The sequence below is a fragment of the uncultured Maribacter sp. genome, from assembly GCF_947500405.1.
In the GTDB taxonomy this organism is placed as follows: domain Bacteria; phylum Bacteroidota; class Bacteroidia; order Flavobacteriales; family Flavobacteriaceae; genus Maribacter_B.
In genome coordinates this window covers 1-57,671 of the sequence record NZ_CANMRY010000002.1, presented here as the reverse complement: position 1 = coordinate 57,671, position 57,671 = coordinate 1, and the positions used below count along the sequence as shown (strand labels likewise).

General features: G+C 32.3%; 50 protein-coding genes, 2 tRNA genes and 1 pseudogene (1 of these 53 running past the window's edge). 33 read left to right on the top strand and 20 right to left on the bottom strand.

Annotated elements, in window-relative coordinates; translation table 11 throughout:
• The 9 genes from Q0945_RS02395 to Q0945_RS02355 all read left to right on the top strand — a co-directional run.
• Positions 1-2,795, top strand: partial view of an MMPL family transporter gene (locus Q0945_RS02395; protein WP_299430412.1) — the 3' portion only. It extends 880 nt beyond the left edge of the window; 2,795 of the gene's 3,675 nt are visible here — the last part of the coding sequence; its start codon lies beyond the left edge, outside the window; it ends in the stop codon at positions 2,793-2,795.
• A gap of 8 nt (positions 2,796-2,803) precedes the next feature.
• The gene (locus Q0945_RS02390) at positions 2,804-4,354 is read left to right on the top strand and encodes an NAD(P)/FAD-dependent oxidoreductase (RefSeq protein ID WP_299430410.1); all 1,551 of its coding nucleotides are present in this window, start codon (positions 2,804-2,806) and stop codon (positions 4,352-4,354) included.
• The gene (locus Q0945_RS02385) at positions 4,354-5,226 is read left to right on the top strand and encodes a cupin-like domain-containing protein (protein ID WP_299430408.1); all 873 of its coding nucleotides are present in this window, start codon (positions 4,354-4,356) and stop codon (positions 5,224-5,226) included. The genes Q0945_RS02390 and Q0945_RS02385 overlap by 1 nt, the downstream gene beginning before the upstream one ends.
• Before the next feature lies 1 nt (position 5,227).
• Complete coding sequence (locus tag Q0945_RS02380) at positions 5,228-6,913, top strand: C45 family peptidase (RefSeq protein ID WP_299430407.1); 1,686 nt, start codon at positions 5,228-5,230, stop codon at positions 6,911-6,913.
• The gene (locus tag Q0945_RS02375) at positions 6,910-8,199 is read left to right on the top strand and encodes an AMP-binding protein (protein ID WP_299430405.1); all 1,290 of its coding nucleotides are present in this window, start codon (positions 6,910-6,912) and stop codon (positions 8,197-8,199) included. Before Q0945_RS02380 ends, Q0945_RS02375 begins: the two co-directional genes overlap by 4 nt.
• Before the next feature lie 21 nt (positions 8,200-8,220).
• Complete coding sequence (locus tag Q0945_RS02370; protein ID WP_299430403.1) at positions 8,221-8,670, top strand: hypothetical protein; 450 nt, start codon at positions 8,221-8,223, stop codon at positions 8,668-8,670.
• A gap of 60 nt (positions 8,671-8,730) precedes the next feature.
• Positions 8,731-9,297, top strand: coding sequence for a Crp/Fnr family transcriptional regulator (locus tag Q0945_RS02365; protein WP_299430401.1), 567 nt, complete (start codon positions 8,731-8,733; stop codon positions 9,295-9,297).
• Positions 9,298-9,349: 52 nt separating this feature from the next.
• Entirely contained in the window at positions 9,350-9,799 is a 450-nt protein-coding gene (locus Q0945_RS02360; RefSeq protein ID WP_299430399.1) for a hypothetical protein, read from the top strand.
• A 408-nt stretch (positions 9,800-10,207) separates the two neighbouring features.
• On the top strand, positions 10,208-10,888 hold the full coding sequence (locus Q0945_RS02355; protein ID WP_299430397.1) for an ATP-binding cassette domain-containing protein: 681 nt from the start codon (positions 10,208-10,210) through the stop codon (positions 10,886-10,888).
• A gap of 14 nt (positions 10,889-10,902) precedes the next feature.
• Here Q0945_RS02355 and recQ read toward each other — a convergent pair whose 3' ends face one another.
• From recQ to Q0945_RS02340, 3 genes are all read right to left on the bottom strand, one after another.
• On the bottom strand, positions 10,903-12,993 hold the full coding sequence (recQ, locus tag Q0945_RS02350) for a DNA helicase RecQ (protein ID WP_299430395.1): 2,091 nt from the start codon (positions 12,991-12,993) through the stop codon (positions 10,903-10,905).
• A gap of 99 nt (positions 12,994-13,092) precedes the next feature.
• Positions 13,093-13,425, bottom strand: a complete 333-nt coding sequence (gene ssb / locus Q0945_RS02345) for a single-stranded DNA-binding protein (protein WP_299430393.1) — start codon at positions 13,423-13,425, stop codon at positions 13,093-13,095.
• A gap of 378 nt (positions 13,426-13,803) precedes the next feature.
• Positions 13,804-13,926, bottom strand: a complete 123-nt coding sequence (locus Q0945_RS02340) for a hypothetical protein (protein ID WP_299430391.1) — start codon at positions 13,924-13,926, stop codon at positions 13,804-13,806.
• A 139-nt stretch (positions 13,927-14,065) separates the two neighbouring features.
• Here Q0945_RS02340 and Q0945_RS02335 point away from each other — a divergent pair, with 139 nt between their 5' ends.
• Positions 14,066-14,224: a hypothetical protein gene (locus Q0945_RS02335; RefSeq protein ID WP_299430389.1), complete on the top strand. Its 159-nt coding sequence runs from the start codon at positions 14,066-14,068 to the stop codon at positions 14,222-14,224.
• A gap of 48 nt (positions 14,225-14,272) precedes the next feature.
• Positions 14,273-14,344: transfer RNA gene (locus tag Q0945_RS02330), tRNA-Ala, on the top strand.
• A 160-nt stretch (positions 14,345-14,504) separates the two neighbouring features.
• Here the strand turns inward: Q0945_RS02330 and Q0945_RS02325 are convergent.
• From Q0945_RS02325 to Q0945_RS02310, 4 genes and pseudogenes are all read right to left on the bottom strand, one after another.
• On the bottom strand, positions 14,505-15,437 hold the full coding sequence (locus tag Q0945_RS02325) for an IS1595 family transposase (protein WP_299430387.1): 933 nt from the start codon (positions 15,435-15,437) through the stop codon (positions 14,505-14,507).
• A gap of 637 nt (positions 15,438-16,074) precedes the next feature.
• A complete protein-coding gene (locus tag Q0945_RS02320; RefSeq protein WP_298502797.1) occupies positions 16,075-16,245 on the bottom strand; it encodes a hypothetical protein in 171 nt (56 codons plus the stop codon).
• 498 nt (positions 16,246-16,743) lie between these two features.
• Complete coding sequence (locus tag Q0945_RS02315) at positions 16,744-17,739, bottom strand: KilA-N domain-containing protein (RefSeq protein ID WP_299430385.1); 996 nt, start codon at positions 17,737-17,739, stop codon at positions 16,744-16,746.
• Positions 17,739-18,639 (bottom strand): annotated as a pseudogene (locus Q0945_RS02310) (IS1595 family transposase). The gene Q0945_RS02315 and the pseudogene Q0945_RS02310 overlap by 1 nt, the downstream one beginning before the upstream one ends.
• A 239-nt stretch (positions 18,640-18,878) precedes the next feature.
• Here Q0945_RS02310 and Q0945_RS02305 point away from each other — a divergent pair.
• A complete protein-coding gene (locus tag Q0945_RS02305) occupies positions 18,879-19,871 on the top strand; it encodes a hypothetical protein (RefSeq protein ID WP_299430383.1) in 993 nt (330 codons plus the stop codon).
• 53 nt (positions 19,872-19,924) lie between these two features.
• On the opposite strand, the gene Q0945_RS02300 is transcribed toward Q0945_RS02305, so the two are convergent.
• Positions 19,925-20,004, bottom strand: a tRNA-Leu gene (locus tag Q0945_RS02300).
• A 152-nt stretch (positions 20,005-20,156) separates the two neighbouring features.
• On the opposite strand from Q0945_RS02300, the gene Q0945_RS02295 reads away from it, so the two are divergent.
• The 3 genes from Q0945_RS02295 (at position 20,157) to pth (ending at position 22,472) form a co-directional block, all read left to right on the top strand.
• Complete coding sequence (locus tag Q0945_RS02295) at positions 20,157-21,098, top strand: ribose-phosphate pyrophosphokinase (protein WP_299430381.1); 942 nt, start codon at positions 20,157-20,159, stop codon at positions 21,096-21,098.
• 44 nt (positions 21,099-21,142) lie between these two features.
• Positions 21,143-21,763 carry a 50S ribosomal protein L25/general stress protein Ctc gene (locus tag Q0945_RS02290; RefSeq protein WP_299430379.1) on the top strand — a complete coding sequence of 207 codons (621 nt, stop codon included), beginning with the start codon at positions 21,143-21,145 and terminating at the stop codon, positions 21,761-21,763.
• A gap of 79 nt (positions 21,764-21,842) precedes the next feature.
• Positions 21,843-22,472, top strand: coding sequence for an aminoacyl-tRNA hydrolase (pth, locus tag Q0945_RS02285; RefSeq protein WP_299430377.1), 630 nt, complete (start codon positions 21,843-21,845; stop codon positions 22,470-22,472).
• Here the strand turns inward: pth and Q0945_RS02280 are convergent, their stop codons facing one another.
• Both Q0945_RS02280 and Q0945_RS02275 read right to left on the bottom strand, forming a co-directional pair.
• Positions 22,473-23,159 (bottom strand): hypothetical protein, encoded by a 687-nt coding sequence (locus Q0945_RS02280; protein WP_299430375.1) that lies wholly within the window; start codon positions 23,157-23,159, stop codon positions 22,473-22,475.
• Entirely contained in the window at positions 23,156-26,929 is a 3,774-nt protein-coding gene (locus Q0945_RS02275; protein ID WP_299430373.1) for a reprolysin-like metallopeptidase, read from the bottom strand. Before Q0945_RS02275 ends, Q0945_RS02280 begins: the two co-directional genes overlap by 4 nt.
• Positions 26,930-26,981: 52 nt before the next feature.
• Between Q0945_RS02275 and Q0945_RS02270 the strand changes: the two genes are divergently transcribed.
• The 16 genes from Q0945_RS02270 (at position 26,982) to Q0945_RS02195 (ending at position 45,009) form a co-directional block, all read left to right on the top strand.
• A complete protein-coding gene (locus Q0945_RS02270; RefSeq protein WP_299430371.1) occupies positions 26,982-27,908 on the top strand; it encodes a bifunctional riboflavin kinase/FAD synthetase in 927 nt (308 codons plus the stop codon).
• 1 nt (position 27,909) lies between these two features.
• Positions 27,910-29,235 carry an HTTM domain-containing protein gene (locus tag Q0945_RS02265; RefSeq protein ID WP_299430369.1) on the top strand — a complete coding sequence of 442 codons (1,326 nt, stop codon included), beginning with the start codon at positions 27,910-27,912 and terminating at the stop codon, positions 29,233-29,235.
• Positions 29,236-29,295: 60 nt separating this feature from the next.
• Positions 29,296-30,567: a serine--tRNA ligase gene (gene serS, locus Q0945_RS02260; protein WP_299430367.1), complete on the top strand. Its 1,272-nt coding sequence runs from the start codon at positions 29,296-29,298 to the stop codon at positions 30,565-30,567.
• A 74-nt stretch (positions 30,568-30,641) separates the two neighbouring features.
• Positions 30,642-31,382 (top strand): SGNH/GDSL hydrolase family protein, encoded by a 741-nt coding sequence (locus Q0945_RS02255; RefSeq protein WP_299430365.1) that lies wholly within the window; start codon positions 30,642-30,644, stop codon positions 31,380-31,382.
• Positions 31,383-31,450: 68 nt separating this feature from the next.
• A complete protein-coding gene (locus Q0945_RS02250; protein WP_299430363.1) occupies positions 31,451-33,235 on the top strand; it encodes a tetratricopeptide repeat protein in 1,785 nt (594 codons plus the stop codon).
• Between the two features lie 6 nt (positions 33,236-33,241).
• Entirely contained in the window at positions 33,242-33,553 is a 312-nt protein-coding gene (locus Q0945_RS02245; RefSeq protein WP_299430361.1) for a DUF4286 family protein, read from the top strand.
• Positions 33,554-33,556: 3 nt separating this feature from the next.
• Positions 33,557-34,429, top strand: a complete 873-nt coding sequence (gene rsmA, locus Q0945_RS02240) for a 16S rRNA (adenine(1518)-N(6)/adenine(1519)-N(6))-dimethyltransferase RsmA (protein WP_299430359.1) — start codon at positions 33,557-33,559, stop codon at positions 34,427-34,429.
• Complete coding sequence (gene mgtE, locus Q0945_RS02235; protein WP_299430357.1) at positions 34,416-35,768, top strand: magnesium transporter; 1,353 nt, start codon at positions 34,416-34,418, stop codon at positions 35,766-35,768. Before rsmA ends, mgtE begins: the two co-directional genes overlap by 14 nt.
• Positions 35,769-35,834: 66 nt before the next feature.
• A complete protein-coding gene (locus Q0945_RS02230) occupies positions 35,835-36,773 on the top strand; it encodes a 2-hydroxyacid dehydrogenase (protein WP_299430355.1) in 939 nt (312 codons plus the stop codon).
• A 9-nt stretch (positions 36,774-36,782) separates the two neighbouring features.
• Entirely contained in the window at positions 36,783-37,130 is a 348-nt protein-coding gene (locus Q0945_RS02225) for a DUF1801 domain-containing protein (RefSeq protein ID WP_299430353.1), read from the top strand.
• Positions 37,131-37,188: 58 nt separating this feature from the next.
• Positions 37,189-37,644 (top strand): DUF1801 domain-containing protein, encoded by a 456-nt coding sequence (locus tag Q0945_RS02220; RefSeq protein ID WP_299430351.1) that lies wholly within the window; start codon positions 37,189-37,191, stop codon positions 37,642-37,644.
• 235 nt (positions 37,645-37,879) lie between these two features.
• Positions 37,880-38,377, top strand: coding sequence for an NINE protein (locus Q0945_RS02215; protein WP_299430349.1), 498 nt, complete (start codon positions 37,880-37,882; stop codon positions 38,375-38,377).
• A 514-nt stretch (positions 38,378-38,891) separates the two neighbouring features.
• Entirely contained in the window at positions 38,892-41,198 is a 2,307-nt protein-coding gene (locus Q0945_RS02210; protein WP_299430347.1) for an FdhF/YdeP family oxidoreductase, read from the top strand.
• Positions 41,199-41,735: 537 nt separating this feature from the next.
• The gene (locus tag Q0945_RS02205; protein ID WP_299430345.1) at positions 41,736-42,590 is read left to right on the top strand and encodes a UDP-2,3-diacylglucosamine diphosphatase; all 855 of its coding nucleotides are present in this window, start codon (positions 41,736-41,738) and stop codon (positions 42,588-42,590) included.
• A 22-nt stretch (positions 42,591-42,612) separates the two neighbouring features.
• On the top strand, positions 42,613-43,605 hold the full coding sequence (locus Q0945_RS02200) for a glycosyltransferase family protein (RefSeq protein ID WP_299430344.1): 993 nt from the start codon (positions 42,613-42,615) through the stop codon (positions 43,603-43,605).
• 6 nt (positions 43,606-43,611) lie between these two features.
• Positions 43,612-45,009, top strand: coding sequence for a GH1 family beta-glucosidase (locus tag Q0945_RS02195; protein ID WP_299430341.1), 1,398 nt, complete (start codon positions 43,612-43,614; stop codon positions 45,007-45,009).
• A 205-nt stretch (positions 45,010-45,214) separates the two neighbouring features.
• On the opposite strand, the gene Q0945_RS02190 is transcribed toward Q0945_RS02195, so the two are convergent.
• From Q0945_RS02190 to Q0945_RS02145, 10 genes are all read right to left on the bottom strand, one after another.
• The gene (locus Q0945_RS02190; RefSeq protein WP_299430339.1) at positions 45,215-46,393 is read right to left on the bottom strand and encodes an acyl-CoA dehydrogenase family protein; all 1,179 of its coding nucleotides are present in this window, start codon (positions 46,391-46,393) and stop codon (positions 45,215-45,217) included.
• 59 nt (positions 46,394-46,452) lie between these two features.
• A complete protein-coding gene (locus Q0945_RS02185) occupies positions 46,453-47,187 on the bottom strand; it encodes a methyltransferase (RefSeq protein WP_299430337.1) in 735 nt (244 codons plus the stop codon).
• 79 nt (positions 47,188-47,266) lie between these two features.
• Entirely contained in the window at positions 47,267-47,794 is a 528-nt protein-coding gene (gene rimM / locus Q0945_RS02180; protein WP_299430335.1) for a ribosome maturation factor RimM, read from the bottom strand.
• Between the two features lie 16 nt (positions 47,795-47,810).
• On the bottom strand, positions 47,811-48,368 hold the full coding sequence (locus Q0945_RS02175; protein WP_298484755.1) for a 30S ribosomal protein S16: 558 nt from the start codon (positions 48,366-48,368) through the stop codon (positions 47,811-47,813).
• A gap of 171 nt (positions 48,369-48,539) precedes the next feature.
• Positions 48,540-48,956: a carboxypeptidase-like regulatory domain-containing protein gene (locus tag Q0945_RS02170; protein WP_299430333.1), complete on the bottom strand. Its 417-nt coding sequence runs from the start codon at positions 48,954-48,956 to the stop codon at positions 48,540-48,542.
• Positions 48,957-49,036: 80 nt separating this feature from the next.
• Positions 49,037-49,450 carry a hypothetical protein gene (locus Q0945_RS02165; RefSeq protein WP_299430331.1) on the bottom strand — a complete coding sequence of 138 codons (414 nt, stop codon included), beginning with the start codon at positions 49,448-49,450 and terminating at the stop codon, positions 49,037-49,039.
• Positions 49,451-49,607: 157 nt separating this feature from the next.
• Positions 49,608-50,066 (bottom strand): hypothetical protein, encoded by a 459-nt coding sequence (locus Q0945_RS02160; protein ID WP_299430329.1) that lies wholly within the window; start codon positions 50,064-50,066, stop codon positions 49,608-49,610.
• On the bottom strand, positions 50,060-50,938 hold the full coding sequence (locus tag Q0945_RS02155; RefSeq protein ID WP_299430327.1) for a sporulation-delaying protein SdpB family protein: 879 nt from the start codon (positions 50,936-50,938) through the stop codon (positions 50,060-50,062). Before Q0945_RS02155 ends, Q0945_RS02160 begins: the two co-directional genes overlap by 7 nt.
• Positions 50,913-51,470 carry an SdpA family antimicrobial peptide system protein gene (locus tag Q0945_RS02150; protein ID WP_299430325.1) on the bottom strand — a complete coding sequence of 186 codons (558 nt, stop codon included), beginning with the start codon at positions 51,468-51,470 and terminating at the stop codon, positions 50,913-50,915. Before Q0945_RS02150 ends, Q0945_RS02155 begins: the two co-directional genes overlap by 26 nt.
• Positions 51,471-51,472: 2 nt before the next feature.
• Positions 51,473-52,342: a hypothetical protein gene (locus tag Q0945_RS02145; protein ID WP_299430323.1), complete on the bottom strand. Its 870-nt coding sequence runs from the start codon at positions 52,340-52,342 to the stop codon at positions 51,473-51,475.
• A gap of 317 nt (positions 52,343-52,659) precedes the next feature.
• Between Q0945_RS02145 and dnaE the strand changes: the two genes are divergently transcribed.
• On the top strand, positions 52,660-57,093 hold the full coding sequence (gene dnaE, locus Q0945_RS02140; protein ID WP_299430321.1) for a DNA polymerase III subunit alpha: 4,434 nt from the start codon (positions 52,660-52,662) through the stop codon (positions 57,091-57,093).
• Positions 57,094-57,201: 108 nt separating this feature from the next.
• Positions 57,202-57,519, top strand: coding sequence for a thioredoxin (gene trxA / locus Q0945_RS02135; protein WP_298474376.1), 318 nt, complete (start codon positions 57,202-57,204; stop codon positions 57,517-57,519).
• Positions 57,520-57,671 lie beyond the last annotated feature (152 nt).

Sequence of the window (57,671 nt, the reverse complement as noted above, 5' to 3'; positions counted from 1 at the left end):
TTGTCCTTTTTTTACCAACTATTTTTGGAGGGCTATTATCGGTGGCTATTCTATATCTTTTGCGGGGTAAAATTTCTGCAATTTCTTTAGGAATTGGCTCGGTACTTTTGGGAGTAACCCTAGATTACTCATTACATATACTAACACATATAAGAAATAACAAGAGTATAAAAAATTTGTATATAGATGTTGCACCATCTATTTTAATGAGTAGTGTAACAACGGCAAGTGCATTTTTATGTTTGTTATTTATAAAATCGCAAGCATTACAAGACCTTGGTATTTTTGCTGCTATAAGTGTTTTAGGGGCATCTTTTTTTGCTTTGCTATTAATTCCGCAAATATATAGAGCTAAGAAAGAAAAGGTTTCTAAAAAGAATATTTTAGACCGTATAGCATCGTATGAAATTCATAAAAACAAAATTGTTCTTTCAGGTATAGCTTTAGTATTAGTAGTTTGCACTTTTACGTATAATAAGGTGTTGTTTAATACAGATATTGCTAAGATGAATTATGAGCCTAAAGCATTGTTAGATGCTCGTAATAATTTAGAAACATTGACAGATATTGGTTCAAAATCTATCTACGTAGCAGCATACGGAAATAATTTAGAAAGTGCTTTACAGGTTAATGATAGTATTTACAATCTATTACAAGAATATAAGGATAAGAATGTACTTAAAAATTATAGCTCAATAGGAGCATTGGTTTCTTCTCAGAAAAAACAAGAAGAAAAGATTAAACGTTGGCAGCAATTTTGGAATATAACTAAAACCAAACAAACCAAAAACGACTTAATAGTAGCAGGAGAAGAACTAGGCTTTAAACCAAAAACATTTAGTCCTTTTTATGCTGCTTTAGAAAAAGAATACCAACCTTTAACATTAGAGAATTATAAGAGTATAAACGTATTGGTAATAGAAGACTTTATTGGCACTAAAGAAGATTTTACAGCAGTAACTTCTTTGCTAAAAGTAGAGACTTCAGAAAATGCCCAAATCATTAAGAAAACTCTTAAGAATAAGCAAACAATTTTAATAGATCGCCAAGGAATGAACGAAGCTTTCCTGGGGAATCTCAAAAACGATTTTAACCGCCTAATTGGTTATTCGGTACTTGCAGTTTTAATCTTATTGCTTCTTTTTTATAAAAGCTTTTCTTTAACCTTAGTAACAGGAGTTCCTATTTTCTTAACCTGGTTTTTAACCATTGGTATTATGGGACTTTTGGGAATAGAGTTTAATATTTTTAATATCATTATTTCTACCTTTATTTTTGGATTAGGTGTAGACTATAGTATTTTTATTACCAACGGTTTTCTGGCAGAAAATAGAACAGGAGAAAAAATAGTACCAACACATAAAACATCCATATTATTATCGGTAATTACTACAATTTTAGGAGTTGGCGTTCTAATTTTTGCGAAGCATCCAGCTTTATATACCATTTCGGTTGTTTCTTTAGTAGGTATACTATCTGCAGTGCTTATAGCATTTACGGTACAACCTTTATTATTTAAATTGTTTATTGGTAATAAAACCAAAAGGCCTATTTCTTTTCGTCTTTTCATACATTCTGTTTTGTCTTTTACTTATTTTGGTTTAGGTGGTTTGGTGCTTTCTTTTTTTAGTTTAGTATTAAAAATAATTCCAGTTTCCAAGAAAATAAAAATGGGAGGTTTCCATAGGTCTATTTCTAAACTTATGGGTTCAGTACTATATACCAATGGTTTTGTATCTAAAGAAATAATTAATTTAAAGAAAGATACTTTTAAAGAACCGGTTATGATTATTGCCAACCATACCTCTTTCTTAGATATTTTAGGAATAGGAATGTTGCATCCAAAAATTGTTTTTTTGGTGAACGATTGGGTATATAATTCTCCCGTATTTGGTAAAGCAGTACAAGCAGCAGGTTTTTATCCAGTTTCTAAAGGAATAGAAAATGGAGAAGAACATTTGCGTAAAAAAGTAGCACAAGGGTATTCGCTTATTACGTTTCCGGAAGGCACACGTTCTAGAACTAATAAAATAAAAAGGTTTCATAAAGGAGCCTTTCATTTGGCCGATAAATTAGGGCTAGACGTTCTCCCAATCCTAATTCATGGGAATTCGGAGGTATTACCAAAAGGTAGTTTTATTATTCGTGATGGGAGTATAACTATTAAGGTGTTAGATAAAATAGGAATTCAAGATTCTTCTTATGGAGTAACTACAAGAGAAAAAACGAAACAAATAAGTACTCATTTTAGAAAGAAGTTTAATGCAATACGAAAAGATGTAGAAAATACTTCATATTTTCATTCTTTAGTGTTGTTAGAATATAGGTATAAAGGAAATCGTATATATAATAACGTTAAGTCAGATCTAAAGCTAAATGCTTCTATTTATAAAGAAATTATAGATTATTTAGATTCTAAAGCATTAATTATACATTTATCTAAAGATTTTGGCCAATTAGATTTTTTATTAAAATTAGATGCTCCAGACAGAAAAATAACAACATATATTAAAGATTCTGAAGCCAGAGAAATTGTTGCTAATAGTTACATTACACATAATTATAAGAAATATAATTTTTCAAATACGGTATTAGAAGCCTTTAAAGACTCAGCAAATGTGGCTATATTAAATTTAGATTTTTTGAATTCTGAAGAAGTCATGGCACTTTTAAAATCTGAAATTACTATCTTAATCCTTTTAAAAGAAAGTAAATCTTTAAATATTGATACTATTCTAGAAAACGGATTTACCATAGATAAAGAATTACCAGAAGCCCTATTTTTAAAGCGATAAATTAAAGAATGAATAAGAAGTATGATGTTGTAATTGTTGGCAGTGGTATGGGAGGCCTTGTTTCTGCTATTATTTTAGCAAAAGAAGGAAAGAGTGTATGCGTGCTAGAAAAAAACAACCAATATGGTGGTAACCTACAAACATTTGTACGCGAAAAAACCATTTTTGACACTGGGGTGCATTATATAGGCGGATTGTCTAAAGGACAAAATTTATATCGTTACTTTAAATATTTAGGCATTTTTGATGGGCTAAATTTAAAAAAGATGGACGTAAATGGTTTTGATATTATCACTTTTGATAAAGATGAAAAGGAATACAGCCACGCCCAAGGTTATGAAAGATTTGAACAGTCTTTAATAGACCAATTCCCAGAAGAAGAAGACGGTATTAAAGCTTATTGTAAAGATTTAAAAGAAACATGCGATAAATTTCCGCTTTATAATTTAAAATTAGGAAAACCTTATTATGATGATACCGAGCTTTTTTCGCTTCCGGCTAAAGCACATATAAATTCTTTTACCACTAATAAAAAATTACAGGCAGTACTAGCGGGTTCTAATTTATTGTATGCAGGAGAGTCTGATAAGACTCCATTTTATGTGCATGCACTTTCTGTAAACTCTTATATAGAAAGTTCGTACCGTTGCGTAAATGGTGGTAGCCAAATAACCAAGCTATTAATTAGAAAGTTAATAGAAAACGGTGGTGAAGCATATAAACATAAAGAGGTAAATCAATTAGAATATAAAGAAAAGCAAATTGTTGCGGCACATACTAAAGACGGTACTATTGTAAAAGGAGACCTTTTTATATCTAACATAGAACCAAAACTAACTTTAAAATTAGTTGGGGAAACCAATTTTAGAAAAGCCTATAGTAATCGTATTAAAGATATAGACAGTACCATATCGGCCTTTAGTATTCATTTGGTATTAAAACCTGAGATGGTAAAGTATTTAAATAAAAATTACTACCATTATAAAACTCCAGAAGCAGTTTGGAACTGCCATAACTATACCCAAGAAAACTGGCCATTAGGGTATATGGTTTCTATGGGTGTAAAAAAAGGATTAGGTGAGTGGGCAGATCAATTAACGGTTATTACCTATATGAAATATGATGAGGTAAGGCCATGGGATAATACATTTAATACTGTTGCGCATAAAAATGATAGGGGAGAAACCTATGAAGAATTTAAAAAGAATAAAGCAGAGCAACTTATAAAAGAGTTAGAAAAAAAATTCCCAACAATAAGAGAATGTATACAAACGGTGTACACCTCTACACCATTATCCTATAGAGATTATATAGCCTGTAATGAAGGTTCTATGTATGGCTATGTAAAAGATGTAAATAATCCTTTAAAATCTGTCTTGTCCCCAAGAACAAAAATTAAAAACTTGTTATTTACAGGACAAAGTCTAAATATGCATGGCATTTTAGGGGTTACCATTAGCGGAATTGTTACCTGTTCCGAAATTTTAGGAAGGGAATATTTGTTAAATAAAATTACAGAACCTACCGCAAAAGAAAACATTGTAAAAGTAAATGCGTAATGGGAAAATTTAAAATCACTCCTATAGAGAGTGTAAAAAATATTACCAAAGCAGATTTTATAAAAAAGTACTACAAGCCACAACGTCCAGTTTTAATAGAAGGCTTAACTAAAGATTGGCCTGCCTATGAAAAATGGACGCTAGATTATATCCAGGAAAGAGCAGGAGAGCAAATTGTACCACTTTACAATAATGAACCTGCAAAAGATAAAGAGAGTGTATACGCTCCAGTAAAAGAACTTAAGCTATACGATTATATAGAAATTTTAAAAACCAAGCCTACCGATTTACGGATTTTCTTTTATGACATTCTAAAAAGTATGCCAGAACTATTAAAAGATTTTAAGTATCCAGATATTGGGTTAAAATTCTTTAAAAGACTACCTGCTTTGTTTTTTGGAGGTGGAGATTCTAAAGTTTTTATGCACTATGATATTGATTTGCCAGACAGTATGCATTTTCATTTTCATGGCGATAAAAGTGTAACTTTATTTTCTCCAGAGCAAACCCAATATTTATATAAAGTTCCTTTTTCAATACACAATATTGATAAGATAGATATGGATAATCCAGATTTTGAAAAATACCCAGCATTGCAGTATGCAGAAGGGATACAGGTACAGATGAAGCATGGCGATGCTTTGTATATGCCAAGTGGTTATTGGCATTATATAAAATACCTTAATGGTGGTTTTTCTATGACTTTACGTGCATTACCAAGGACTCCAAAACGTTTTTTAAATATGCTGTATAATGTGGCAATTATGCGTCATTTTGATAATATTACACGTAAGTTCTGGGGACAAAAATGGTTAAATTACAAAGAAGAACTCGCGGTTAAAAAAACACATAAAAATTTAGAAAAACATTAGAATGAAATTAAAATTGAACTCTTTTTTTTCTATTGTAGTTGCCTTTATTTTAAGTACGTTACTGTTCTCTTGTGGTGTTTCTAAGTCTTTAAAAAATGTGCCAGATATTAGTAATTATTCTCTAGAAAAACCGCAGAGAATTAAAGTTTCGGATACTAGTTATGTTACCCAAAACGGATTTTTAAATAAAAATAAACAAGGGCAATGGGAGCTTTATGTAAAAGGCAACCCAATGCAGTTGGGTTTAGCAACAGGATCACTAACGCAAGAGCTTTTTCATAAACAAGAAAATGCATTATTATCTAAGGTAGACGAAATGGTACCTTCTAAAACTAAGCAGTATTTATTGCGTAAATTTTTAGCTTGGTTTAATCGTAAAATGTACTTGAATATTAATGAGGATTTTAAAGCAGAAATTTATGGTTTGTCTCAGTACGCATCGCCAAAATACCAGCATATTGCAGACCCATATCCTAGAATTTTATATTTGCATGGCGCACATGATATTGGCCATGCATTACAAGATTTAGCCCTAGTTGGTTGTTCCTCTTTTGCTGCTTGGGGAGATAAAACTGAAGATGGGAAACTTATAATTGGGCGTAATTTAGATTTCTATGCTGGCGATACTTTTGCAGAAGATAAGATAATAGCATTTATAGAACCAGATAAGGGGCACCCATTTATGTCTGTAACTTGGGGCGGAATGCTAGGGGTAGTTTCTGGAATGAATAATAAAGGGATAACGGTTACTATAAATGCAGGAAAATCTAAATTTCCTTTGGTAGCAAAAACTCCAATTTCTTTGGTCACTAGAGAAATTTTACAATATGCTAGTACTATCAAAGAAGCTATTGCAATTGCAAAGAGTAAAGAGGTTTTTGTTTCCGAATCTATCTTTGTGGGTAGTGCAAAAGATAAAGAGGTAGTCCTAATTGAAGTTTCTCCTAAGAACTTTGGAGTTTATAAAGTGGAGAATCAGAATACCTTGGTGTGTTCTAATCATTTTCAAAGTGCTGTGTATGCTGAAGATGAAAAAAATCAAAAACATATATTAGAGAGTCACTCTCAATATCGTTATGAACGCATGCAAGAGTTGCTGAAAGAAAACCCTAAAGTAACTCCAGAAATTGCGGTAAGTATTCTAAGGAACAAAGAAGGTTTAGATAACAAAGAGATTGGTTATGGTAATGAGAAGGCTTTAAATCAGTTATTAGCGCATCATGGTATTGTTTTTAAACCCGAAGAGTTATTAGTTTGGGTTTCTTCTAATCCGTATCAATTAGGAGAGTTTGTTGCGTACGATTTAAATACCATTTTTAAGGAAAAAGCTAAGAATTTAAAACCTAGGCGATTAGCAAACAACACCTTGAGCATAGCAAAAGACACTTTTCAATTTACAGATGCATTTACAAATTATGAGGCGTATAGAACTCTAAAACGTACCATTGAAAAAGCAATATATAAAGAGGAAAAAGTAGACTTACAGCTTTTTAAAGAGTTACAGAAGAAAAACCCAAACCACTGGGAAAGCTATTACATTAGCGGAAAATATTTATATGACCGAGGGTATTTTAGAGCTGCTTTGGCCGAATTTAATAACGCTAAAACAAAAGAAATTACTACACTTGTAGACCAAGAAAGTATAGAGGAGTATATTCGCAAAATAAAACGGAAAATAGACGCATGATTCCTGAAATAGAAAAGGCAGACAAGCAAACGATAAAAGCTTTTCAAGAAGAAAAACTAAGAGAACTTATATCTTATCTCCAGGAAAAATCTCCGTATTACAGACGTTTGTTCAAGAGTCATAAAATTGTTGCAGAGGATATTCAGACCTTGGACGATTTGGTAAAAATAACACCAACTACTAAGGAAGAGTTGCAAAAGCATAATCCTGATTTTCTATGTGTTTCTAAGACCAATATTGTAGATTATGTAACCACATCGGGCACCTTAGGAGACCCAGTTACCGTAGCTTTAACTGATGCCGATTTGGAGCGTTTGGCCTATAACGAGTCTATCTCTTTTGCTTGCGCTGGTATTACAAAGGAAGATGTTTTGCAACTTACTACGACTATGGATAGGCGTTTTATTGCTGGTTTGGCATATTTTTTAGGTGCCAGAAAATTGGGCGCCGGAATTATAAGAGTAGGCGCTGGCATTCCAGAATTGCAATGGGATACTATTGTAAAATTTAAACCTTCATATTTAATAGTAGTGCCTTCTTTTTTATTAAAATTGGTAAGCTATGCCGAGGAACATGGTATAGATTATAAAAATTCAGGTATAAAAGGAGCAGTTTGTATTGGAGAATCTCTTCGTAACCAAGATTTTTCTTTGAATATTTTAGGAAATAAAATTAAAGAGAAGTGGGATATCGATTTGTTTTCTACCTACGCCTCTACAGAAATGAGTACTGCCTTTACAGAATGTTCCGAAATGCAAGGAGGGCACCAACATCCAGAATTAATTATTGTGGAGGTCTTGGATAATAATAACCAACCTGTACCGGCAGGAACAGAAGGAGAATTAACGATTACAACACTTGGCGTAGAAGCTATGCCGCTTTTACGTTTTAAAACTGGCGATATTGTAGTGGCACATAATGATCCTTGCGCTTGCGGTAGAAACACGGTTAGGATAGGACCTTTGGTGGGTAGAAAAAAACAAATGGTAAAGTATAAGGGAACTACCCTTTATCCGCCAGCAATGGATAATCTTTTAAACGATTTTACAGAGGTAGAAAGCCATGTTATAGAAATTTACCATAACGATATTGGTACAGACGAAATTGGAATTAAAATAGCTTCTAATAACCAATCCGACGAATTACAGAACGAAATACGCGACCATTTTAGATCTAAACTTAGAGTTGCTCCAAAGATTGAATATTGTAGTAATGCAGAAATTCAAAAATTGAGAAGTTCTATGTTAGGCAGAAAACCAGTAACGGTAATTGATAGGCGAGGGTAAAGAGAAATTAAAATTTTAAGTATGAAGAAGTTTGTTGCTTTATGTATAATTATTTGCCTTTCTCAAATGGGAATAAATGCTCAAGAAATTACTATGGTTCCTAAGCTTTTAAAAACAGAGTATTATGAAGGTGATAAGGAAATTAGCAATAAAGAACTCAAAGCTATATTGGAAAAAGATGTAAAAGCATTTGGTAATTTAAAGAAATCAGAAACCTTTAGTGTACTATCTTGGGTTGCTCTTGCATCCGAAATCGGATTTGTAACATACGGAATAGCCAACAAAGATGTTAATAACCCAACAATAAATACCGGAGCATATACGTCGTTTGGAGGGGTACTTGTCTTTAGTGCTTTGGCCTATATACAAAAGAATAAAGCAATTAAAAAGTACAATCAAGGCTTAAGTAAACCAACTGTTTTTTCTATTATGCCTTCTAAAACAGGATTAGGTATTGTAATGCAATTTTAGAAAAAAAGAAATCTGCATCTTTTTAATTAAAGAGAAGTTATGCTTCTTTAAAACATCAATATGGAAGAAGTAAGAAAATCTCTAGATACTATCAGCAAGCTTTCGGATGCCGATTGGGAGATATTCTCTTCCAAATTAAAGAAATACGAAATAAAAAAAGGCGATGCGCTTTTAAAAGCAGGAAATTTAGAGCGCTATCTTAGTTTTATTATAGAAGGTTCTGCTAGAATTTATATTCCTAAAATAGAGAATGATGTAACTGTTAGGTTTGTTTTTGAGAATGAATTTGTGAGCTCTTATGCTTCTTTTTTAAACAGAGAACCAAGTATATTTCAGATAGATGCTATGTCTACTGTCGTAGTTTGGCGTTTAACCTATGCCGATCTTCAGGATATTTATAAAGAAACAGTTGATGGAAATAGTATTGGTAGGGTAACGGCAGAAACTTTGTTTCTTGCCAAATCTAAAAGAGAAGCGTCTTTATTAACCCGATCTGCTGAGGAAAGATATCTTAATTTATTTAGAGAAAGACCTAATTTAATAAAGGAAATTCCTCTTAAATATATAGCTTCTTATATTGGAGTAACTCCACAAGCTTTAAGTAGAATTCGAAAAAGAATTACTTAACCTAGGTTCATTGTTTGGTCTTTTAGCTACCTCTACTTTTGCTAAAAAAAAGATGAAACCATTTTTAATTCTTATTGTTGTTAGTATTCTTGCTCTTATTTTTATAAAAATAAGCACAGGAAATTATGATTATGCTTTTTCTGCACGTATAGGAATGTCTGCCATGTTGTTTTTTACAGCATTAGGGCATTTTATGTACGCAGACGGAATGGCTTTAATGATCCCCGACTTTATTCCTTTTAAAAAAGAGGTTATTATTGTAACTGGAATTATAGAAGTGTTTGGCGCTTTTGTTTTACACTTTTCGGAATACCGAGTACTAGTGGCATGGCTTTTAATTTTATTTTTTATAGCAATACTTCCTTCTAATATAAAGGCAGCAGTAGAAAATATAAACTATCAAAAAGCTACCTATGATGGGCCTGGATTAGTATATCTATGGTTTAGAGTGCCGTTACAAATATTCTTTATTGTTTGGATTTATTTATCTTCTATTAGATGATGTTATTTAAAAAAAGTATGATTAAATGAGTATTACAAAAGAATTGGCTTTTTTTTAAGTCTAAACATTCCCTATTTAATCTATTTTTAAGGAATTGAAGTTACAGGCGGTACTTCTTTAGATGTAAAATATTGTTCTGAGATTTTTAAAAAACATATTACTCTTTCAAAAAAGAATATTTTTTGGAGCACTTTTAATTTCAATTCCTATTGGAATTTTATTTGGTGGGGCTTTATTAAATATTGCAATTAGCTATCTGGTAGCTGCTCCATTAGTGCATTTTTATGTTTATGATTTTCAGAGTAAACAAGAATATTATTATTACTATAATTTGGGTTTTAGTAAAACAATATTGTGGCTATCTACTTTAGGAGTAGGAGTTTTTAACATTTTAATACTCTTACTATTATGAAAAAATTACATGTAGATAGTATAACCAAGTCTTATAATAATAAAGTTTTATTAAGTGATATTTTTATTTCTTGTGAAATTGGAGAAATAAAAGGACTTTTAGGTAGAAATGGTTGTGGGAAATCTACTTTATTGAAAATTATTTTTGGTATTGAAAATTCAGATTCTAAGTTTGTTAGAATAGGAGATAAAGTTATCCAAAATGTTTCTCATGGTAGAGGCCTTTTAAATTATTTACCTCAAGAGAATTTTTTACCCAGTGACGTAAGAGTAAAATCTTTGATTACCCTTTTTCTTTCTAAGGAAAATAGAAATATTGTTCTGGAAAATTTCTATGTAAAACCATTGTGGAATAAAAAAGTAAAGCACCTTTCTGGTGGGGAGAAAAGAATAATAGAAATCTTATTAGTTATTCATTCCCAGGCAAAATATCTATTGCTAGACGAACCTTTTAATGGCGTGAGCCCATTAATGGTAGATTACATTATTGCATATATTAAAAAAATGAAGATAGATAAGGGAATTATTATCACGGATCATGATTATGAAAACGTAATAAAAGTTTCCGATACGGTATCTTTTTTAAAAGATGGGTATCTTAAAGAGTTAAAAGATAACAAGCAGTTAGTAGAATTGGGGTACTTAACTACAGCTACCTATAATGCTGTTTTTACATAGAAGTAGTGTCTTATTTAATTATCTAACAAATACAATCCCATTTTAATTTTCCAGTAGGGTATTTTTTCTTCAAAATAGGTAAAATAAGCTTTTAAACCATCTTCTGCTGTAAGTGCTTCTTTGGCTTTTTCTATTTTTTGTATTTCTTCGGAAGATATAAATTGGTCAAAATCTATGGGTTCACCATTTTCATGCATCTTTTGTAAATGTCCGTAGATGGTATCTTCTTTTATGCCTCTTTCTACAGCAATATCGCTAATAGAAATTCCGTTTTTAAACATACCATAAGATATTTCATGAGTAGGCACTTTTGTTTTTACGGTTCTTCTATACGCTGCTATTTCATCCATAAAAACCTTAGCATATTTCTTTAGTTTGGCAGCACCAACACCTGAAACTTTTTCAAAAGCTTCTATAGTCATAGGTTTTTTGGCTTCCATATCTTTTAAACTGGCATCGGTAAAAACTACATAGGCAGGCACGTTTTCTTCGGTTGCTATTTGCTGTCTTAGGGCACGTAATTTTTCAAACAAAGCACTTTGTTTTTTAACTGCCTTTGCTTTTTCTTTAGCCCTTTCTTTAAGGTCTATAAGGGTAGCCAATTGCAGTTTTTGTTTTTCAAATAAAATGGACTTTGCCAGCGGTGTTAATTCTAACTTAGAATGTTCTTTAAAGTTTATTTGCAGCACTCCTTGATTTAGTAATTGCACAATATATTGTTGCAAATCTTGCCAAGGAGTATCTTTTAAAGCACCGTAAGTTTTTATGTTTTGATATCCTTTATCTAATACCGCTGCGTTTTGAGAACCACGTAAAACATCTATAACCGTTCCCATAGCTTCTTGTTCCTTTAAGCGTACTATGGCAGAACATATTTTTTGGGCAAGCACCGTAGCATCAAAATAAGCAGGTGGGCGTTTGCATATATCGCAATTGCCACAAGCTTTGGTATTGTGTTCTCCAAAGTAATTTAATAATGCAATTCGCCTACAACTTAAAGCTTCGGCAAATTGTTGCATACGTTCTAATTTTGCCAATTGCACGGTAGTATTACCTCCGGTGTCTATAAATTTACGCAGCTGCAAAACATCAGAATAGCTGTAAAAAAGTAGAGTGTTAGCGTCTATACCATCACGGCCAGCTCTACCAATTTCTTGGTAATAACCTTCCAAGTTTTTAGGCATGTTGTAGTGAATAACCCAGCGTACATTACTTTTGTCTATACCCATTCCAAAGGCAATAGTAGCCACAATTATAGGTGTGCGATCATTTATAAATTCTTCCTGAATTGTAGAACGTTTTTCGGCCTGTATACCAGCGTGGTATGCTTTGGCTTTAAAACCTAGGTTGCAGAGCTGTTCGGCAATTTTTTCGGTACTTTTTCTGCTTAAACAATAGATAATACCACTTTCGGTACTTTTATCTTCTAAGAATTGCTGTATTTGTTGCATTCTATTTTGCCCAGGTCTAACCTCTAAATACAAGTTTGGTCTGTTAAAAGACGCCAAATGGCGCTCTGCATGTGGTATAGAAAGTTGGTCTAGAATATCATCTTGCGTAGCATGATCCGCGGTTGCTGTAAGTGCAATAACAGGTGTGTTTGGGTATTCTGTTTTTAAACGTCCAAGTTGTGTATATGCAGGTCTAAAATCATGGCCCCAAGAAGAAATACAATGCGCTTCATCTACCGCAAAAAGGTCTATAGTTATCGCTTTTAATTGTTGCTCTACAAGTGCTAGACTCTCAGGAGCTATGTAAAATAATTTAAGCTTACCTTCGACTAAATTTTTTAAGGTTTCTTGTTGTTCTTCGGTAGGTTGAGAACTATTGTAATAAGCAACCGAAACACCATTGGCGCGTAACACATCTACTTGATCTTTCATTAGTGCAATAAGTGGAGAAATAACCACGGTTGTGCCATCTAATGCTAATGCTGGTAATTGGTAACAGAGCGATTTGCCACCACCAGTAGGCATAATAGCCATTACGTCTTTTTTGTTTAGCACATTAGTGATAACCTCTAATTGGTTTGGTCTAAAAGAATCGTAACCAAAATGGGTTTTTAAAAGGCTAAGTAATTGTTGTTTTTGTTCTTCTTGTAGCATACGAGGTAAAGTTAAAGTATTTGCAGCATTGGTTACAAAACAAAAGAAACTGTTCTCTTAAAATTTAGAAAACAGTTTCTTGGTTTTATAGTTTTGGAATTATTTTCCTAACATTAATAACTCATTACAACGAATTTCTGTAATATATCTTTTTTCGCCTTCTTTGGTATCATAACTACGGTGCGTAAGTTTACCTTCTACAGCAACTTGTTTTCCTTTTTGTAAATAGCTTTCTACAATGTCTGCCGTTTTTCCCCAAGCAACAATAGTATGCCATTGGGTGTCTTCTACTTTTTCGCCATTCGCATTTTTGTAATAGTCGGTTGTAGCAATAGAGAATTTTGCTAATTTTTTCCCCCCGTCTAGGGTTACAATTTCTGGGTCTTGTCCTAAATGTCCAATCAACTGTACTTTGTTTTTAAGTGCGTTCATAATTTCTAAATTTTAATGTTAAACAGTTAATACTATGGCGCTTTATTGCTGCCACGTTGCAAACATAGAACGGCTTTTAAAGTTTATTCGGTTACAAAATACTTACTTTCGTTTGTAAACGATTGTAGTCGTTTGTAATCGAATAAGTTGTCTTAAATAAGGGCATCTATATACCAAATGGGACAAGAAAATAAAGTAATTTTTCGCACTGGAAACGTGCTATTTTTTTAAATCAAACCTATACTTTACGATTACACAACCGCTAATTCAGTTGTACAGAGCGTAGGCATCTTGCCGAATTTACTTCAAAGTACAGTATTACTTGTATAAGAGCGTTAACATGTATTAATCCAATTCTACTAACATTGGGTAATCATGTTACTTTTTCTTTTTTGGAACTGATGCTTTTAAGACATCATCAAGAGTAGTGTTAATCTTTAACTTCTCTTCGTACTTCTTTGCACGTTCCTTTTTTTCTTTTATGGGCTTTTTCTTTTCCATGTTTACAAAGATAGTGAATATATAAATTTTATTAGACTGTTGATTATGTGTTAACAACTTCTGCTTTTGTCAGACAAAAACACACAAAATATTATATAGCTTTGTCATCAAAGATGTCTAACTAGAATAATTGAAGAATATGGGAACAACTAAAGATTACCGAAAAACAATTAGAATGAACCAAGACTTGTATACTCAGGTTAACCGATTAGCAGAAATGCAAAATCGTAATTTTTCAAATTTTGTAGTAACCGTATTAAAGCAAACTGTAGAAAAACAGGAAGAACAACTTACATAAAAAACAAAAGCCTCTCGACTTATTCGAAAGGCTTTTTTCGTATTACCGGGTGCCGTGGCCGAGCGGTTAGGCGGGTGTCTTGCAAGTATCTCCACACCAGTTCGAATCTGGTCGGCACCTCATAAAAGAGCTGGACGTAAGTCTGGCTCTTTTTAGTTGGTAACGTATTCTTTGTCGAAAATATTGTTTTTTACCTACAATTGACATGTTAAATAGTATAAATTTTATTTTTTTAACATTTAAAATACAAAGATATGGATAATATCCAATATTTAGTATATTATCCAATTAATGTTTTGTAAGTCAACACACTTTCTGACCCTTCTAAGAACAAGTTAAAACGCTCATTAGAAGTTAAACCTCTATTGTTATATCTAGCAGCGTATTCATCTAAGTAACGGCTAATATGCTTATCGCTTACTTGATGATACACACCGTATAATCCACGTTTTAACACACTCCAAAAACTTTCTATTGTATTTGTGTGTACTTGACCTTCAACATAAATGTTTAATGCGTGCTTTACATTATCATGCTTATATGTTTTCTTCAACTGCTTGTATGCAGGAGCTTCATCTGAATAGATTGTAGCATCTTGCGGTACATGAGTTTTAACAAACTCTAACATATTTTGTGTAGTTTCTCCTGATACATACTTTAAAGCAACCTTACCGTTTCTTTCAATGATACCAATAACGGTTTTCTTTGCCTTGTATGGCTTACCTTCATTGGTCAACGATAAATCATCTTTAGAACGTCTTTTTTTAAGGTGCTTGTTTTTCTCTTTACCACCGATATAAGTAGCATCAGTTTCAACCATTTTATCCTCTCCTAACATTTGAGGAGCTTTTTCTTTTAGCATTTCTCTAATTCTATGAAGTACAAACCATGCTGTTTTTTGAGTAATACCTAAATCAATTGCAAGTTGTACCGAACTAATACCTTTTTTATGCTCCGTACATAACCATATTGCAGCAAACCAAATACGAAAAGGAATTTTAGAGTTTTCAAAGATAGTACCAACCTTTACAGTAAATTTCTTATGACATTCTTTATCTCTACACTTGTAACCTCTATTGGTTTTATATGGGTTTTCACAACCACAATGAGGACAATGCGGCTCATTACCCCAACGTAAATTTTCGTAATATTCTACGCAAGTACTCTCTTCTTTAAAGTAATCTAATAATTGTGGTAATGACTTGAATTGCATGGTGTTTTATTTAGATAGTCAAATATACATCTTGTCCCATTAACTACCTAATATTTTTATATAAATCTTTACTAAACAATAAATTATAAAAATTTAACTTATAAAATTTTGGATCCAATTCATAATATTTATACATTTGTAATGAATAAGAGGGCGTACCCTTGAGAGCAGCCCACTTATCGACCGTTTTTTTAAAAGCCCTATCCGAATGGAAGACGGCACACTTTTAAAATTCAGTCTAGCTAGTCCCTAATGATGGGAGTCGCTTGGTTTAATTTAGTTACTTTACCCGTCTAACGGTTGTCGTAACTCTTACCCTTGTGGTAACTGTGACCCTTACGGGTCTAATTCTAATAACTTTTGCCATGTACGCGTAGTTTTTAGGGTTAATTAAAATAGGCAAACCTTGAGTTGTCCTACTGTTTAAAAAAGTAGAAAGCTACTATTATTCACTTTCTACTGTTATCGTCAAATTACTTGGATACTCTCCTTGTAACGCGAATCGTGGTTCGTACACGAGTTCTTACGATTACTCTAGGCATAATTAATGTATTGGGGTTAAACAAAATGGATGAACCTCGAGCCATCCTACCGATTAAATTAAAGGACATATTGGCGTATGTCCTTTTTTAATTGCTTAAACTTCTTCTTCGTACTTGTCTAGTATCGTATCTACTTTATTAGAGAATGACCTATTGTCTTTGTCTGCTAACCTTTGTATTTTTTCAATCACTTCTGGACGCAATCTGACCGTCTTAATTTTTACATTATTTTCCATAATTCCACTATTTAGAATGATTTTAAACAAAGGTAAAGATAATAATCAGATAGAATCGATCTGAAGTCGATAATAATCACAAAGTTTTTAACACACTATGTTGAAATGTAGGTAAATAGACAATGTTTACAGTGTGTTAGAGAGTTCTATTATTTCGGGTAAAATGTAAGCTAACGGTTAGAGCAAGAAGTGTTTTAGTCAAAAAACGCATTTAATCGATCAACACTGTGTTTTAAAGAGGGTGTAGAGCATTCAGTAAAAATGGTTTTTAATCTTGTCCCAACATGTATATAGATGCCTAAATAAGGGCATCTATATACCAAATGGGACAAGAAAATAAAGTAATGTTTCGCACGGAGTATGTGCTGTTTTTTTTGAAGAATTACTTTTATGGTTAAACCCTTTCTAAATCAAGGATTCAGAGCATTATTAAAAGCAACCTATATTATCAATGAGCGTACTAGCAATGTCAATGAATTACTTTCTTATGGTAATTCCAAGACTAAACAGTCAAAACTGATGCTATGTTTATTTTTTTTTAGGATTCCAGTCTAAGCCTTTCTTTAGTTTTTGGTTAAAGTCTGAAAGATTTTTTTTGTTTGCTTCTAATATATCCTTCTTTAATTCTTTTTGTATTTGTTCAGGGGTCAACTTATCTACATCCAGATAAGTGGTCGGATTTATCTTTTTGACAGATTTAACCATATCAATTTTAGCAAATTGTACTTTTTGTTCTTCTGCCATTTTTTTTAAATACTTAAATCTCTGCTCTTTTGTAGACCCTCTTTTTATCAATTCAGCATTTACAGATTCTAAGTTAGACATTACCAACAAATCATTTATTGATGAATAATCCCTCATGTTCTGACCGTTTAAAGCTTTTTCAGGATTTGATTCTTTCCATTCTTTGGCAGTATATCCATAGAGAGCAACGTTTAGTAAGTCAGCTTCATTTGCATACTCAATCCACTTTTTACTTTCTGAAAACTTACTATTTGGTATTATGTGTTTTTGAACAGCATCAGTATGTAATGCGTAATTAACTTTAGTCATTACCCTTCTAACATCCCATTCTAAATTATATTGATTACTTTCAACCTCTTTAAGCCTTTGATATTCCTTAATAATATAAAGCTTAAACATAGGACTTATCCAAGAACCAAACTCAAAAGCTATATCTTTATGAGCATAAGTTCCTCCGTATCTGCCTGATTTTGAAAATATTCCAATCGCATTTGTTGTTTCAACCCACTCTTTTGGACTTAATACAAAAGCATTAGAACCCGACTCATTTCTAAAGTGGTCGAATTCGACCACTTTAAAATCAGGGTTATAAATTTGCTCCCATGCACCCATAAATTCTACTGTGCTTCTGGATTTAATCCAAGTCTTAATTCGGTCAGCAGCCCTAACATCATCATCACTTCCTTTAGCCATATCTGTAAGGCAGATATAATCTTCTTTATTTATCTGTGTAATTGTAATAGGAATATTCTCGACAACTATTTTGCTAATCTTACTCATTATGCTATCAATTCTTTATAAGTCATTCTATTTTCAGTGTTTTGTAAAAGTAAATTAAATCTTTCACTTTCGGTATGCTGTTTAGAGTTGTATCTAAATACAAACTCATCAACATATAATTGTAAGTGCTTTTTAGAAGTAAAATGATAGATTCCAAAAATACCACGCTTTAATAAAGACCAAAAAACCTCTATAGTGTTTGTATGCACTCTACCTTTTGCATATTGACGACTACTATGTTTTACTGTTTGGTGGTCATAAACCCTCTTTAATCTAGCGTAAGAAGTATACTCGTCTGTATATATTTTAGCAGTTTCTTTGATAGTGCTTAATATCTCACCTGATAATGTTTCCATTGTAGTATTAGGCACATGCTTAGCGATAACTTTACCGCCACGCTCGACCATTCCGAATACTGGTGCTTTATCGTCGCTAGATTCTTTTGTTTTCTTAACTAAGCTTGTTAGCGTTCTTACCACCTACATAAGTTTCGTCTGCTTCAACTTCATTATTAAGTTGCGTATCGTTATCAATACCGAAACATTTACGAATCCTAGACAACATAAACCAAGCTGATTTTTGTGTAATATCTAAATCACGACCTAAATGTAAAGATGAAATTCCTTTTTTATGAGAAGTAACCAACCAAATAGCAAGAAACCATTTTTGTAAATCAATTTTAGTGTTATCAAAAATAGTATTGGTTTTTACATTAAAGTATTTACCTGTATTTTTACATTTGTATTTGTTCCCCTTACAGTTATATACCTTAGATTCTGAATCAAAAGGACTTACAACGTTTCCGTTCCATCTTAATTGCTCTAAATGGTTAATACAAGACTGTTGGTCAGGAAATGCTTTTATTAAGTCTAGGATTGAATTAAAATCTTGGTTAATCATAACTGATTATTATACAACTAAGATAATACTTTAATTACACCAAAATATTTATTTTGGTGTAATTAAGTTTTAAAAAAATAAATATATATGGAATATTTTGAAATTGTAAATTCAATAGAATTCTTATAATCTTTTTTTTAGTTAAGTTAAAAGTCAAATAATCAGCCTACAATCAAACATTTATAGGTTAAAAGCGTTAATATATACCAAACAATTAAATATTTTATATTTCAGTACAAATGAAAAGCAAGTTATCTCCCCTTTTTTGTTTCTTATTTTTTATTGCGGCTTCTATTTTTTCTAATAGACTTTATGCACAAGATAAATCTGTTTTAGTCATAACAAGCCCTAATGCAAATACGGTTTGGATGTTACCAAATACCGTTACTTTAGAATGGGAAACAACCAATATTGGGAGTGAAAAAAATATTCGTTTTTTTCTTATTAGAGATGAAATGGTAGTTCAAGAATTGGGAATTTTTCCTAATACGGGTTCTGCAACGAATATTAAACTAGAAAAAAATATAGGTAAGGGTAATCATTATCAGGTTATGGGGATAGAGCTATTCCCTGACGATAAATATAATATTGCCAAGTTTGCAACTCCTTTTTTTAGCATAGAAAAAGAAGCTAAAAACCCTTCAGGAGTTACTAATCAAAACATTGTAGCAAAACAAGCTGTTGCTACCGTACAGCCCAAAGAAACTAAGGCAGAAAAAAGAAAAAAGAAAAGATTAAAGAAAGAAAAAGAGAAAAAGCAAAAGGCTATTGCTAAGCAAAAAGCAAAAGCGAAAGAGAAAATAACTACTACTAAAACAGAGACAGCTAATGTTAAAAAAGAAACCATTTCAGCAGCTCCTAAACCTCAAGTATTAAGAGAGGAATTTGTTGGCAGAAATATAACCTATGTAAAAGATTTATCTTTTGAAGCTAATGAAATTAGCGTATATATTTGGGATCATGGAAGACAAGATGGCGATATTGTTTCTATATACTTAAATGGTAAGCCTGTTTTAACAAAGTACTATTTAACGTATTGGAAAAAAGAAATTAAAATTAAAATAGACCCTAATAAAAAGAACGATTTGTTTTTATATGCTCATAATTTAGGTAGTGCACCTCCTAATACGGTTTCTTTAAAAATTACAGATGGTACCACTACCTCTGAAGATATTATTTTAAATTCCGATTTAAAGAGTTGCGAGGCAGTAAGTATTAGTGTAAATAAATAGATTTTTTATAAAAAAAACAAAACCCTAACAAGTTTATTGTTAGGGTTTTGTTGTACTCGAGGTGGGAATCGAACCCACACTCCGAAGAACTGGATTTTGAATCCAGCGCGTCTACCAGTTCCGCCACTCGAGCATTACCCTTAAGAGGATTGCAAAATTATAAAATAAATTTGTTTTAAGGTTAAAAAAAGGCATAATTATAATGCGGTTACACAAATAAATTTCTAAATTTGCACCTCCTTAAGAAAAGATACGTTTAATAAACTAGGAAACAATACATTAGCTATGGCTTACCAGGTACCTGAACCTAAAATTTTTGCTTGTAGGCAAAGTACAGAATTAGCAACTAAAATTGCTAACCTATACGGAGCAGAGTTGGGGAAAATTAAATTTTCGACATACAGTGATGGTGAATTTCAGCCTTCTTTTGAAGAGTCTGTTCGTGGTGCAAGAATTTTTATAATAGGTTCTACAAATCCTAGTTCGGAACACTTAATGGAAATGTTGTTAATGTTAGATGCTGCAAAAAGAGCTTCTGCAAGACACATTACCGCTGTTATGCCATATTTTGGTTGGGCAAGACAAGATCGTAAAGACAAGCCTAGAGTTCCTATTGCGGCTAAATTAATAGCTAAAATGTTGGAAACAGCAGGGGCAACTCGTATTGTAACTATGGATTTGCACGCGGATCAAATACAAGGTTTTTTTGAAAAGCCAGTAGATCATTTATTTGCATCTACTTTCTTTTTACCATATTTAAAAGACTTGAATTTAGACAATTTAACAATTGCGTCACCAGATATGGGAGGTTCTAAAAGAGCTTATGCTTATTCCAAAGCATTAAAGAGTGATGTTGTTATTTGCTATAAGCAAAGAGCTAAAGCCAATGTAATTTCTCATATGGAGCTTATTGGTGATGTAAAAGGTAAGAATGTTGTTTTAGTAGATGATATGGTAGATACTGCTGGAACTTTAGCAAGAGCCGCAGATTTAATGATGGAAAGAGGTGCTTTAAGTGTAAGAGCCATTGCTACACATGGTTTGCTTTCTGGAGGTGCATATGAGAAAATAGAAAACTCTCAATTGTCAGAGCTAATAATAACAGACTCTATACCAACAAGGAAAGATAGTAATAAAGTAAAAGTATTAAGTTGTGCACCATTATTTGCTGATGTTATGGAAAGGGTACATACAAACACATCTATAAGTTCTAAGTTTTTAATGTAGAATAATAGAATTTTAAATCGAATTATTAATTTTTAATATACATAATGAAGTCAATTACAATTAAAGGATCAGAAAGAGAAAGCGTAGGCAAAAAAGCAACAAAAGCCTTACGTAATGCTGGAAAGGTTCCTTGCGTAGTATACGGAGGGGAAAAACCATTACATTTTTCAGCAGATGAATTATCATTTAGAGATTTGGTTTACACTCCAAACGCACACACTGTTGTGATTGAGTTGGAAAACGGAACTAAGGTAGATGCTATTATGCAAGATATCCAGTTTCACCCAGTAACCGATAAAATTATCCACATAGATTTTTACCAATTATTTGCAGACAAAGAAGTTACAATGTCTATACCTGTAAGATTATTAGGTAACTCTCCAGGAGTTAAAAATGGTGGACGTTTATTATTTAGAAATAGAAAACTTACGGTTAAAGCCTTACCAGCAAACCTGGTAGATTTCTTTGATGTAGATATTTCTGAACTTAAAATTGGTGGAAATATAAAAGTTGCATCATTAAAGAGCGATGATTATACATTACTTCATCCAGATAGCACTGTAGTTGTACAGGTTAAGACTTCTCGTAACACAGTAGAAGAAGATGACGATGAAGAAGAAGGAGAAGAAGGAGCAGAAGCGCCAGCAGAAGCTGCTGCAGAATAAGTAAAATTCTTATAAGTATACAAAAGCATCCTATTTTTATAGGATGCTTTTGTATTTTTATAGCATTACATTTTAACGTATGCTATCTATTATAAAATTACTGTTTGGTAAGAATACTACCTATTTAGAAGAATTAGATATAATGAAAAAATTTTTAGTTGTTGGTTTAGGGAATATTGGAAATGAATATACAGAAACTAGGCATAATATAGGCTTTAAAGTAGTAGACGCTTTTGCTGCAGATAAACAAGCTTCTTTTGAAACTCAGAAATTGGGAGACATAGCAATAGCTAAAGTAAAAGGAAGAAGCATTCTATGTTTAAAACCTTCTACTTATATGAATTTAAGTGGAAAGGCTATTAAATATTGGATGGATAAAGAGAAAATTCCATTAGAAAATATATTGATAATTACAGATGATATAAACCTAGAATTTGGAACCTTTAGATTAAAAACTAAAGGCAGTGACGGTGGCCATAACGGATTAAAAAGTACGCAGGAAGTTTTACAAACTGCTTCTTATAATAGGTTTAGGTTTGGTGTAGGAGCCAATTTTGGAAAAGGAAGGCAAGTAGATTATGTCCTTGGAGAATGGAATGCAGAAGAAAATAAGGCATTAAAAGAGCGTTTAGAAAAAGCATCAAGTCTTATAACATCTTTTGTGCTATCTGGAGTAAAAAATACTATGAACCAGTTTAACGGAAAGTAATTAAAGTGCTTTAAAGCTAAAAATACCAGAGTCTGAAGTGTTTCCTTCTTTATCTTCAGTAATTATTTTCCAGTAATATACGGTATCTGCAACTGCGGTTACTTTATATTCTGCTATTCCAGAAGTAGTGGTTTCTAATAGTACTGTTGGCGGATTTTCTGTTCCGTAGTAAAGTTGAAAACTATCAATATCATTATCTAAATCGGAGCCAGACCATTCTAGTGTAACTTCGTTATTTATATCTACAAAGGCATTATCTCCTATTTTAGGTGTAATTATCTCTGCAGGGAAAGGTGCAAAAGCAGTAACAAAACCAGCATTATAAAAAGCCCAAGTTTCACTAGTAGCAGAGCCACTAGTTTTAGAGTTTTTAGAAAGTACTTTCCATGTATATGGGGCGCCTTTGTCTAAAGGTACTCTGGCAGTTGTATTAGGGGTGTTAATGGATTGTGAGGTGCCTGATGTTAAGTTTGTTACTTGTAGCTCATATACTTCGGTGTCTGCTGAAGATTGCCATCTAAATTCTACTTCACTAACACCATCGCTAATAGATGTACCTGTAGTACATTCCGAGTTTTTATCTGGATAAGTTAGTTGCGTGCTTTGCGGAGGATTTGGTGGTGAGTCAGATTTTTTGCTGCATGCACAAACAAAAAAACTAAATATAAGTGCGGCTAAAATTCTCATTGCTTAATTACTTTTAAAGTCCCTTTAATATCTTTACTACTATAAGAGATAAAATAAATTCCTATAGGTAAACTACTAAGATCAAGTTCTATTTCATTAGAAATATAGTTGTATGTTTTACTCTTAATTAATTGTCCAGTATTAGAAAATATTTTTACCTCTACTTCTTCTAGGTTAGCGCCAATATATAAATTGGCTATAGAGGTTAATGGATTAGGGTACATTATAGGTGTACTAGAAATATATATGTTTTCTTCATGAACACCCTGGCATGGTGTATTAGTGTATACTTTTAAGTTATTGTTGCCTTGTTTTAATGTTATGTCAATTTCGCTTTTAGTGGTTTGCGTTACTAAGCCATTAAGCTCAATGTTATATAAATTAGCTCCAGATAAAAATAGTGTTGTCGTATTTTTAGTAATAGCAGTTTTAGAACTTACATTAAGTGCTTCGGGTTCCGTAATACTTACAGTAAAACAATGTTCATTGTATGTTATGTTACCATCTGTTCCTGTAATACAAATAGTATACTCTCCAGCACTTAAACTGTTTAAGGTGTAATTACTAGTATTAAAATTATCGGTAGAATTTATAGTATCACCAGTTATTACTATAGTATATTCTAAGGGAAGCGCAGCATCAATACTAATTTGCCCATCATTACTATTTCTACAGGCTTCACTTTGCGTAGAAACTGTAAAATTTGTATTTGGAAAAAGATAAACAGTACATCCGTTTTCATCTACTTCTAAACCTTCTGGGGTACCAAGACATAAATCGTCTCCATCATCAAAAACACCGTCATTATCTTCATCGGGTCTAAATTCACCTTCAACACAAATTTCTATAGAAAAAGCTTTAAGAAAACCACCATCATCATTGGCATTATCGTTTATTTGTAGTGTCCAATCTCCCTTTATAGATTCACCAATTAAGGAACTTAAAGAACCTAAGGGTTTTACGGTTCCATTTATAGCAGGGTTCCCTCCACAGGTAAAACTGTTAGCATCATCATTAAAAGTGGCATTAATGTTTTTTAAATCTCCACAAGAACTAGAAACTAGTGCTACTTTAGTTCCTTGGGGGGAAATTAAATTAACGACAATATCAGATAAATAGTTATGGTCTATTTCTATGCTTACATTTATATCTGATAAGTTTATGTCTTCATAAAAAGAAATTGTAGAATTTACTGTTGGTGTCCCTTCTGCAGAAATTTCTAGAGGTAGTCCTACTGCATTTTTGGTTTTACAGCTAAATTTTATGGTAGAAAAATTAAAAGGTTCGCTAAAAGTTCCTTCACCGCAAGCATTTTTTGGTTTTACACGCCAATAATAAGTAGTCTCATAGGATAGAGAAAGTGGACTATAAGTATTAGAAATTAGGGTTTTACTATCTATAATGGTTGTAAATAAATCATCGGTAGCTATTTCTATATCGTAAGAGGTGTATTCGGGGCTGCTTTCCCACTCTAGTGTAATATTTTTTGAGGTGTCTTCTATACCATTTATTGGACTTTGCAGGGTTACTGGGGTAAAAGAGTTATCGAATATATTTAACTCTAACACAACTGTTTTTGTTTGCGTTGTTGCTGTAGATACAACCTCTATTGGATAGGTGCCAGCAGTTAAAGAACCAATATTTGTAAATGATATAGTAACTTCAGTATCATTTAGTGTTGCAGTTTCTGGTGAAAAAGTTATGCCTAAACCAGGAGGAGGAGACGCAACACTAAAAGTGCTTTCTTCTGCAAAACCTAAGTAAGTTTCATAGTTAAAGGTTGTAGTAACATCATCTGGGGAACAAACTTCATATTCTAAGTTTGTAAAGTTTAGAATAACTTCACTTTCTTCAATAGTAAAGTTGGTGTCATTTATTGCAAAGTAAATAGAGTTGCTGGCTTTAACCATAACTCTAGCTTGCGTTGTAGCAACACCTGGAATAATTATTTTATGTTCTCCGTCATTTACAACATCTTCACTTAATGTAATAGGGTATGTTAATCCTCCATCCGTAGATAATAATATGTCTACTTGTGTAGTATTTATTGGGGCTTTATCTGTATTGGCTACATCCCAAAGAATAGTTTGGGTGGAACCTGCTTCTAAAACTTCATTAGTTGTTTGTGAGGTAACTCTAAAAGGCCCTGCATTACCACTAACAGAAACTTCAACCAGGTCTGTAACTACTTGTCCCCCTCCAGAAGCATTATCTCTTACGGTGAGTGCAAAATTTAATTCTCTTTCTACTTCAGATAAGGTTTCCCATTCAGAATTTATGGTTGGCATGGTTTGGGTAAGTTGCCCGCTTAAAATGCTAGAAAGTTTTGGAAAATAACGTTCTGGACTTGTAGAAGGAATTTGTGATCTAAAATTTGCGCCACTTACGCTAGTTGGACCAAATGTAGCTTGTGTAATAACGCCATTGTCAATTTGTTCCCAAGTATAGGTTAGTACATCTGTGGGGTCTGTATCTGTGGCATTTCCTGTTAAAACAAAAGGGGTGGATTTTGGAATAGTAAAATTTCCTGTTAAAGTTATTGTGGGGGGCAAATTTGTTAAATCTGTTTCTTCAGCACAATTAGTTGTTTTTACATAATTAGCAATTTGTACAATGCTCCAATAATGAAAATAACCATCTCCGTTAGAGGCAACATTATTGTCACCTACAATACCTGCATACCCCATAATCGTGGTTCCACTTCCGGGTTCTGCTTGTACTAAAGTTCCTTCAGATTCATGCGACCACGTGTGGTTTGCTCCAAATTGATGCCCTATTTCATGCGCTACATAATCTAAATCAAATAAATCTCCTGTAGGGTTTGGGTGGGATGAATAAGCACTTCCTTTTTTGCCATCTTGGCACACAGAACCTATAGAACCAGCACTACCATTTGCAGCATCTAAATGAAAAAGGTGCCCTATGTCATAATTTTCTTCTTCAATAATACTAGATAAGGTACTTTGTGTTTGGGTGTTTAAATTACCATCATAAGGATCTGTTTCTGAATCCGTATAAATTACTTCATCGGTATTTGAAACTAATTCAAAGGTAATTGCTAAATCTGTTTCAAAAACCTGATTAAGTCTTGTTACAGTAGCATTTATTGCAGCTAAAGCATCTGTAACAGTACCACCATGAAAATTGGTGTACTCTCCAGTGGTAGAAACCGCTAGACGATATTTTCTTAATTTTTGATCATCTACAGGCCTAAGTGTTTGTGAAGAACTCTTATTTGTAATAGATGCTTTTGTTTTACAAATAAAATCTTTTTCAGTTTTATTTTCTTTATCTCTCTTATAGGCAACATAGGTATTACCCTTAACATTTTCTATGTACGTATTTCCTGTTTTATTACCATGAACAACCATGCTTTGTATGCCTTTATGAGAAATACTAAAACGAACTTTGTCTTGCGGGTTGTTAATGGAGTATCCTATATAGGACTTTATATTAGGGTATTTAGCTGCAAGTATTGGAGATAAAACCGAAGACTCTTTTACCAGAAAAGCTTCTTGTATTCCATTTTCATTAGGTAGGTATATAGAGATTCCGTTGTTTTTAGAACGTACACCAGATTTTAATTGAGATTTAAAACTACTTGCGTTAAATGTAAATGTTTTCCCTTTTTTTACCTTGTATTGTTTGGTATAAGCTTTTTTTATTGAGTTACTAGAAACCTCTTGTTTCCAGTAATTACTCTGTGCAGATCCGTAAAAGGAAAGAAATACTATGGTAATTGAAAAAAGTAGACGTAATTTTGTAAGCATTAATGGTCTTTTATCTCTAAATCAAAGATAAGCCTTTTATTATTTATTAAAAGTGAATATTGTCCAAAGCATTTCTAAATACGATAAAAAACAGCCAATAGCTATTACTATTGGAACTTTTGATGGGGTACATATAGGGCATAAAAAAATAATAAAACGCCTTATAAACAATGCAAAAGAACTAGGCTTAGTGCCTACTGTGCTTACCTTTTTTCCTCATCCGCGAATGGTTTTACAAAAAGATGCAGAGATTAAACTTTTAAATACCATAGAAGAAAGGGGTGTAATTTTAGAGAAACTAGGTTTGGAGCAATTAATTATACACCAGTTTACAATAGATTTTTCAAGACTTTCTGCTACTGAATTTGTTAGAGATTTATTAGTAAACAAATTAGATGCTAAAAAAATAATTATTGGGTACGACCATAGATTTGGCCGTAATAGAAATGCAAATATTAAAGATTTAGTCGCTTTTGGAGTAACCTATAATTTTACTGTTGAAGAAATTCCGGCGCAAGAAATAAACGAAGTATCTGTTAGTTCTACTAAAATTAGAAAAGCTTTAGATAGTGGAGATATACAAACTGCAAATAAGTATTTAGGATATAATTATATGCTTAGTGGAGTAGTAACCAAAGGAAAAGAGCTAGGTAGAAAATTAAGTTTTCCTACTGCAAATATTGCGATAGAAGAAAAGTATAAACTTATTCCAAAAAATGGTGTTTATGTTGTACAAAGTATTCTAAACAATGTTACGGTGTATGGTATGATGAATATTGGTTTTAATCCTACTGTTGCAGGAAAAAAGCAAACTATAGAGGTTCATTTTTTTGATTTTAATCAGGATTTATATGGGCAAAAAATACAAGTTGATATTTTAGAGCGAATAAGGGATGAACAAAAATTTGAATCTATTGAAGCGCTAAAAGCTCAGCTAATAATAGACAAAGAAACTTCATTAAAATTAATAGCAAGCTAAAATGATGTATCGGTTCCTTTTTCAAAGAATAGATAATAGTTCTTTATTATTATTTAGAGTCTTTTTTGGGATCTTAGTTTCTTTAGAATGTTATGGTGCAATGGCTACAGGGTGGATTAAAAGAACCCTAATAGAGCCTAGTTTTACGTTTAATTTTATTGGTTTTGAGTGGTTGCAACCTTTGCCAGGAAATGGTATGTACTTCTATTTTTTTTTAATGGGAACTTTAGGGGTTTGTATAGCCTTAGGTTATAAATATCGCGTAAGTATTATTGCTTTTTTTATTTTATGGTCTGCTGTCTATTTAATGCAAAAAACCTCTTATAATAATCACTATTATTTATTAGCATTAATTTCTTTTTTAATGTGTTTTTTACCAGCAAATATGGGTAGTTCTTTAGACGCAAAGAAAAATTTAAGTCTGCAATCTAAAACTATGTACGCTTATGTAAAGTGGGTAATAGTTTTACAGCTAATTATTGTATATACCTACGCTTCGGTTGCCAAATTATATGGCGATTGGCTAGATTTTGGTATGGTAGAACTTTTAATGAAAGGAAAGGTAGATTATTATGTAATTGGAAATTTTTTACAACAACATTGGGTGCATGTTATTATGGGAACCTTTGGTATTTTGTTTGATTTGCTAGTTATTCCTGCATTACTTTATAAACCTACACGTAAAATAGCTTTTGTCTTATCTATATTTTTTCATTTATTTAATGCTATCGTTTTTCAAATAGGTATTTTTCCATTTTTATCTTTAGCTTTTACGGTTTTCTTTTTTGAACCAGAAACTATTAGAAATATATTTTTTAAGACAAAGGAAGTAAATAAACCTATAGAGGTTAGTAATCCAAAAAATAAAAACATTTTAATTGCTTTTTTTACTACTTATTTTATTCTTCAATTGTTCTTACCTATACGGCATCACTTCATTACAGATAATGTACTTTGGACCGAAGAAGGACATAGATTAAGTTGGAGAATGATGTTGCGTAGTCGTAGAGGAAGTGTTCTTTTTAAAGTAAAAAATAAGGATACGAACAAAGAAATATATGTTAAGCAAGATAAGTATCTAACTCAAAAGCAAAGAGCAAGAGTTGCATCTTACCCAGATTTTATGTGGCAATTTGCACAGCGTTTAAAGAAGGAATACAAAGAAAAAGGAGAAGACATAGCAGTCTATGCTATAAATTCTAAAATTAGCATCAATGGGAGGAATATGCAGCCTTTTATAGATCCTAAGATAGATTTAGCAAATGAGTCTTGGAGCCACTTTAAGCATCATGATTGGATTCTTCCATCTAAATTAAAAGAAGAGTGAACGTTTTTCTGTTGGCATTAGAAGTAAATAAACCTAAATTTGCAATTCAAAATATAACCAATGCTACAAGTACAGGCAATTAGAGAGTCTAAAAACGAATTTATTACCGCATTAAAAAAGCGAAATATAGATGCTGCTCCTTTATTGGATAAAGCAATAGCATTAGATGATAAAAGGCGTGAAACGCAAACGCAATTAGATAAAACTTTAGCAGAATCTAACACCCTGTCTAAAGAAATTGGAATGTTTTTTAAAACAGGAAAGGCGCAAGAAGCAAAAGTTTTAAAAGAAAAAACTGGAGTATTAAAAGAAGAGTCTAAGGTTTTGAGCGATACATTAGCTAGTGTTGCAGAAGAATTACAAGCCTTATTGTATCAAATACCTAACATACCTCATGATAGTGTTCCTGCAGGAAACACGGATGAAGATAATGAAGAGATTTTTGCAGAAGGAGATGTTCCCGAGTTAGTTTCTAATGCCTTGCCGCACTGGGAATTGGCAAAGAAATATGATATTATAGATTTTGAACTTGGAGTAAAAGTTACTGGAGCAGGATTTCCTGTTTATAAAGGAAAAGGAGCTCGCTTGCAACGTGCATTAATTTCTTATTTTTTAGATAAAAATGCAGAAGCTGGGTACACAGAAATACAAGTACCACACCTAGTAAACGAAGCATCTGGGTATGGTACTGGCCAACTACCAGATAAAGAAGGTCAAATGTATCATGTGGGAGAAGATGATTTGTATTTAATACCTACAGCAGAAGTTCCTGTTACCAATTTATTTAGAGGAGAAATAGTAAAAGAAGAACAATTCCCTATTTGTTATACAGCATATACACCTTGTTTTAGAAGAGAAGCTGGTAGTTATGGTGCGCATGTTCGCGGTTTAAATCGTTTACACCAATTTGATAAGGTAGAAATAGTACGCGTAGAGCATCCATTAAAATCATTTGAAGCTTTAGATGGTATGGTAGAACATATAAAAAATATACTTAGAGAGTTAAAATTACCTTACAGAGTTTTGAGATTGTGTGGTGGTGATTTAGGTTTTACATCTGTTCTTACCTATGATTTTGAAGTGTTTTCTACAGCACAAGACCGTTGGTTAGAAATAAGTTCGGTTTCTAATTTTGAAGCCTATCAATCTAACAGATTAAAATTGCGTTTTAAAGACAAGAATGGAAAAAGCCAATTTGCACATACTTTAAATGGCAGTTCTTTAGCCTTACCAAGAGTTCTTGCTGGTATTTTAGAAAATTACCAAGTAGAAGATGGTATAGAAATTCCAGAAGTGTTAATCCCTTATTGTGGTTTTAGTAAGATAGATTAAATTATTTTCCTTTCTCTTATATATCTTTTGTTAAAAGTAAGAACAAAACTTAAAATTGTATCTTTAAAATAAAAATGAAATTTTTTCTATTATTTTTTAGTTTAAGTGTGTTTTTATCATTTGGGTATTCAGATAACAAAGACATAATTAGCTTGGTTGCTAAAGAGGAAAAAGACGAAGAAAAAGTTGATACTCTTAAAAGTAGAACTATTTCCATTCTTTCTTTAGGAGATAGTTATACCATAGGGGAAAGTGTTTGCGCACCTTGTAAATTCCCAGAGCAACTAAAAGAAAGATTGTTAAGTGGTTTTAAATCGGACACCTCCATAGATTTGAAAGTGGTTGCTAGAACAGGTTGGACAACTACAAATCTAATTAGTGCTATAGATTCAGAAAATATAGACAATAGCTATAATTTAGTAACACTTTTAATTGGTGTAAATAATCAATATCAAAATAAACCCTTTTCTTTATATGAGCTAGAGTTTCCTGCCCTTGTTACAACTGCAATTAAAAAGGCTAAATCTGATAGCAGTAAGGTTATTGTTGTGTCTATTCCAGATTATGCTTATACCCCTTTTGGTAGAGGAGATATTAAAATATCTAATGCTATAGATAAATACAATGCTTTTGCAGAAAATTATTGTATTAAGAATGATGTTTCATTTATAAATATAACAGACATAACAAGAGAGGGGCTAAAGAATAAAGATCTAGTTGCTTCAGACGGTTTGCATCCTTCTGAGTTAGCCTACTCAAAATTTGTAGAAAGAATACTCCCTGTAGCTATCTCAAAGCTTGAAAATGAACCTTAAAAAATAAGCTACAGTTAAATAGCACTTAAGATCTTTTGATATTATCTATCTTTGATAAAAATCCTAGCTTGCGCGTATTTATCACATTTTTATTTACTTGCTGTTTTTTCTGGACATCTGCCCAAGAAGATTTTTTGGCATTGCAGTATTTTAATGATGGGGAGTTTGATAAGGCCGTTGTTTTCTATGAAAAACTTTCTAACTCTAACCCAAGAAGATTAGATTACATAGAGGGTTTAGTTGCATGTTATCAGCAATTAGAAAGGTATGAAGATGCAGAAGCATTTTTAGAGAAAAAAATAAAAGATAATAATGGAACACCAAATTTTATAATAGATTTGGGATATACCTATTCCCTTCAAAATAAAAACGAGAAAGCAGAAGCACAGTATAATAAAGCAATAAAATTCTTAAGTAAAAACCCTAATTACGGTTCTAGAATAGGAGCTAAGTTTCTAAAATATTCCTTGCTTAATAAAGCAATTATAGCTTATGAGAAGGCAATGACACTAAATCCTTCTTTAAATTATAATTACCAACTTGCAAGAATTTATGGAGAACAAGGTAATATAGAGAAAATGTATGTTGCCTATTTAACATTGCTCATAGAAGGAAAAACTTCTAAGTCTAATGTTTTGCGTAATATAGATGCTTTTGTTACAGAAGAACCGACTAGTGCCAATAATTTAATTTTAAAAAAGATCCTTTTAAAAAATGCGCAAAGAAATCCAGATATTCTTTGGAACGATTTGCTAAGTTGGCTTTTTGTAAAACAAAAACAATATGAAAGTGCTTTTAGACAAGAGAAAGCTATTTTTAAAAGAACAGAGGGGACAAATACAAATAGATTAATAGACCTGTCGGATATTGCATATAATGTTGGAGAATTAGACGTAGCAAGAGAAATTTATTATTTTATTTTAGACGAAACGGAAGATGCTACAACAAGGTTAGACGCTGAGTTGCAATTAATAAACATTCAATTACAGCAAGAGGATGCTAGCACTTTAGATAATGTAGAAGAAAAGTATAAAGAGCTATTACAAATTCATGGTATTAAGAACACAACACTTAGATTGCAAATAGCATATGCAAAGTTTTTAACTTTTAAAAAAAACACCCCTGGTCTTGCAATTAAAATATTAAAAGATTATTTAGAAATACCTTTAAACCGAGAGGCTGTTGCTTATGTAAAATTTGCACTTGGAGAAATTTTAGTCTACAATAAAAAATTTAATGAAGCGCTTATTTATTTCTCTCAAATTCAGAGAAAATTTAAGAACGATGTTATTGGGCAAAATGCCAGATTCAAAGTTGCACAAACAAGCTTTTATAAAGGAGATTTTGATTGGGCATTAACCCAATTAAAAGTTTTGCGAAGTTCAGCCTCACAGCTCATTGCAAATGATGCTATGCAACTTAGTTTATTAATTTCAGATAATGTTTTGGAAGACTCTACACAAATAGCGTTAAAGAAATATGCAAGGGCAGATTTGTTAGCATATCAAAACAAAACAAAAGAAGCGGTTACAATTTTAAATGATATTTTAGAAAATCATAAAGGAGAAAAAATAGAAGATGAAGCTTTGCTTAAACAAGGACAATTTTTAGAACAATTAAAAGAATATAAACAAGCAGAATTTAATTATCAGAAGATAATAGAATTTTATTCCCAAGGAATCTTAGCAGACGATGCGTATTATGCATTGGGTATGTTATATGAGAATAAATTAAACAAGCCGCAGAAAGCAAAAGAACAGTTCGAAAAAATAATTTATAACTATCAAGATAGTTATTACGCTCCTACTGCAAGAAAACATTTTAGAAGATTGCGTGGAGACGCTATAAATTAAAAAAACATGTATATATATAACGTTACAATTAATGTAGAAGAAACTATTGTTAATAATTGGTTGGTGTGGATGAAAGAAACACACATTCCAGAAATGCTTGCAACAGGGAAGTTTAGTAAAGCATTAATGACAAAGGTTTTGGTGGAAGAGGAAATGGGAGGTATTACCTATTCGGTACAATACACAACAGACAGTAAAGAAACTTTGCAAAAATATTATGAAGAAGATGCAGAAAAGATGCGATCAGATGGTAGTAAACGTTTTGCTGGTAAATTTGTAGCATTTAGAACAGAGTTAGAAATAGTAAGCGAACATTAAGCTATGACAAGAAAGGGAAAAGGAAAGTATGTTGGAGGTAAGCCTAAGTTTAAAAAAAACTGGCAAGAAGAAAGCCCTGTAAAAGCTAAAAAGCATTTAGGACAACATTTTTTAACAGATGAAGGTGTTGCATATGATATAGGAAATACATTGTCTTTACAAGGGTATAAAAATGTTATAGAAATTGGGCCTGGTACTGGAGTTTTAACCAAACACTTACTAAAACAAGAAATGGATTTGGTAGCCTTAGACTTAGATACAGAGTCTATAGCGTATTTAAAAACTAATTTTTCACTAGAACATCCAGAATTACAACAAAGAAAAGGAACGTTTAAAGTAATTGAAGCCGATTTTTTAAAATATAACATAGAAGAACTCTTTGGAAAAGAACAATTTGCAATAACAGGTAATTTTCCTTATAACATTTCTACGCAAATTGTTTTTAAGATGTTAGAGATGCGGGAACAAGTGCCAGAGTTTTCTGGAATGTTCCAAAAAGAAGTGGCAGAGCGTATATGTGCTAAAGAGGGGAATAAAATCTATGGTATATTATCCGTATTAACACAAGCTTTTTATACTGCAGAATATTTATTTACGGTAGAGCCAAATGTCTTTAATCCTCCGCCAAAAGTACAATCTGGAGTTTTACGCCTAACACGTAAAGAGAACTTAAAATTAGATTGTAGTGTTCCTATGCTTTTTAAAGTGGTAAAGGCTGCTTTTGGGTTACGTAGGAAAACGTTAAGAAATAGTTTAAAACCATTTGCGCTTTCCGATAATCTAAAAGAAGATGTTATCTTTGGCAAGCGACCAGAGCAATTAACAGTAGCAGATTTTATTGCCCTGACTAAGAAGATTGAAAATGACACCGTTTAAACTTACAAAAGAACTTGTAGAGGAAATAGAACAGTTAATTGGCAGCCAAGAGGATGTGCAATTAGAAGCTCTTTTGGATGAGGTGCATTATGCCGATGTTGCTGAAATAATAAATGAACTAGCTGCAGAAGAGGCTACTTATTTAATAAAGTTATTAGATAGTGATAAAACTTCAGATGTTTTAACGGAGGTTGATGACGACTTAAGAGAAGCCATTTTAGGAAACTTATCTTCTAAAGAAATTGCAGAAGAATTAGAAGAGTTAGATACAGATGATGCCGTAGATATTATTGCAGAACTACCTGAAGAACGCCAGCAAGAAGTAATCTCTAATATTGAAGATGAAGAGCACAAAGAAGAGATTAAAGAGCTTCTTAAATATGCAGAAGATACCGCTGGGGGGTTAATGGCAAAAGAGCTAGTTAAAGTTTATGATACTTGGACAGTTGCAGGGTGTTTACGTCGTATAAGAGGCCAAGCAGAAGAAGTAACACGTGTGCATTCTGTTTATGTGGTAAATAAGCAAGAAATGTTAGTGGGTAGATTGTCTTTAAAAGACCTTGTCGTAGCTAAAAATGAACAAAAAATTGCCGATATATACATATCAAATGTAGATTATGTAAATGTAGAAGATAATGTAGAAGATGTTGCAAAAGTGATGTCTAAATATGATTTAGAAGCTATTCCTGTTGTAGATGAAAATAAAACTTTATTAGGAAGAATTACTATTGATGATATTGTAGATGTTTTAAAAGAAGAAGCCGATAAAGATTACCAATTAGCAGCAGGTATTACACAAGATGTAGAGGCAGATGATAGTATTTTAGAACTTACAAGAGCACGTTTGCCTTGGCTTTTTTTAGGACTTGTAGGTGGTATTGGTGCTTTTTTAATTATGGAAGGTTTTCAAGAAGCTTTTAACAAATACGCAGTATTATTCTTTTTTACACCATTAATAGCTGCTATGGCAGGGAATGTTGGTGTACAATCTAGTGCAATTATAGTGCAAGGTTTAGCAAACGACGATGTAAAAGGAAGTATAAATAGTAGACTTATAAAAGAGATGCTTTTAGCTGCTTTAAATGGTTTTATATTAGCACTTTTTCTATTTCTTTTTGTTTGGGTAACCAAAGGCGAATTAAATACAGCATTTGCTATATCAGCATCATTAGTTGTGGTTATTATTGTGGCAGGACTTATAGGAACTTTTGTGCCATTGTTTTTAAATAAACAAGGAATAGACCCAGCAATAGCAACAGGGCCTTTTATTACAACTAGTAATGATATTTTTGGAATCCTAATTTACTTCTGGATTGCCAAAATGGTATTAGGAATTTAATCCTTTTTGCAGTAGCTTACTCTATTAATTATAGTAAGGCATACCAGTTACCCCAAAATTTAATTTATGAGAGTATTACATTTAGATATTAATCACCCATTAATAATAGAGCAATTTGCGGCTTTAGGCTTTCAGAATGATGAAGACTATACGTCTTCCAAAGAGCAAGTAGAAGCAAAATTACATTTGTATGATGGGCTTATTATTAGAAGCCGATTTACGATAGATAAAACGTTTTTAGATAAAGCAACAAACCTAAAATTTATAGGAAGGTTAGGTGCTGGTTTGGAAAATATAGATACTGTCTATGCAAAACAAAAAGGGATTTTTTTAGCATCTGCCCCAGAAGGAAATAGAAATGCAGTTGGGGAACACACCTTAGGAATGTTATTGTCTTTATTTAATAAGCTTAATAGTGCAGATAAAGAAGTGCGTTCTGGAAAATGGGACCGTGAAGGCAATAGAGGTATAGAACTAGATGGGAAAACTGTAGGAATTATTGGGTATGGTAATATGGGAAAAGCATTTGCTAAAAAGCTAAGAGGTTTTGATGTAGAAGTAATATGTTATGATATTCAAGGCGGAGTAGGTAATGAAGATGCTAGGCAGGTGGGAATATTAGAATTGCAACAGAGAACAGATGTTCTTAGTTTACATGTTCCACAAACTAAATTAACTATTGGGATGATAAATGAAGACTTTATATCTCAATTTCATAAACCATTTTGGATACTAAATACGGCACGTGGAAAGTGTATTAAAACAGAAGGGTTAATACAAGCTATAGAATCTGAAAAAATTTTAGGAGCTGGCTTAGATGTTTTGGAATATGAAAAGAGTTCCTTCGAGAATATGTTTTCAGAAGATAATATGCCAGAAGCTTTTCAATATTTAATAAAATCTAATAAAGTTTTACTAACGCCACATATTGCAGGGTGGACAGTAGAAAGTAAAATAAAACTAGCCCAAACTATTGTGAATAAAGTACAGGCAGAGTTTTGTTAATATAGTTTCATGAAAAAAAGCGAAGATTTTTATTTTAATAAACAAGAACCCAATAAGAGTTGTTTACTTGCTTTACGAGATATTATTCTTAAGCAAAGCGAAAATATAACGGAGACTACAAAATATGGAATGCCCTGTTTTTGTTACCATAATAAAATGTTTGTTTATCTCTGGGTAGATAAAAAATCAACAGAGCCATATATTCTTTTTGTAGATGGGGATAAACTTATACACTCAGATTTAGAAATTGGAAAACGAGCAAAAATGAAAATTTTTAGAGTAAATCCTACTAAAGATATTGCCATAGAAAAGCTTAATTTGTTACTACAAATGGCTATAGATTTAAGAGAAAAGTAACTATAAACTAAATTCTAAATTTAGTAACTTTAGAGAGTAACATTTAATTTGCTCTAAAATGACGTCTAGCGCCACTACTCCAGAAGAATATATAGAGGGATTACCAGAAGATAGAAAAGAAGCAGTTTCTAAAATTCGTACTATTTTAAAAAGCACTTTACCAAAAGGGTTTTTAGAATGCATTAGTTATAAAATGTTAGGCTATGTTGTACCACACACGATCTATCCAGATGGCTATCATTGTAATCCAAAATTACCTTTGCCATTTATAAATTTAGCCTCTCAAAAAAACTTTATTGCTTTATATCATAATGGGATATATGCAGATTATAATCTTTATAATTGGTTTGTAGAGGAGTATCCAAAGCATTGTAAAAGAAAATTAGATATGGGTAAAAGTTGTATTCGTTTTAAGTATATAGATGATATACCGTATGGTTTAATCGAGGAGTTAGCGGGTAAAATAACACCAGAGAATTGGATTTTCCTGTATGAGAAAAATTTAAAGAAGTAATATTTGTTGGTGATTTAAAATGCAGTATAATGTTTTGGTATTTAGATTGTTATTTATATTCTAATTGGTATAAAAAACCTATCAGTATTTAAAATTGTGCTTTTTTTTAGGAAAGTATGAGCTTTGTATAAAATTTGTTAGTGTTACATAATACTATAAATAAATAGCTTCTTTAATATTCAAAATAATTGGTACATTTATAGAATAGTATTAACCACCAAAAACTAAAATGACAATGTCAGAAGAAAACAAAAATTTAGGTGATAAAGCAGAAGATGCTTTAGAGTCGGCAAAGGATAAAGCAAAAGATATAGGAGAAAATGCTTCAGAAAAATTTGAAGAAGCAAAAGAATCTGCTAAAGAGTTTGCAGGGGAGGCAAAAGAAAAAGCAAGCGAGTTTGCAGAAGATGCAAAAGAAGCTGCAGGAGATTTTGCAGAGGAAGCTAAGAAAACAGCTAATGAATTTGCAGATAGTGCAAAAGAAGCTTTTAGTGCTGCAGGCGGGGAAAATAAAAAAGTCTTAGCAGGTTTATTAGCAATATTTATTGGGTCTTTAGGAATACATAAGTTTATATTAGGGTACACTAAAGAAGGTATTATACAATTAGTGGCTACATTTATAACATGTGGTTTTGCAGGAATAATTCCTTTAATAGAAGGTATTATTTATTTAACCAAATCCGATGAAGAGTTTTACAACACCTATCAAATTGGTAAAAAACCTTGGTTCTAATACATTATAAAGTCGAACTTAATAGGTTCGACTTTTTTTAAAGCTCCCATAATCGTAATATTACGATGATAAAAAGAAGTATTATATGTTCTATAAAAAAAATAAAACCGATACGAATACCGGTTTTAAAATGCGTTAATTATATATTAATTAACCTAATAGAACATTTCAAAACTATAGTATATTCCAAAAGAAAAGGTTAATCTATATTTAACTTAAAGTTATCTTAAGTTCATCTTAATGTTGCCTTTGTAAAGTTAAAAATATGTCTTGCTTGTATGAGAGGTATATAAAACTAAAAAGAGCTTTACCAACTAAGACAAAGCTCTTTTACGAGAACACTATATGAAAATGAAAAATTTTTATTTCGTTTTTATTATACTGTAAATATAGAAGAGAAGTGTTGTTTTGTAAAAGAAATGATGTGTATGTCTAGTAATTTGTTGTAAACCCTGCTATTTTTGATTTTTACGAAAAAAAACAGGCGTTTTTATTTTATAAATAATACAGTTTTATGGCATCAAGTTTTAAAAGAAAGGTTTCTATAAGAGGGTCTCAAGATTTTTTAGATATAAAATTGGGAGAGCCTATGAAAAAAGCCGCAGGAATGTTAGGAGTAAAAGAAGCTCTTAAACATGGTTTTAAAGAAATGGGTGTAGTTAAATCCATGGGTGCTTTGCTACAAATGAATCAGGATAAGGGTTTTGAGTGCCCTAGCTGTGCATGGCCAGTACCAGAAAAACAATCTAGTTTTGCAGAGTATTGTGAGAATGGTGTAAAAGCTTTGGCAGATGAAGCAACCTCATCACAAATAGATGCTTCTTTTTTTAAAGAAAACTCTGTAGAAAAACTTTCAGAACTTACGGATTATCAATTAAATAAATTTGGGAGAATTACAGAACCAATGGTTCTTAGACCAAACAGTGTGCATTACGAACCAATAACTTGGGAAGAATCTTATACTTTAATATCAGAAGAATTAAAAAAATTAAACTCTCCAGACGAAGCTGTTTTTTATACCTCAGGGCGTTCTAGTAATGAGGCTGCCTTCTTATACGGCATGTTTGCAAGAGCTCTAGGAACTAATAATATGCCAGACTGTTCTAATATGTGTCATGAATCTAGCGGTGTGGCTTTAGGAGAAACACTTGGTATGGGAAAAGGTTCGGCTACTTTAGAAGATTTTTATAAAGCGGAGGTGGTTATGGTTGTAGGACAAAATCCAGGGACTAACCATCCTCGTATGCTTTCTGCATTAGAAAAATGTAAACAAAACGGAGGTAAGGTTATTAGTATAAACCCTCTAGAAGAAGCGGGATTAGTAAATTTTAAAAATCCGCAAAATTTTAAAGGTGTTCTTGGACCTGGAGAAGATATTGCAGACATACATTTACAAGTAAGAATTAATCAAGATATTGCTATTGCTAAGTTGTTGATTAAAAGATTAGCCATTTTAGATAAGTTGAATAAAGGTGTTTTTGATCATGCTTTTATAGAAAAATATACTCAAGGGTATGATGCTTTATTGGCTGATGTAAAAAATTATAATGAAGAAGAGTTACTTACATTAAGTGGTATAAGCAAAGAAAAAATTGAAGAAACAGTAAAATTACTAGCAAGCAACTCTAAAATTATTATTTGCTGGGCGATGGGGCTTACGCAACATAAAAATGGTGTAGAGAATATTAAAGAATTTGTAAATATTCTGTTGTTAAAAGGAGCAATAGGAAAACCAAATACAGGAACATGCCCTGTCCGTGGTCATAGTAATGTGCAGGGAGACCGTAGTGTGGGTATTATGCACTTTGTAGACTTAGAGTTAAACAAGCGTATTAAAGAGCATTTAGGATTTAATGCACCTGCAGAAGAAGGTTTAGATACCGTAGAGGCTATTCATGCCATGCATGAAGGTAAAGCAAAGTTTTTTATGTGTTTAGGAGGTAACTTTTTAATGGCAGCATCAGACACAGAATATACAGCAGAGGCAATAGAACAATGTAGTTTAACAGTACAAGTAAGTACTAAGTTAAATAGAACGCATTTAGTTACTGGTAAAACAGCTCTTTTGTTACCAACTTTTGGTCGTTCAGAAAAAGATGTAAAAGATGGAGTACAACGTTATGTTACAGTAGAGAATAGTATGGGAAGAGTTCGCCAATCTATGGGGATTTTAAAACCTACTTCAGGAACCATTAAAAGTGAGCCAGAAATTATTGCAGAAATTGCTGCAACTCATTTTACAGATTCGCACTCTGTGCCTTGGCGTACAATGGCGAGCGATTATGAGCTTATAAGAACCAAGATAGATCAAGTAATTAAAGGGTATGAGAATACTAAAGAAAGATCTAAAGGGAAAGGGTATTACTTACCCCATAATGCAAGAGAATTAGATTTTAGTATGTTGCCTAATGGTAAAGCGCAAATTTCTATTAATAAATTGCCAGACCATAATTTAGAAAAAGATGAATTTTTATTAATGACCATACGTTCGCATGACCAATTTAATACTACAATATATGGCTTAGACGATAGGTATAGAGGGGTTTACAATGCAAGAAGAGTCGTTTTTATGAATCCAGAAGATATGAAAGAGCATGGATTATCTCAACTACAAGTAGTAAATATTAGTAGCTATTATGACGGTAAGGAGCGTACAGCAAATAACTTTAAAGTAATTTCCTATAAAATTCCAAGAGGAAATATAGCAGCGTATTATCCAGAAACTAATATTGTGGTGCCTTATAACCAATATGCAGATAAGAGTAGAACTCCTATTAGTAAATCTGTAAAAGTAAAAATTAGTAAATCTGTTAAAAATTAAAAACAGACATTTGTAAAACTAAAAAGAGCTCTATCAACTAAGACAAAGCTCTTTTACGAGAACACTATATGAAAATGAAAAATTTTTATTTCGTTTTTATTATACTGTAAATATACTGGTAGCCTTTACTTTTAAAAAAGTATTGTTGCGTAATAAGCAATAGTTGTTGTGTAGCCCTGCAGTTTTGTTTTTAAACTTTTTTTGTGTCTTTAAAATAACATTTGGACTCCTTCATTAACAATGTAATAACTTAATAATAAACCTATCCTTACCGTAGCTAGAGAATAAATATAGAATTTTGCAATATCTATTTTATGTGATGAAAATAATTTTAATTGCTATCTCTACTTGCATTGTAAATGTTTTAATTACGCAATTAAGTACTTATTATTCTCCGTTAAAATTTAGGAGAGTTAGTAAACTACCACAGGGCAATCCCGCGAGGTATTTCTACCTAAAACAATATAAAAATTTTGAGGCTTGCCTTGAAGTATTTAAATCTCGATTATCGCGTAAAAATTCTTCCAAAACAATTTTATGAAAAAAAGGCCCGTAGATATTGTGGTTATATCAGATGTGCATTTAGGTACGTATGGTTGTCATGCTAAGGAACTTCTTAAATATTTAAAATCTATAAAACCCAAAGAGGTAATTTTAAATGGAGATATTATAGACATCTGGCAATTTAAAAAACGGTATTGGCCAAAGGCGCATATGAAGGTTGTAAAAATAATTATGGAATGGATATCTAAAGGGGTAAAAGTGCATTATATTACAGGCAACCATGATGAAATGCTTAGAAAATTTGTAGGCTTTAAATTGGGGTCATTTACAATAGTAAATAAAGTGTTACTTACTGTAGATGCTAAAAAAATGTGGTTTTTTCATGGCGATGTTTTTGATGTGACCATGCAACACTCTAAGTGGATAGCTAAGCTTGGCGCACAAGGGTATGATCTATTAATTATTTTAAATAGAGCAGTAAATTTTATCAGTAAAAAAATGGGTAAAGGCCCTGTTTCCATGTCTAAGAAAATAAAAAATAGTGTAAAATCTGCAGTAAAATTCATAAATAATTTTGAGCAAATTGCGGCTGATATAGCTATTGAAAATGAGTACGATTATGTAGTCTGTGGCCATATTCATCAGCCAGAAGTGCGAGAGATTAGAAATGACAAGGGCAGTGTAATATATCTAAATTCTGGAGATTGGATAGAAAATCTTACCGCTTTAGAATATAATAACTCCAAATGGTCGCTTTACAATTATCAGGAAGAGCTTTTAGATATCAATTATGAAGAGGAAGAAACTGAGGTTTTGGAGAAGAATGAATTGTTTGAAAGCTTGGTTAAAGAATTTCAAATCTTAAGGGCACCTAAGAAAACTAATTAAGTTTTATAAAGATAACTTGTTAATGAAAGTATTGTATGCCATTCAAGGTACAGGTAATGGACATTTAAGTAGAGCTAGAGATGTTATTCCTGTACTACAAAAAAAAGTAGACTTAGATATTTTGGTAAGCGGTACCCAAGCAGATATTGAAATTCCGTATGATATAAAATACCAATTAAAAGGATTAAGTTTCATATTTGGAAAAAAAGGTGGTGTAAACATGTGGCGCACTTATTTAAAAGCAAACACAAAGCGCCTGCAAAAAGAAATTAAAAGTATTCCTATAGAAGATTACGATATTGTTATAAACGATTTTGAACCAGTAACTGCTTGGGCTTGTAAACTTAAAAACAAACCTTGTTTTAGCTTTAGCCACCAGGCAGCAGTCCTTTCTCCTAGTGCTCCAAAGCCTAAAAAAAATGATTTATTAGGTAAAATGATTTTAAAAAATTATGCTCCAACAACCCATAAATATGGCTTACATTTTAAAGAGTATGGGGATAATATGTATACGCCAATTATTAGAAAAGATATAAGAGAGCTAAAAAGTACAAATGAGAATCACTATACAGTATACTTACCCTCTTATAGTGATGATAAAATTATAAAAGTACTTTCTAAGATTAAGAAAGTACAATGGCAAGTTTTTTCTAAGCATAGTAAGCAGGCTTATTTTACAAATAATATTGCTATTTCTCCTATTACTAATGAGGCTTTTATACAAAGTATGGCTAGTAGTAAAGGCGTTCTTTGCGGTGGTGGATTTGAGACCCCTGCAGAAGCTCTTTTTCTTAAAAAGAAATTGCTGGTTATCCCTATGAAAGGGCAATATGAGCAGCAGTGTAATTCTGCAGCCTTAAAAGAAATGGGCGTTCCTGTTCTAAAGACCTTAAAGGTAAAACACGTAGAAAAAATAAAAAAGTGGATAAATTCAGATTCTGTTGTAGAGGTAGATTATCCAGAAATTACAGAACTTATTGTAAATAGACTACTTCAAGAAGCTACAGCGTTATAAATTTTTATGAGTAAATCAGAAGAGGAAAAAACAAAAAATCTTACGTCTAAGGATTTTGGAGATAATTTTATTTGGGGTGTTTCTACGGCAGCATATCAAATAGAGGGTTCTCATAATAAAAATGGAAAAAGTGCATCTATTTGGGACGATTTTTCTTCTAAAAAAGGGAATATATACCAAGACCAAGACGGTAAAGTTGCTTGTGATTTTTATGAAAGGTATAAAGAAGATATTCTTCTCATGAAATCTATGCATATTACAAATTTTAGATTTTCTATTTCATGGACAAGAATATTGCCAAATGGCGTTGGAGAAGTTAATAAAGAGGGAGTTCATTTTTATAATAATGTCATAGACTTTTGTTTAGCATGTGGTATTACTCCTTGGGTTACTTTATATCATTGGGATTTGCCGCAAATATTAGAAGATAAAGGAGGTTGGGCAAATAGAGAAATCTTAGATTGGTTTTCAGAATTTACAACAGTATGCGCAACTAGTTTTGGAGACCGTGTTAAAAATTGGATGGTTTTAAATGAACCTATGGTTTTTACAGGTGCAGGTTATTTTTTAGGAGTGCATGCTCCTGGTAAAAAAGGATTAAAGTATTTTTTGCCAGCAGTGCATCATGCGGTTTTGTGCCAAGCAAAAGGAGGTAGAATACTAAGAAAACTAGTAGAAAATGCAACTATTGGAACCACTTTTTCTTGCTCCCAAATTACACCACATAGTTCTAAGAAGAGAGATTTAGTTGCTGCAAAGAAGGCAGATGCAATGCTTAATAGATTGTTTATAGAACCGTTTTTGGGTTTAGGATATCCTATAGAAGATGTTTCGGTTTTAAAACGAATAGAAAAGTATTGTAAGCCAGAAGATAAACAAAATAGTATTTTTGAGTTCGATTTTATTGGGGTTCAAAATTATACAAGAGAGATAGTAAAGCATAGCCATTTTGTTCCTTATTTAAAGGCTAAAATTGTTAAAGCATCCAAGCGTAATGTTAAGATAACACAGATGGATTGGGAAGTGTACCCGCCAAGTATTTATAAAATGCTTAAAAAATTTGACGCATATCCTGGAGTTAAAAATGTAATAGTTACCGAAAATGGAGCAGCTTTTAATGATATTGTTGTAAAAGATGGTGTTTATGATAAAGAACGTACCACCTATTTACAAGATTACATTAAAGAAGTTAAAAGGGCTAAAGAAAAAGGGGTAAATGTAAATGGCTATTTTGTATGGACATTTACAGACAATTTTGAATGGGCTGAAGGCTATTACCCTAGATTTGGATTAGTGCACGTAGATTTTGATACACAAAAAAGAACTATTAAAAAATCTGGGCATTGGTACAGTAAATTAATAAAACCTATAAAAAAAGAAAAACCGATGGAGACATCGGTTTAAACTAACTCAAAAAAATAACATAAGAACGTTTCCATTAAGGACACAACAAAGATAGTAGTAGTGCTCTGTAAACTATGTTAAGCTAATATGAGGCTTAGGTTATATAAGTCTTTACTCGATAATCGAGATTTAAATGCTCCGACGCTTGCGTCGAAATCAATGCTAATTTTCCTTCTAATGCCTCGTGGGCTTGCCCCGAGGTAGTTTACTTAAATGCAGGTAAACCTGTAATGTCCGCGCCAGTAATTAGTAAATGTATATCATGGGTGCCTTCATAGGTAATTACGCTTTCTAAATTCATCATATGGCGCATTATGCTATATTCTCCACTAATACCCATTGCTCCTAAAACCTGCCTGGCTTCTCTTGCTATTTTTAAAGCCATATCTACATTATTGCGCTTTGCCATAGATATTTGTGCTGTTGTCGCTTTTCCTTCGTTTTTTAATTGCCCAAGTCTAAAAGCAAGTAATTGTGCTTTAGTTATTTCGGTAATCATCTCTGCTAATTTCTTTTGCTGCAATTGGGTAGCAGCTATAGGTTTTCCAAATTGTATGCGTTCTTTTGCGTAGCGCAAAGCCGTATTGTAACAATCCATTGCGGCGCCAATTGCTCCCCAAGAAATACCATAACGAGCAGAATCTAAGCAACCTAGTGGCGCTCCTAAGCCAGACTTGTTTGGAAGTAAATTTTCTTTAGGAACCTTTACGTTATCAAAAATTAACTCTCCGGTAGCAGATGCTCGTAAGGACCATTTGTTGTGTGTGGTAGGGGTAGAGAAACCCTCCATGCCGCGTTCCACAATTAGACCGTGAATTCTACCCTCTTCATTTTTTGCCCATACTACAGCAATATCTGCAAAGGGCGAATTAGAAATCCAAAGTTTAGCGCCATTTAAAAGGTAATGATCCCCCATATCTTTATATTTAGTTTCCATACCATTTGGGTTAGATCCGTGGTTAGGTTCTGTTAAGCCAAAGCAACCCATTATTTCTCCAGAAGCTAATTTTGGGAGGTATTTTTTTCGCTGATCTTCAGTTCCATAAGCAAATATAGGGTACATTACTAAAGAAGATTGTACAGATGCGGTAGAACGTACGCCACTATCTCCGCGCTCTATTTCTTGCATTATTAATCCGTAACTAATTTGGTCTAATCCCGCGCCGCCATATTCCATAGGAATGTAAGGGCCAAATGCACCTATTTCTGCAAGCCCATTTATAATTTGTTTTGGAAACTCGGCTTTTTGAGCATAATCTTCAATAATAGGAGAAACTTCTCTTTTTACCCATTGGCGTGCAGTATCACGAATTAAAATATGTTCTTCGGAAAGTAAATCGTCTAAATTATAATAATCAGGAGCTTCAAATAAATCGGGTTTCATAATGCCAAGGATTTCTCTCAAAGATAAATAAAGAAATATAACATTACAATTGACTTGAGTTACATTTTTAAATAAAAATCTTTAGTCAACTCTTTATAAGCATTAGTGTATACATGTCTTTCTTTTTCAATTATTAAGGCATCTATTACAGTTTCTGTTTGGGTAAAGGTAAGCTCTAATAAACTTCGTTTTATTTCGGTTTCTGGGTTTCCTTTAACTCTAGTAATTCTTTTTGGGAATAAGTTAAATTCTTTTGCAATTTCAGTAAAATTAACTTCTTCTTTAAAGGGTATAATAGTAGAAAAAGACCCTTTTTTGGTTAATAGTTTGGAGACTCCTTCTAAGAGTTCATCAAAAGGTAAAGAGGTATTTTGTCTTGCAGAATCTCTTGCGCTATTGCCACTTGTAACTTCTTCACTATAAAAAGGAGGGTTAGAAACTATTAAATTGTATAGTTCAGATTCATCAGGTTCTTCTTCTGTATACTCATCTACAAACTCATCAAACCCTGCATGAAAACAAAAAAGACGGTCTCCCCAAGGCGAGTTCTCAAAATTTTCTGTGCATTGCTCAAATGCATCGCCATCTAATTCTATAGCTTCTATAGTGTCTGCAATACTGCGTTGTGCTAGCATTAAGGCAATTATACCTGTTCCAGATCCAATATCTAAGATATTATATGTGTTGTCTTGGATTGCTGTCCAAGCGCCAAGTAAAACGCCATCAGTTCCTATTTTCATAGCACAGCGGTCTTGCTCTATTGTAAATTGCTTAAATGAGAATGGCTTGTTCATATAAAATTCCTTTCTTCTAAATCATAAACTTTTTTAGTTTTCATTTTTTGGAATTTGGAATTTTTTATTTTGATTTTTATTATTGGAGATATAAATCTACGAGACCTTCTGGTGTAGTTACAAAGATAGTTTTGGTTTCTCTATCTAGTTTTGTGATAATCTCATCACGTATAGGAATAAGAATTTGTTTGTCTTCTTTTTCTATTTCAAAAAGAGCTTGCGAAGTAGTGTCATTTACTCCAGTTACTGTTCCTATGTCTCCGTGAACAGAATCCTGAACAGTAAAACCTATTATTTCGTGAAAATAAAATTTGTTTCCAGATAATTTAGGAAGCATGGTAAGTGGTAAATACAATTTAGACCCCATAATTCGGTCTGCATCCGATTCTGTTTTTACCTCTTCAAAATCTATACGTAGTAAGTTAGATTTATGTAAGCGACATTTATCAATAAAAAATGGAACCAGATTGTTTCCTAAAGAAACAAACACTGATTCCATGTTTTCGTAGGTTTCAGGGTCATCTGTATCTAGTTTAACTAGTACTTCTCCCTTAAAACTATATTTAGAGACGATTTTGCCTAAGTAGAAACATTCTTCCTTCTGCATAGCGTCTTTATTTAATCTATTCTTCTTCTGTAGATGCAGCAGGAGCAGCTTCTACTTCTTCAGTAGTTTCTGCAGGTGCTTCCGCGGCAGCCTCTTCGGCAACTTCTTCTACTTCTGGTAATAAAGCAGCAGCAGCTTCGGCAGCACGCTTCTCATTTACTTCTTTTTCAGCAGCTAAAGCTTTAGCTTTTTCGTCCGCTTTAACTTTATCTAATCCGCTTACTTTAGCAGCAACAGACTGTTCTTTTTCAGATAACCACGCAGCAAATTTTTCTTCTGCTTGCTCTTCTGTTAATGCTCCTTTACGAACTCCTCCTAAAAGGTGGTGCTTTAATAGTACACCTCTATAAGATAAAATTGCTCTAGCAGTATCAGTAGGTTGTGCTCCATTCTGTAACCATTTTACAGAACCATCTACATTAAGGTCAATGGTAGCTGGGTTAGTATTAGGATTGTATGTTCCTAATTTTTCTAAGTATTTACCATCTCTTTTTGCTCTTGCGTCTGCAGCAACAACCCAATAGAATGGTTTCCCTTTTTTACCGTGTCTTTGTAATCTAATTTTTACTGGCATATCACATTAATTTGTAGGGTGCCCGACCCTTGATTATTAATTCTTTTATAATTCGCTTAGTTATAAGCGGGTGCAAATATACATCTTCCTAGTTAATAAAAAAATATTTATTAGCTTTAGATAGGTAGGTTATGGTTTCATACAATTTCGTTATTATGGTTTGTTTTTATTTTACTGACAATTAATGAAGGGTCTATCGTCCTCAGCTAAATAGAAGTCAATGTTTAGAATGTTTTTGTTTTTCATATTTATGAAATCAGTTTCTACAATTTTATAGCCAATACCTGATGCTTTTATAAATAAAGCACCATTGCTAAATTCTTTTAATTTAAAAGAGAATTCACCATTCGTATTAGTTTGAGTTTTTTTACACCCAACGGTTAATTCAATACCTCCTAATAACGCATTGGTTTTAATGTCAAATACTCTCCCGGTGATATTTTTCTCTGACAGGTTAAGATTAGTGTTTAAGTTCAATAAATACCCACCTTTGTTTGCTGTTGGAATTAATTTTCTTTTAGTGGTAGAACAGCTTATTAAAAGTAATAATAATGTAAAAGTCAATAAAATTTTTGAAAGCTTCATCATATATAGATTTTAGAAGTAACCTCTCTTTAGTTAATAAAATTTTAATTGTTTTTTACCTCAGTTCTTTTTTGCGGTTAGTATTAATTTTTTATTTCGTCTATCCATTTAACTGTATATCTACACCATTCCGTTGCGTTTTCTTTTTCATAAACATAAATTTGATTAAATACATCGTCTTTGGAAATTATTTTAATTTGACCTTTTTTTTCTCCTTTGTCAATATATTTCTGTCGGATATCATTTTCTATGTTTGTAATATCAGTTATTGATTGGAACTTTATTTCATTTATTTGAGAACTAGAGATTTTTATTCCTTTTACTATAGATATGAAGTGCTCATTTTGTATTATAAAATTTATTTTTCCTCGGGAATCATAATATTTTTTATTTAAATTATTTTCTGCTGAGAATTTTAAATGCGCAACTTCTATTTTTTGAACATTTGGAGAATAGAACCCAAAATATAATAGCGGAATTAAAAGTATAAGTTTCATAGTTTTTTATTTACATTCTTTGTTTCCATTCGATTTATGTGATCTGATAGTCTTTTTTACTCTTTTTTTTTCAGAGGGAGATAAATTCTCCCATGCAATTGTATCCTGTAGACCCTTGCGAGCTAAATCAATATAAATTTTCATGGGAATTTAGATATTAAAAATCTCTTAACTTATTTATTAATTCAGATGTATTATTAGATCCAATTAAAAAGCGTTTATTTTCTTTTAAAGTAAAAGAAACTGCTTTCCCTGAAGAGGTATTATATAGTGTTCCGTGTTTAGTAAAACGTATACCCGTTCCATAGTAAAAAGGAATATTTTTTATTTTAATAGAGTCTTCTTTTATGTTAAAAAGATTTATTTTTTTTTGAATCAATCCTATTCCAAAAGAAATCGATAATATATTATCAATTATTTTAATTTCCATTTTATAAAATAAACCTAAAATCATAATACAAATAAATTGAAAAAACAAAAAGGAGTTCAAGGTCAATAGCTTGCCAGGACTCCCCATTTTTAGAATAAATAGTAATGCTGTTAAAATCAATAAGCTCATAAATATAACTATTATACTTTTGTGATATTGAACTTCTTTATAATTTGTTTTTACCATGATATTTTTTTTAAATTAAAAGGTAACAGGTATAGAACAAGAGCTCCTAACATGACTAAGCTAAAACTATATAATCCCATTAAAATCGCTATACCTATATGAAGTGTGATTCCCAATAAGAAAAATATAATTTTATCATTTCTTTTTAAAAATAGAGCAAAAGATAATGTAAGGTGGGATAGAATTACCCACCAAGTTAAGAAATATATATATTTTGATTTTAAAAATGGAGAAATCAGTTCTATTAATAAATTGTTTAAGCCAAAGTATTTCCCTTGTAATATGTAATACATTGCAGTGCCATCTACCCATTCGTTAAGTTTGTATATTTTTTCAATACCGGTATGAAAGTATATAAATGCTATTTGAACAGAAATAATGATAAAAAAAAGTCTGCCTAAAAACATAGTAAAATCTTTTGGTTTACTATTTGATTTTTTCCAATGATTATTTCTTGAGTCTAATAAAGTTATAGGTATTAATAAAGCAGTTAATATTGTTCCGATTTGATCTCCACCATCAAGATATATACACGCATTATGAAAACTATGAAATACCCAAAAGTGAAAAATACCTGTTATTCTTGGAAAAGTACCTAACATAACTAATATTAAGATAAGAATTACAATTATTTTCGACCAGTAAAGGTTTTCATATCCTATTATTCCAAATAAATTAATACGATTATGCAATAAATTAGATTCTCCAAGACTATTTATTATGTTAGAATCAAACAATATATTTACGTCAGTAAAAACAAAAGTAATCAATAAAGATAACGCAATTAAAGTTCTTCCTAAACCATAAACCCAAGTAAAAGGATTAAGTTCACTAAAAAATAGATTGTTATTTTTTTTCTGTAATAATTTCAATTAAGGAATATTTTAATTCATTAGTATTTTTTATATTATTAAATTCCCATGGTATGGGTGTTGTTTCACATATTATATATTTTCCATATTTTAGTGTTTTGACATTAAGACGTATTCTTTTAAAATTAGATTTGTTTTTTTTATTTATAATATTTTTTTTGAATAAAATAGAATTTGAATCTTGCCAAAATTCTTTGTCAATTTTTTTTACTAGTTTACCCATTTCGATTAATCTTACTCTATTTTTTCTCGATAGACCTAAGAAATTATAATAAGAATTATTACGTAAATTTAATTTAGTAAACTTATTTTCAGACATATAATACAAATCATATTCTTTATCATTTTTTGGACTTTTTGTAAAAAAACCAAAAGATTCCATGAAAACTGTACGATTGAATTGATAAAAATGAGGATTTATAGAACTACTTAATACATGTTTGTCTTGAGTGCTAATGATTAAATAGAGGATGCTAGCTACCACTATTAAAGTAGTAGCTAACTTTAAAATGTAGATTTTATCAAATTGCATTTTTAATAAGTTCCTTGTCCATATATTATTGTTTCAGATAACATTGAATTATATGTGAAATTTGTTTCACTTTCCTCTACTATTGGAATTTCATTTGGATCACCTCCCCAGTAATTATATATCTCAACATAAATTCCGCCACCGATAAAAAATAATACTCCGCCACCAATTGCTAATACCAGATAAGCAGCAGCAGCGACAAGTAGATAAGCAACTACAAGCCATACAAATAAAACTCCAGATTGTTCTTGAAGCTTTCCACTACCTTTAATATCTTGTGTTTTAACAAAATTTAAAATGTCATTATTATATTTTTCAATGCCTTCAGCTTTAGTTAAATCATATTTTTTAGGGTCAATGTTACCTTCTTTATATGCTAAATCTACAATTTTGGCACCTTCAGCAACAGATTCATTTTGAATTAAAGCTGTGTTTAATGTTCCAGCGGCGTGTCGAATTTTATTATCTAATTCATCAACATTCCCATTCTTGATACTATTTTTTATATCATTAAATATTGTTGGGTCTATTTCTTTAACTTGGTTAATTATGCTGTCTCTAAAATTTTTAATGTGTTCTTTTAATTCAATATTTGAGGTAATCCCTTTTCCTTCAACACTAGATAGTGTTATGGGGCTTTCTAATAAAGCATCATTATTAATTTTTTGTTGATATAATGTAGGTATTTCTTCAACAAAGTCACCTTCTAAAAAAAATAAACCTCTAAAAATATCTTCCCCGCTTATGAGGTCTAATTTATTAATCTTGTTCGAAGTCTCAATATTCTTTGAACAAGATGTATAGGTTCCAAATAGTAATGTGATTGATAGAAATGTTGCAAGAGTTTTACAGTTCTTCTTTATTTTTTTCATTTTTCTAGTTTTAGAAATTTATTTTTTTTAAAAATATCGTAAGTTATTTCTTCAAAAATCAAAAAAAAAAAACAGACAAAACAAAATATTTTAAGAGGGAAATTCCCTCTATTTTTAGTGAGCTGTTGCGATTACTGTGTTTTTTTGGGATTTGGCTTTAGAAAAAAACTAAACTAACGGTTTCGCTATGATTTTATAATTATAGATTTTTATTAAAATGATTAAACATTCGTTGATAACTTAAATGATATAGTGATAAATAGAAACCTAACTTTGCGTATTTTTATCTACTTATTTTTTCTGAAACCCAACACTCTATGTACCTTATTTTTGACACCGAAACTACCGGATTACCTAAACGTTGGAATGCTCCTATTACGGACACAGACAACTGGCCTCGCTGTATACAAATAGCTTGGCAAATTCATGATGAAATGGGAAGGCTTGTAGAGAGTCAGGATTATTTGGTAAAACCAGAAGGGTTTAATATACCATACGATGCCGAAAAAATACATGGTATTTCTACAGAATTAGCAGCGCAAAATGGTATTTCTTTAGCAGAGGTTTTAGAGAAATTTAATATTGCAATGTCTAAGACTAAATTTATAGTCGGGCAGAATGTTGGGTTCGATGTGAATATCATGGGAGCAGAATTTCACCGTTTAGGAGTAGAAAATCCATTACAAGAGCTTCCTGTTTTAGATACTTGTACGGAGCATACAGCAAGTCTTTGTCAAATTCCTGGAGGTCGTGGCGGTAAGTTTAAGTTGCCAACGCTAACAGAATTGCATCAGTTTTTATTTGGAGAGCCTTTTGGAGAAGCACACAATGCTACTGCCGATGTTGAGGCCACTACCCGTTGTTTTTTAGAGCTTATTCGTAAGCAGCAATATACCATTGAGCAATTAGATGTTACGCCAGATTATTTTAAGAATTTTAATGAGGCTAATCCGCAACCAATTGAATTAATTGGTCTTAAGCACATCAACCTAAAAAAAGCATCTAAAAAAATTGCAGATGCACTTTGGGAAAAAGATACTGGCGGCGTTTCTGAAGAAGAAATAAAAGAAAATTTAGCATCTCTTGAGAATGCAGAATTTGCACATTTACATAACCATACCCAGTTTTCTATATTACAATCTACCATTAGTGTTTCGGATTTAGTAAAAGCAGCAGCAAAAATGAATATGCCAGCGGTTGCAATGACGGATCATGCGAATATGATGGGGGCTTTTCATTTTGTGAATGGAGTTCTTAATCATAATAAGGGTGTAAAATCTAGAAATGATGCTAATGAAATACGGTATGAAGCTACACAAGAAAATCGTTTAGAAGAAGGCGAAGAACCTTTGCATGAGTTTGTTCCCGAAAAAGAAATTATACCTATTGTAGGTTGTGAATTTCAGGTTTGTGAGGATCATAAAGATAAAACCCAAAAAGATAACGGCTACCAAATAGTTATGTTGGCCAAAAACAAAAATGGGTATCACAATTTAGCAAAAATGTCTTCTATTGCCTTTGTAGATGGGAAATATTATGTACCTAGAATAGATAAAAAAGTAATAGAACAGTACAAAGAAGATATAATTGTTCTAACTGGAAACCTGTACGGAGAAGTTCCAAGCAAGGTTCTAAATGTAGGAGAGAACCAGGCAGAAGAAGCTTTGCTATGGTGGAAAGATACTTTTGGAGACGACTTGTACATAGAATTAATGCGTCATGGTCAGGAAGATGAAGACCGTGTAAACCAAGTGTTAATACAATTTGCTAAAAAACATAATGTAAAACTAATAGCCTCTAACAATACTTATTACGCAGAAAAAGAAAATGCCCATGCACATGATATTTTACTCTGTGTAAAAGATGGAGAAAAACAAGCTACGCCAATAGGTCGTGGTCGTGGGTATAGATACGGGTTACCTAATCAGGAATATTATTTTAAACCTTCTAAAGAAATGAAGGAGCTCTTTAAAGATGTTCCAGAAGCTATTATAAATATTCAGGAAGTAATAGATAAGGTAGAAACGTATACCCTTGCTCGTGATGTATTATTACCTGCTTTTGATATTCCTGAAGAATTTCAATTTAAAGAAGATGAGTTAGATGGTGGTAAGCGAGGAGAAAATAAATTTTTAAGGCATTTAACCTATGAAGGTGCTAAAATAAGATATGGCGAAATTACACCAGAGATTGATGAGCGTTTAGATTTTGAGCTTCAGGTAATTGAAAAAACAGGATATCCTGGGTACTTTTTAATTGTGGAAGATTTTATACGTGCCGCTCGTGATATGGATGTATCCGTAGGGCCAGGCCGTGGTTCTGCTGCTGGATCTGCAGTTGCCTATTGTTTATGGATTACCAATTTAGACCCTATTAAATACGATCTTCTTTTTGAGCGTTTCTTAAATCCGGATCGTGTGTCTATGCCCGATATTGATATTGATTTTGATGATGAAGGTCGTGGGCGTGTAATGGACTATGTAATTGATAAATATGGCTCCAACCAAGTGGCGCAGATTATTACCTATGGTACCATGGCGGCAAAATCTTCTATTCGTGATACCGCTCGTGCGTTAGATTTGCCTTTGATGGATTCTGACCGTATGGCAAAGCTCATTCCTAATATGTCTAAGCTTAAGAAGATAATTGGAGTAGATGAGGCTACGCTTAAAAAGAAATTTAATAGTGAGGAGCTTATAAAGGTAAATGAGCTTTTAGCAATTTCTGAGGGAGATGGTTTGGAGTCCGAGACTTTAAATCAGGCCTATGTTTTAGAGGGTTCTGTTCGTAATACAGGTATACACGCTTGTGGTGTAATTATTACGCCAGATGATATTACCAAATTTGTTCCGGTAGCTTTGGCTAAGGATTCCGAGATGTATTGTACTCAGTTTGACAACTCGGTAGTAGAAGATGCAGGTTTACTAAAAATGGATTTTTTGGGGTTAAAAACATTAACCTTAATTAAGGATACTGTTAAAATTGTAAAAGCAAAGCATGGTATAGAGTTAGATCCAGAGAACTTTCCGCTTGATGATGAAAAAACCTACGAACTTTTTCAAAGAGGAGAAACCGTAGGGGTATTCCAATATGAATCTCCCGGAATGCAAAAACACATGAGGTCTTTAAAACCTACCGTATTTGCAGATTTAATTGCTATGAACGCTTTGTACCGTCCTGGGCCAATGGAATATATTCCAAGTTTTATTGCTCGTAAACACGGTACCGAGGAGATTATATATGATTTAGATGCTTGTGAAGAATATTTAGCAGAAACCTATGGGATTACAGTATACCAAGAGCAAGTAATGCTCCTTTCGCAAAAGTTGGCAGATTTTACCAAAGGTGAAGCCGATGTTTTGCGTAAAGCAATGGGTAAAAAGCAGAAGCACGTTCTAGATAAAATGAAGCCCAAGTTTATAGAACAAGCTTCAGAAAAAGGACATGCGAAGGATAAGCTAGAGAAAATTTGGAAAGATTGGGAAGCATTTGCGGCTTATGCTTTTAATAAAAGTCACTCTACTTGTTATGCGTGGATAGCATACCAAACAGCCTATTGTAAGGCGCATTACCCTGCGGAATATATGGCAGCGGTATTGTCCAATAATATGAATGATATTAAGCAGGTTACCTTCTTTATGGAAGAATGTAAACGTATGGGACTAGATGTATTAGGGCCAGATGTAAATGAATCCTATTATAAATTTGCGGTTAACGATGCTGGTGCGGTACGTTTTGGCATGGGAGCTGTAAAAGGAGTGGGGCGAGGTGCTGTAGAAACAATTGTAGAGAATAGAAAAGAAGACGGACCTTATAAGTCGGTTTTTGACATGGCAAAGCGTATAGACTTAAGAGCATCTAACAAAAAAGCATTTGAAAGTTTAGCAGTAGCTGGTGGTTTCGATTCTTTTGGAGAAACCCATAGAGCGCAATATTTTCATACCGAAGGGGATGGAGGTACTTTTTTAGAAAAGGTAATAAAATCGGGTTCCAAATATCAAGAAAACCAGAACTCTTCTCAGATGGATATGTTTGGAGGAGTAAGTGAAGCGCAAATACCAGAACCTATAGTACCGCCTTGTGAAGAATGGGGAACTATGGAAAAACTTCGTAGAGAAAAAGAAGTGGTTGGTATATATATATCAGGACACCCTTTGGACGATTTTAAGTCTGAAATTAAAGCTTTTACGAATGGGACCATTGCTTGTTTTAATGATTTGCCATCCTATGTGAATAGGGAAATTTCTTTTGCAGGGGTTATTACCGATGTGCAACATAGGGTATCTAAAAATGGAAAAGGTTGGGCAATGTTCACCATGGAGGACTATATGGATTCTTTTGAGTTTCGTGTTTTTGGAGAAGAGTATTTAAAGTTTAGGCACTTTTTAATGGTAAACTCTTTTGCATATGTAAAAATCTTTGTAAAAGATGGTTGGACGAATAGGGAAACAGGTAAAAAAGGAGACCCAAGAATGCAATTTAATAGTTTTATGTTATTGCAAGAAGTTATGGAAACCTACGCTAAAAAACTAACTATAAAATTAGATGTGGCGCAATTAAAGGAAGAAAACGTAGTGCAATTAAAAGACACCATTGGTTCTTTCACAGGAACACATTCTTTAAATTTTATAGTGTACGAAATGGAAGAGAAAATAAAGATTAATTTATCGCCAAGGAAACAAAAAGTGCAAATTACAACGGAGTTATTAGCCGCACTAGAAGAGCAGGAAGTAAAATATAAAATTAATTAAAACTATAAATTTTACTAATATCGCAATAGGAAAAAGGTATATTACGTTAGTAAGGAAAAGGAATAAAAATTGACTAAGTTTGTGTAATATTTATAAAAATAAAAAAACATGGCATTAGAAATAACAGATGCTACTTTTGACGAAGTAGTTTTAAAAAGCGATAAACCAGTAGTAGTAGATTTTTGGGCAGCTTGGTGTGGTCCTTGTAGAATGGTAGGTCCTATCATAGATGAGGTAAGCGCAGAGTATGATGGTAAAGCAGTTGTTGGTAAGGTAGATGTAGATGCTAACCAAGAATTTGCGGCTAAATACGGTGTTCGTAATATACCTACTGTATTAGTATTTAAAGATGGTGAGATAGTAAGTAGACAAGTAGGGGTTTCTCCTAAAAAAGTGTACACAGATGCTATTGATGCAGCAATGTAAGCTTGTTAGCTCTCCTTAATAGAGAATATAAAACTCAAAAAATCCTGCTATTTGCAGGATTTTTTAGGTTATAGAAAAAGCCAAAAGCCAAAAGCCAAAAGCCAAAAGCCAAAAGCCAAAAGCCAAAAGCCAAAAGCCAAAAGCCAAAAGCC

Excerpts from the sequence above, each read along its gene's own strand:
- Q0945_RS02390 (WP_299430410.1), top strand. The coding sequence starts at position 2,804 with ATGAATAAGAAGTATGATGTTGTAATTGTTGGCAGTGGTATGGGAGGC.
- Q0945_RS02385 (WP_299430408.1), top strand. The coding sequence starts at position 4,354 with ATGGGAAAATTTAAAATCACTCCTATAGAGAGTGTAAAAAATATTACC.
- Q0945_RS02380 (WP_299430407.1), top strand. The coding sequence starts at position 5,228 with ATGAAATTAAAATTGAACTCTTTTTTTTCTATTGTAGTTGCCTTTATT.
- Q0945_RS02375 (WP_299430405.1), top strand. The coding sequence starts at position 6,910 with ATGATTCCTGAAATAGAAAAGGCAGACAAGCAAACGATAAAAGCTTTT.
- Q0945_RS02370 (WP_299430403.1), top strand. The coding sequence starts at position 8,221 with ATGAAGAAGTTTGTTGCTTTATGTATAATTATTTGCCTTTCTCAAATG.
- Q0945_RS02365 (WP_299430401.1), top strand. The coding sequence starts at position 8,731 with ATGGAAGAAGTAAGAAAATCTCTAGATACTATCAGCAAGCTTTCGGAT.
- Q0945_RS02360 (WP_299430399.1), top strand. The coding sequence starts at position 9,350 with ATGAAACCATTTTTAATTCTTATTGTTGTTAGTATTCTTGCTCTTATT.
- Q0945_RS02355 (WP_299430397.1), top strand. The coding sequence starts at position 10,208 with ATGAAAAAATTACATGTAGATAGTATAACCAAGTCTTATAATAATAAA.
- recQ (WP_299430395.1), bottom strand. The coding sequence starts at position 12,993 with ATGCTACAAGAAGAACAAAAACAACAATTACTTAGCCTTTTAAAAACC.
- ssb (WP_299430393.1), bottom strand. The coding sequence starts at position 13,425 with ATGAACGCACTTAAAAACAAAGTACAGTTGATTGGACATTTAGGACAA.
- Q0945_RS02340 (WP_299430391.1), bottom strand. The coding sequence starts at position 13,926 with ATGGAAAAGAAAAAGCCCATAAAAGAAAAAAAGGAACGTGCAAAGAAG.
- Q0945_RS02335 (WP_299430389.1), top strand. The coding sequence starts at position 14,066 with ATGGGAACAACTAAAGATTACCGAAAAACAATTAGAATGAACCAAGAC.
- Q0945_RS02325 (WP_299430387.1), bottom strand. The coding sequence starts at position 15,437 with ATGCAATTCAAGTCATTACCACAATTATTAGATTACTTTAAAGAAGAG.
- Q0945_RS02315 (WP_299430385.1), bottom strand. The coding sequence starts at position 17,739 with ATGAGTAAGATTAGCAAAATAGTTGTCGAGAATATTCCTATTACAATT.
- Q0945_RS02305 (WP_299430383.1), top strand. The coding sequence starts at position 18,879 with ATGAAAAGCAAGTTATCTCCCCTTTTTTGTTTCTTATTTTTTATTGCG.
- Q0945_RS02295 (WP_299430381.1), top strand. The coding sequence starts at position 20,157 with ATGGCTTACCAGGTACCTGAACCTAAAATTTTTGCTTGTAGGCAAAGT.
- Q0945_RS02290 (WP_299430379.1), top strand. The coding sequence starts at position 21,143 with ATGAAGTCAATTACAATTAAAGGATCAGAAAGAGAAAGCGTAGGCAAA.
- pth (WP_299430377.1), top strand. The coding sequence starts at position 21,843 with ATGCTATCTATTATAAAATTACTGTTTGGTAAGAATACTACCTATTTA.
- Q0945_RS02280 (WP_299430375.1), bottom strand. The coding sequence starts at position 23,159 with ATGAGAATTTTAGCCGCACTTATATTTAGTTTTTTTGTTTGTGCATGC.
- Q0945_RS02275 (WP_299430373.1), bottom strand. The coding sequence starts at position 26,929 with ATGCTTACAAAATTACGTCTACTTTTTTCAATTACCATAGTATTTCTT.
- Q0945_RS02265 (WP_299430369.1), top strand. The coding sequence starts at position 27,910 with ATGATGTATCGGTTCCTTTTTCAAAGAATAGATAATAGTTCTTTATTA.
- serS (WP_299430367.1), top strand. The coding sequence starts at position 29,296 with ATGCTACAAGTACAGGCAATTAGAGAGTCTAAAAACGAATTTATTACC.
- Q0945_RS02255 (WP_299430365.1), top strand. The coding sequence starts at position 30,642 with ATGAAATTTTTTCTATTATTTTTTAGTTTAAGTGTGTTTTTATCATTT.
- Q0945_RS02245 (WP_299430361.1), top strand. The coding sequence starts at position 33,242 with ATGTATATATATAACGTTACAATTAATGTAGAAGAAACTATTGTTAAT.
- rsmA (WP_299430359.1), top strand. The coding sequence starts at position 33,557 with ATGACAAGAAAGGGAAAAGGAAAGTATGTTGGAGGTAAGCCTAAGTTT.
- mgtE (WP_299430357.1), top strand. The coding sequence starts at position 34,416 with ATGACACCGTTTAAACTTACAAAAGAACTTGTAGAGGAAATAGAACAG.
- Q0945_RS02230 (WP_299430355.1), top strand. The coding sequence starts at position 35,835 with ATGAGAGTATTACATTTAGATATTAATCACCCATTAATAATAGAGCAA.
- Q0945_RS02225 (WP_299430353.1), top strand. The coding sequence starts at position 36,783 with ATGAAAAAAAGCGAAGATTTTTATTTTAATAAACAAGAACCCAATAAG.
- Q0945_RS02220 (WP_299430351.1), top strand. The coding sequence starts at position 37,189 with ATGACGTCTAGCGCCACTACTCCAGAAGAATATATAGAGGGATTACCA.
- Q0945_RS02215 (WP_299430349.1), top strand. The coding sequence starts at position 37,880 with ATGTCAGAAGAAAACAAAAATTTAGGTGATAAAGCAGAAGATGCTTTA.
- Q0945_RS02210 (WP_299430347.1), top strand. The coding sequence starts at position 38,892 with ATGGCATCAAGTTTTAAAAGAAAGGTTTCTATAAGAGGGTCTCAAGAT.
- Q0945_RS02205 (WP_299430345.1), top strand. The coding sequence starts at position 41,736 with ATGAAAAAAAGGCCCGTAGATATTGTGGTTATATCAGATGTGCATTTA.
- Q0945_RS02200 (WP_299430344.1), top strand. The coding sequence starts at position 42,613 with ATGAAAGTATTGTATGCCATTCAAGGTACAGGTAATGGACATTTAAGT.
- Q0945_RS02195 (WP_299430341.1), top strand. The coding sequence starts at position 43,612 with ATGAGTAAATCAGAAGAGGAAAAAACAAAAAATCTTACGTCTAAGGAT.
- Q0945_RS02190 (WP_299430339.1), bottom strand. The coding sequence starts at position 46,393 with ATGAAACCCGATTTATTTGAAGCTCCTGATTATTATAATTTAGACGAT.
- Q0945_RS02185 (WP_299430337.1), bottom strand. The coding sequence starts at position 47,187 with ATGAACAAGCCATTCTCATTTAAGCAATTTACAATAGAGCAAGACCGC.
- rimM (WP_299430335.1), bottom strand. The coding sequence starts at position 47,794 with ATGCAGAAGGAAGAATGTTTCTACTTAGGCAAAATCGTCTCTAAATAT.
- Q0945_RS02175 (WP_298484755.1), bottom strand. The coding sequence starts at position 48,368 with ATGCCAGTAAAAATTAGATTACAAAGACACGGTAAAAAAGGGAAACCA.
- Q0945_RS02170 (WP_299430333.1), bottom strand. The coding sequence starts at position 48,956 with ATGATGAAGCTTTCAAAAATTTTATTGACTTTTACATTATTATTACTT.
- Q0945_RS02165 (WP_299430331.1), bottom strand. The coding sequence starts at position 49,450 with ATGAAACTTATACTTTTAATTCCGCTATTATATTTTGGGTTCTATTCT.
- Q0945_RS02160 (WP_299430329.1), bottom strand. The coding sequence starts at position 50,066 with ATGGTAAAAACAAATTATAAAGAAGTTCAATATCACAAAAGTATAATA.
- Q0945_RS02150 (WP_299430325.1), bottom strand. The coding sequence starts at position 51,470 with ATGCAATTTGATAAAATCTACATTTTAAAGTTAGCTACTACTTTAATA.
- Q0945_RS02145 (WP_299430323.1), bottom strand. The coding sequence starts at position 52,342 with ATGAAAAAAATAAAGAAGAACTGTAAAACTCTTGCAACATTTCTATCA.
- dnaE (WP_299430321.1), top strand. The coding sequence starts at position 52,660 with ATGTACCTTATTTTTGACACCGAAACTACCGGATTACCTAAACGTTGG.
- trxA (WP_298474376.1), top strand. The coding sequence starts at position 57,202 with ATGGCATTAGAAATAACAGATGCTACTTTTGACGAAGTAGTTTTAAAA.